The sequence below is a fragment of the Streptomyces sp. NPDC047982 genome (assembly GCF_043204165.1).
Lineage (GTDB): Bacteria > Actinomycetota > Actinomycetes > Streptomycetales > Streptomycetaceae > Streptomyces.
This window is the reverse complement of the sequence record NZ_JBIDBS010000012.1, coordinates 1-57,671: the sequence shown is the minus strand read 5'-3', so window position 1 is coordinate 57,671 and position 57,671 is coordinate 1. Positions and strand designations below refer to the sequence as shown.

At 70.9% G+C, this 57,671-nt stretch carries 41 protein-coding genes and 1 pseudogene; 16 read left to right on the top strand and 26 right to left on the bottom strand.

From position 1 onward, the window contains the following. The first annotated feature begins 9 nt into the window (after positions 1-9). A complete protein-coding gene (pth, locus tag ACGF2V_RS16795; protein WP_362618225.1) occupies positions 10-603 on the top strand; it encodes an aminoacyl-tRNA hydrolase in 594 nt (197 codons plus the stop codon). 242 nt (positions 604-845) lie between these two features. Beyond that, positions 846-1,316 (top strand): hypothetical protein, encoded by a 471-nt coding sequence (locus ACGF2V_RS16790; protein ID WP_362618223.1) that lies wholly within the window; start codon positions 846-848, stop codon positions 1,314-1,316. 78 nt (positions 1,317-1,394) lie between these two features. Here the strand turns inward: ACGF2V_RS16790 and ppc are convergent, their stop codons facing one another. Next, entirely contained in the window at positions 1,395-4,124 is a 2,730-nt protein-coding gene (gene ppc / locus ACGF2V_RS16785) for a phosphoenolpyruvate carboxylase (protein WP_362618221.1), read from the bottom strand. A gap of 338 nt (positions 4,125-4,462) precedes the next feature. On the opposite strand from ppc, the gene ACGF2V_RS16780 reads away from it, so the two are divergent. The 3 genes and pseudogenes from ACGF2V_RS16780 to ACGF2V_RS16770 all read left to right on the top strand — a co-directional run. Then, positions 4,463-5,479 carry a fatty acid desaturase gene (locus tag ACGF2V_RS16780; protein ID WP_362618218.1) on the top strand — a complete coding sequence of 339 codons (1,017 nt, stop codon included), beginning with the start codon at positions 4,463-4,465 and terminating at the stop codon, positions 5,477-5,479. Next, positions 5,476-6,162, top strand: a complete 687-nt coding sequence (locus tag ACGF2V_RS16775; RefSeq protein WP_362618215.1) for a TetR/AcrR family transcriptional regulator — start codon at positions 5,476-5,478, stop codon at positions 6,160-6,162. The genes ACGF2V_RS16780 and ACGF2V_RS16775 overlap by 4 nt, the downstream gene beginning before the upstream one ends. A gap of 77 nt (positions 6,163-6,239) precedes the next feature. After that, positions 6,240-6,400: pseudogene (locus ACGF2V_RS16770) on the top strand (Uma2 family endonuclease); the annotation flags it as partial. Here the strand turns inward: ACGF2V_RS16770 and ACGF2V_RS16765 are convergent. Further along, entirely contained in the window at positions 6,398-6,772 is a 375-nt protein-coding gene (locus ACGF2V_RS16765; protein WP_362618211.1) for a VOC family protein, read from the bottom strand. The pseudogene ACGF2V_RS16770 and the gene ACGF2V_RS16765 overlap by 3 nt on opposite strands. Further along, positions 6,769-7,641 carry a trans-aconitate 2-methyltransferase gene (locus ACGF2V_RS16760; RefSeq protein WP_362706754.1) on the bottom strand — a complete coding sequence of 291 codons (873 nt, stop codon included), beginning with the start codon at positions 7,639-7,641 and terminating at the stop codon, positions 6,769-6,771. The genes ACGF2V_RS16765 and ACGF2V_RS16760 overlap by 4 nt, the downstream gene beginning before the upstream one ends. Positions 7,642-7,744: 103 nt before the next feature. Between ACGF2V_RS16760 and ACGF2V_RS16755 the strand changes: the two genes are divergently transcribed. Further along, on the top strand, positions 7,745-8,242 hold the full coding sequence (locus ACGF2V_RS16755) for a MarR family transcriptional regulator (protein ID WP_362618205.1): 498 nt from the start codon (positions 7,745-7,747) through the stop codon (positions 8,240-8,242). On the opposite strand, the gene ACGF2V_RS16750 is transcribed toward ACGF2V_RS16755, so the two are convergent. The 14 genes from ACGF2V_RS16750 to rsmI form a co-directional block, all read right to left on the bottom strand. Beyond that, complete coding sequence (locus tag ACGF2V_RS16750) at positions 8,201-9,043, bottom strand: response regulator transcription factor (protein ID WP_362706757.1); 843 nt, start codon at positions 9,041-9,043, stop codon at positions 8,201-8,203. The genes ACGF2V_RS16755 and ACGF2V_RS16750 overlap by 42 nt on opposite strands. A gap of 343 nt (positions 9,044-9,386) precedes the next feature. Then, a complete protein-coding gene (gene galK, locus ACGF2V_RS16745) occupies positions 9,387-10,514 on the bottom strand; it encodes a galactokinase (protein ID WP_392912525.1) in 1,128 nt (375 codons plus the stop codon). Positions 10,515-10,615: 101 nt separating this feature from the next. Beyond that, positions 10,616-11,596 carry a UDP-glucose 4-epimerase GalE gene (gene galE / locus ACGF2V_RS16740; RefSeq protein WP_362618196.1) on the bottom strand — a complete coding sequence of 327 codons (981 nt, stop codon included), beginning with the start codon at positions 11,594-11,596 and terminating at the stop codon, positions 10,616-10,618. Further along, entirely contained in the window at positions 11,593-12,636 is a 1,044-nt protein-coding gene (gene galT / locus ACGF2V_RS16735; RefSeq protein WP_362706763.1) for a galactose-1-phosphate uridylyltransferase, read from the bottom strand. The genes galE and galT overlap by 4 nt, the downstream gene beginning before the upstream one ends. Positions 12,637-12,901: 265 nt before the next feature. Then, positions 12,902-13,597 (bottom strand): LuxR C-terminal-related transcriptional regulator, encoded by a 696-nt coding sequence (locus tag ACGF2V_RS16730; RefSeq protein ID WP_362618518.1) that lies wholly within the window; start codon positions 13,595-13,597, stop codon positions 12,902-12,904. Between the two features lie 285 nt (positions 13,598-13,882). Further along, positions 13,883-15,907 carry a PQQ-binding-like beta-propeller repeat protein gene (locus ACGF2V_RS16725; protein WP_362706765.1) on the bottom strand — a complete coding sequence of 675 codons (2,025 nt, stop codon included), beginning with the start codon at positions 15,905-15,907 and terminating at the stop codon, positions 13,883-13,885. Between the two features lie 139 nt (positions 15,908-16,046). Continuing rightward, the gene (locus ACGF2V_RS16720; protein ID WP_362706767.1) at positions 16,047-17,900 is read right to left on the bottom strand and encodes a PQQ-binding-like beta-propeller repeat protein; all 1,854 of its coding nucleotides are present in this window, start codon (positions 17,898-17,900) and stop codon (positions 16,047-16,049) included. 270 nt (positions 17,901-18,170) lie between these two features. Next, positions 18,171-19,910: a PQQ-binding-like beta-propeller repeat protein gene (locus ACGF2V_RS16715; RefSeq protein ID WP_362706769.1), complete on the bottom strand. Its 1,740-nt coding sequence runs from the start codon at positions 19,908-19,910 to the stop codon at positions 18,171-18,173. A gap of 265 nt (positions 19,911-20,175) precedes the next feature. Then, positions 20,176-21,993, bottom strand: a complete 1,818-nt coding sequence (locus ACGF2V_RS16710) for an ABC-F family ATP-binding cassette domain-containing protein (protein ID WP_362706833.1) — start codon at positions 21,991-21,993, stop codon at positions 20,176-20,178. 509 nt (positions 21,994-22,502) lie between these two features. Further along, complete coding sequence (locus tag ACGF2V_RS16705; protein WP_362618183.1) at positions 22,503-23,396, bottom strand: 4-(cytidine 5'-diphospho)-2-C-methyl-D-erythritol kinase; 894 nt, start codon at positions 23,394-23,396, stop codon at positions 22,503-22,505. Then, positions 23,393-24,385 carry a 16S rRNA (adenine(1518)-N(6)/adenine(1519)-N(6))-dimethyltransferase RsmA gene (gene rsmA / locus ACGF2V_RS16700; protein ID WP_362706772.1) on the bottom strand — a complete coding sequence of 331 codons (993 nt, stop codon included), beginning with the start codon at positions 24,383-24,385 and terminating at the stop codon, positions 23,393-23,395. Before rsmA ends, ACGF2V_RS16705 begins: the two co-directional genes overlap by 4 nt. A 161-nt stretch (positions 24,386-24,546) precedes the next feature. Further along, the gene (locus ACGF2V_RS16695) at positions 24,547-25,413 is read right to left on the bottom strand and encodes a TatD family hydrolase (protein ID WP_362706774.1); all 867 of its coding nucleotides are present in this window, start codon (positions 25,411-25,413) and stop codon (positions 24,547-24,549) included. 252 nt (positions 25,414-25,665) lie between these two features. Beyond that, complete coding sequence (locus tag ACGF2V_RS16690) at positions 25,666-26,082, bottom strand: hypothetical protein (protein ID WP_362706777.1); 417 nt, start codon at positions 26,080-26,082, stop codon at positions 25,666-25,668. Positions 26,083-26,240: 158 nt separating this feature from the next. Continuing rightward, on the bottom strand, positions 26,241-27,128 hold the full coding sequence (gene rsmI / locus ACGF2V_RS16685; RefSeq protein WP_362706779.1) for a 16S rRNA (cytidine(1402)-2'-O)-methyltransferase: 888 nt from the start codon (positions 27,126-27,128) through the stop codon (positions 26,241-26,243). A 290-nt stretch (positions 27,129-27,418) separates the two neighbouring features. Between rsmI and ACGF2V_RS16680 the strand changes: the two genes are divergently transcribed. Beyond that, positions 27,419-29,221 (top strand): phospholipid carrier-dependent glycosyltransferase, encoded by a 1,803-nt coding sequence (locus ACGF2V_RS16680; protein ID WP_362706782.1) that lies wholly within the window; start codon positions 27,419-27,421, stop codon positions 29,219-29,221. A gap of 280 nt (positions 29,222-29,501) precedes the next feature. After that, a complete protein-coding gene (locus ACGF2V_RS16675) occupies positions 29,502-31,136 on the top strand; it encodes a penicillin-binding transpeptidase domain-containing protein (RefSeq protein WP_362706786.1) in 1,635 nt (544 codons plus the stop codon). A 188-nt stretch (positions 31,137-31,324) separates the two neighbouring features. Here ACGF2V_RS16675 and ACGF2V_RS16670 read toward each other — a convergent pair whose 3' ends face one another. Together ACGF2V_RS16670 and ACGF2V_RS16665 are read right to left on the bottom strand one after the other, a co-directional pair. Further along, positions 31,325-32,182, bottom strand: coding sequence for an SDR family NAD(P)-dependent oxidoreductase (locus tag ACGF2V_RS16670; RefSeq protein ID WP_362706789.1), 858 nt, complete (start codon positions 32,180-32,182; stop codon positions 31,325-31,327). After that, the gene (locus ACGF2V_RS16665; RefSeq protein ID WP_362706835.1) at positions 32,179-33,339 is read right to left on the bottom strand and encodes a serine hydrolase domain-containing protein; all 1,161 of its coding nucleotides are present in this window, start codon (positions 33,337-33,339) and stop codon (positions 32,179-32,181) included. Before ACGF2V_RS16665 ends, ACGF2V_RS16670 begins: the two co-directional genes overlap by 4 nt. Positions 33,340-33,541: 202 nt before the next feature. Here ACGF2V_RS16665 and ACGF2V_RS16660 point away from each other — a divergent pair, with 202 nt between their 5' ends. After that, positions 33,542-33,907 carry an SsgA family sporulation/cell division regulator gene (locus tag ACGF2V_RS16660; protein WP_362618130.1) on the top strand — a complete coding sequence of 122 codons (366 nt, stop codon included), beginning with the start codon at positions 33,542-33,544 and terminating at the stop codon, positions 33,905-33,907. 221 nt (positions 33,908-34,128) lie between these two features. Here ACGF2V_RS16660 and ACGF2V_RS16655 read toward each other — a convergent pair whose 3' ends face one another. Both ACGF2V_RS16655 and ACGF2V_RS16650 read right to left on the bottom strand, forming a co-directional pair. Further along, positions 34,129-36,390, bottom strand: coding sequence for an MMPL family transporter (locus ACGF2V_RS16655; RefSeq protein WP_362618128.1), 2,262 nt, complete (start codon positions 36,388-36,390; stop codon positions 34,129-34,131). Between the two features lie 224 nt (positions 36,391-36,614). Next, entirely contained in the window at positions 36,615-37,187 is a 573-nt protein-coding gene (locus ACGF2V_RS16650; RefSeq protein ID WP_362618125.1) for a TetR/AcrR family transcriptional regulator, read from the bottom strand. Positions 37,188-37,605: 418 nt separating this feature from the next. Between ACGF2V_RS16650 and ACGF2V_RS16645 the strand changes: the two genes are divergently transcribed. Continuing rightward, positions 37,606-40,965: a S41 family peptidase gene (locus ACGF2V_RS16645; protein ID WP_362706792.1), complete on the top strand. Its 3,360-nt coding sequence runs from the start codon at positions 37,606-37,608 to the stop codon at positions 40,963-40,965. 136 nt (positions 40,966-41,101) lie between these two features. Here the strand turns inward: ACGF2V_RS16645 and ACGF2V_RS16640 are convergent, their stop codons facing one another. After that, a complete protein-coding gene (locus tag ACGF2V_RS16640; RefSeq protein WP_362706795.1) occupies positions 41,102-42,460 on the bottom strand; it encodes a PLP-dependent aminotransferase family protein in 1,359 nt (452 codons plus the stop codon). 96 nt (positions 42,461-42,556) lie between these two features. Between ACGF2V_RS16640 and ACGF2V_RS16635 the strand changes: the two genes are divergently transcribed. Beyond that, positions 42,557-43,819, top strand: a complete 1,263-nt coding sequence (locus ACGF2V_RS16635) for a benzoate/H(+) symporter BenE family transporter (protein ID WP_362706797.1) — start codon at positions 42,557-42,559, stop codon at positions 43,817-43,819. A gap of 881 nt (positions 43,820-44,700) precedes the next feature. On the opposite strand, the gene ACGF2V_RS16630 is transcribed toward ACGF2V_RS16635, so the two are convergent. Beyond that, positions 44,701-45,765 (bottom strand): 2,3-butanediol dehydrogenase, encoded by a 1,065-nt coding sequence (locus tag ACGF2V_RS16630; protein WP_362706800.1) that lies wholly within the window; start codon positions 45,763-45,765, stop codon positions 44,701-44,703. Positions 45,766-46,232: 467 nt separating this feature from the next. On the opposite strand from ACGF2V_RS16630, the gene ACGF2V_RS16625 reads away from it, so the two are divergent. Then, positions 46,233-46,754, top strand: a complete 522-nt coding sequence (locus ACGF2V_RS16625) for an ATP-binding protein (RefSeq protein ID WP_362706803.1) — start codon at positions 46,233-46,235, stop codon at positions 46,752-46,754. Between the two features lie 233 nt (positions 46,755-46,987). Here ACGF2V_RS16625 and ACGF2V_RS16620 read toward each other — a convergent pair whose 3' ends face one another. Continuing rightward, positions 46,988-47,452 (bottom strand): hypothetical protein, encoded by a 465-nt coding sequence (locus tag ACGF2V_RS16620; RefSeq protein ID WP_362706805.1) that lies wholly within the window; start codon positions 47,450-47,452, stop codon positions 46,988-46,990. Between the two features lie 1,436 nt (positions 47,453-48,888). Here ACGF2V_RS16620 and ACGF2V_RS16615 point away from each other — a divergent pair. The 3 genes from ACGF2V_RS16615 to ACGF2V_RS16605 all read left to right on the top strand — a co-directional run bounded on the left by ACGF2V_RS16615 (position 48,889) and on the right by ACGF2V_RS16605 (position 53,917). After that, positions 48,889-51,144, top strand: coding sequence for a discoidin domain-containing protein (locus tag ACGF2V_RS16615; protein ID WP_362706807.1), 2,256 nt, complete (start codon positions 48,889-48,891; stop codon positions 51,142-51,144). Positions 51,145-51,431: 287 nt separating this feature from the next. Continuing rightward, the gene (locus tag ACGF2V_RS16610) at positions 51,432-52,787 is read left to right on the top strand and encodes a hypothetical protein (RefSeq protein WP_362618105.1); all 1,356 of its coding nucleotides are present in this window, start codon (positions 51,432-51,434) and stop codon (positions 52,785-52,787) included. 119 nt (positions 52,788-52,906) lie between these two features. Then, positions 52,907-53,917: a threonine/serine dehydratase gene (locus tag ACGF2V_RS16605; RefSeq protein WP_362618103.1), complete on the top strand. Its 1,011-nt coding sequence runs from the start codon at positions 52,907-52,909 to the stop codon at positions 53,915-53,917. A 208-nt stretch (positions 53,918-54,125) separates the two neighbouring features. Here ACGF2V_RS16605 and ACGF2V_RS16600 read toward each other — a convergent pair whose 3' ends face one another. Beyond that, positions 54,126-55,043, bottom strand: a complete 918-nt coding sequence (locus ACGF2V_RS16600) for a hypothetical protein (RefSeq protein ID WP_362618100.1) — start codon at positions 55,041-55,043, stop codon at positions 54,126-54,128. Positions 55,044-55,772: 729 nt separating this feature from the next. After that, complete coding sequence (locus tag ACGF2V_RS16595) at positions 55,773-56,405, bottom strand: TetR/AcrR family transcriptional regulator (protein WP_362618097.1); 633 nt, start codon at positions 56,403-56,405, stop codon at positions 55,773-55,775. A gap of 100 nt (positions 56,406-56,505) precedes the next feature. On the opposite strand from ACGF2V_RS16595, the gene ACGF2V_RS16590 reads away from it, so the two are divergent. Next, a complete protein-coding gene (locus ACGF2V_RS16590; protein ID WP_362706810.1) occupies positions 56,506-57,447 on the top strand; it encodes a beta-ketoacyl-ACP synthase III in 942 nt (313 codons plus the stop codon). Positions 57,448-57,671: the final 224 nt, after the last annotated feature.

Genomic DNA, 57,671 nt, shown 5'->3' with positions numbered 1-57,671 from the left:
CGAGCGCAGATGTCCGACGCCACCGCCCCCTGGCTCATCGTGGGCCTGGGCAATCCCGGTCCCGAATACGCGGCGAACCGGCACAACGTGGGTTTCATGGTCGTCGACCTGCTCGCCGAGCGGATCGGCGGGAAGTTCAAGCGGGCGCAGAAGGCGCAGGCGCAGGTGGTCGAGGGCCGTATGGGTCCGCCGGGGCCGTCGAGCCGGCGGGTGGTGCTGGCGAAGCCGATGTCGTACATGAATCTGTCCGGTGGCCCGGTCACGGCGTTGTGCGACTTCTACAAGGTGCCGGTGGAGCGTGTCGTGGCCATTCATGACGAGTTGGACATCGACTACGGGACCCTGCGGCTGAAGCTGGGGGGCGGTGACAACGGGCACAACGGGCTGAAGTCGATGACGAAGTCGCTGGGCGCGGGTTATCACCGGGTGCGGTTCGGGATCGGGCGGCCGCCGGGGCGGATGCAGGTCGCGGATTTCGTGCTGAAGGACTTCTCCTCGGCGGAGCGCAAGGAGCTGGCGTATTTCGTGGACCGGGCGGCGGACTCGGTGGAGTGTCTGCTGGCGGAGGGGCTGGAGCGGGCGCAGAGCGCGTACAACGCCTGACGTTCCCGGTTCGCCGCGCCTGACGTCCGCACTTGCCGTCCGCGCCTGCCCTTCAGGTCTGACGTCCGCGCCTGACGTCCGCGCCTGACACCCCCGGGCCGCGGGCCCGTCGGCCGTAGCGGTCCTGGTCCGGCGGTCGTGGCGGTCCCGGTGGTGCGCAACTGCTGACATTCCCGACGGTAAGCCGCGTATTTCGTCCGCGAGTTGACCGGGCGTGCCGCTCTGACCAAGGATCGCTGCCCATGAAGCGGAGTTCCTCCCCCCGCGCCTTGGTGCATGCCCGTACTGCTGCCATGGGCTGTGTCGTTCTCTTGTTGCTCGCCGCGGGGGTGCGGTCCTCGTGGGATTCGGCGCACCACATCGTTCTGGGCAAGGGTCGTGAGCACGGGGCGATGACCGTGACGGGCTGTGGTGCGGACGTGTGCACGGGTCCGTTCACGCCGTCGGGGCAGGCGGCCGCACGCTCCCGGGTGACGGTCGAGAAGTCGGTCGGGGCGCGGCGTGGTGATCGTTTTCCGGTGGTGGTGCGGCCGGGCACGGATGATGTGGTGCGTGCGGGGGTGGCGGGTTTTCTGCACGCGTGGGTGCCGTTGGGGGGTGCGCTGGTGCTGTCCTCGCTGGTGATCGGGGGCGGTATGCGGCTGTCCCGGATCGGGTGGGGTACGGGGGTGGCGGGGGCGGTTCTGCTGGTGGCGGTGTTCTTCGCGTTGTAGTTCCATGCCGCGATGTCGACGGCGTGGTGCGAGGTCGTGTTGCCGTGGCGGAACCGCCCCCGTGGGGCGGGGTGCCGGTCAGCCGGTGTTGCGCAGGCCGGCGGCGACTCCGTTGACGGTGAGGAGCAGGGCGCGGGCGAGCAGCGGGTCGGGTTCCTCACCGCGTGCGGCTGCTTCGCGCTGGCGGGCCAGGAGGGAGACCTGGAGGTAGGAGATGGGGTCGAGGTAGGCGTCGCGGATGGCGAAGGTCTGCTGGAGGACGGGGCTGGTGCCGAGGAGTTCGGATGCGCCGGTGACCTTCAGGACTTCCTGGACGGTGAGGGCGTGTTCGGCCTCGATGGCGGTGAAGACGTGCTTGAGCTCGTCGGGGACGAGGGTGTCGACGTAGTGGCGGGCGATGCGCAGGTCGGTCTTGGCGAGGGTCATCTCGACGTTGGAGATGAAGTTGCGGAAGAAGTGCCAGTTCTCGTGCATCTCGTCGAGGACGGTGTCGAGGCCGGCTTCGCGCAGGGCCTTGAGGCCGGAGCCGACGCCGTACCAGCCGGGGACGATCTGGCGGGACTGGGTCCAGCCGAAGACCCAGGGGATGGCGCGCAGTCCGTCGAGTCCGGCGCCGGAGTCGGGGCGCCTGGAGGGGCGTGAGCCGAGGTGGAGTTCGGCGAGCTGGTCGACGGGGGTGGAGGCGAAGAAGTAGGCGGGGAGGTCGGGGTCCTCGACGAGCTCGCGGTAGGCGGCGTGGGCGGCGTCGGAGACGGTGTCCATGGCCGCGTCCCAGCGGGCGAGGGCTTCGTCGGACTGTCGGGGCGCGGTGTGCAGGGCGGATGCCTGGAGGGTGGCCGCGACGGTCAGTTCGAGGTTCTCGCGGGCGAGGGCCGGGATGAGGTACTTGTCGGAGATGACCTCGCCCTGTTCGGTGACCTTGATCTCGCCTTCGAGGGTGCCCCAGGGCTGGGCGAGGATCGCGTCGTGGGAGGGGCCGCCGCCGCGGCCGACGGTGCCGCCGCGGCCGTGGAAGAGGCGCAGGCGTACGCCGTAGCGGTGGGCTACGTCGCGCAGGCGGCGCTGGGCGCGGTGGATCTCCCACTGGGAGGTGGTGATGCCGCCGAACTTGGAGGAGTCGGAGTAGCCGAGCATGACCTCCTGGACGTCGCCGCGGAGGGAGACGAGGCGGCGGTAGGAGGGGTCGGCGAGCATGTCGTCGAGGATGACGTCGGCGGCGCGGAGTTCGTCGGTGGTCTCCAGGAGGGGGACGATGCCGATTTTGGCCCAGCCGGCGTGGAGGTCGATGAGGCCGGCCTCGCGGGCGAGGACGGCGGCGGCGAAGACGTCGTCGGCGCCCTGGCACATCGAGATGATGTAGGACTCGATGACTTCGGGGCCGAAGCGTTCGAAGGCTTCCTTGATGGTGTGGAAGACGCCGAGGGTCTTGTGTCCGGCGGGGTCCAGCGGGGCGGGGGTGGGGGCGAGGGGGCGGCGGGAGCGGAGTTCCTTGGCGAGGAGCTTCTGCCGGTAGTCGCGGGGCATGTCGGCGTAGCGCCAGGATTCCTCGCCGAGCCGGTCGAAGAGCTGGCCGAGGGCGTGGTGATGGGCGTCGGCGTGTTCGCGGACGTCCAGGGTGGCGAGCTGGAGGCCGAAGGCGGCGAGGGTGCGGATGGTGCGGTCCATGCGGCCGTCGGCGAAGAGGCCGCCGCGGTGTTCGCGCAGGGAGGTCTGGATGAGTTCGAGGTCGGCGAGGAGGTCGGTGGTGCCGAGGTAGTCGCAGCCGGGGCGGTGGGAGGTGCCGCCGGCGAGGCGTTCGCGGGTGTTGAGGAGCTTCTGTCGGATGCAGGTGGCCTTGAGCCGGTAGGGCTCTTCGGCGTTGAGGCGCTTGTAGCGGGGGCTGATCTCGGGGAGGTGTTCGAGGTCGGCCTGGAGGGAGGTGAGGAGTTCGTCGGTGGCGCCGGTGTAGCGGATGGAGTTGGAGAGCTGGGCGCGCAGGTGGTCGACGAGTTCGAGGGCGTCGGTGATGCCGTGTTCGTGCTGGAGGATCAGGACTTCGCGGGTGACCTCGGGGGTGACGTTGGGGTTGCCGTCGCGGTCGCCGCCGATCCAGGTGCCGAAGGTGAGGGGGCGGGTGCCTGCGGGAAGTTCGACGCCGATGCGTTCGAGTTCGGCGGCGAGGTCCTCCAGCACGTCGCCGACGGCGCCCATGTGGAGTTCGTCGAGGTAGTAGATGGCGTTGCGGGCCTCGTCGGCGGGCTCGGGGCGGACGACGCGGAGTTCGTCGGTCTGCCAGATGAGGTCGATGTTCTCGGCGAGGCGGAGGTCCTGGCGGCGCCGGTCGGCGTCGATGACGGGGGTTTCGAGGAGTTCGGCGATGCGGCGGAGCTTGCCCAGGACGGAGCGCCGGGCGGCCTCGGTGGGGTGGGCGGTGAAGACGGGTCGCACGTTGAGGTGCCTGACGGTCTCGCGCAGGTGCTGCGGGTCGGCGTCCTTGAGGCGGTCGGCGGTGCGGGCGAGGACTCCGCCCTCGGCGGCGCGCCGGTCGCGCATCTCGCGGGCGCGGTGGACCTGCTCGGTGACGTTGGCGAGGTGGAAGTAGGTGGAGAAGGCGCGGACGAGGCGCGCGGCGGTCTGCAGGTCGGTGTCGCCGAGGAGTGCGGCGGCGGCTTCGCCGTCGGTGCGGGTCAGGGCGCGTACTCGTTCGACGAGGTCGAGGAGTTCCTGGCCTTCCTGGCGGACGAGGGTCTCGCCCAGCAGGTCGCCGAGGCGGCGGATGTCGGCGCGCAGCTCGGGGCTGGCGGCGTGGGTCTGGTCGGCACTGCTCACAGTGTGCGGCTCCTTGCAGTGAATGAGGAGGTGCGTCGCGTTGCGGCTCCCACACGTGGGTGGTGGGGGGAGTCGCGCGGGCACGGGGTCTCCGGGGCCGCGGCCGGCAGCGGTGCTGAGGCCACCCCGGACAGCAGAGTGCGGACCGCGCTGTCCGACTCCACCAGGATAGGTGTCCATGTCGTCGGCATGGCTGGCGGCCCGTTCGGGTTTTCCCCACCCGGTCGGTCGTCGCGCTCTCGTGCGGCGGGTCTCCGCGCTGCCATACTTACGTAACCGTAGGTTACGGATCCGTAGTCAGGCTGTCCGTCGTACTCCTCATCCCCACGGGATTTCGCATGAACACCAGCCCCGCTGTGATCGACGACGCGGAGTCGTCGTCGGCCAATGGTCAGGTCCTTCCGTCCGCCACGCTGGGCGGGGACAGCAAAGGGCCGATCGAGCAGATCGCGCTTGTGCTGTTCATCGTGGTGCCGTTCCTGGCGCTGGCGGTGGCGGTGCCGTTGGCCTGGGGCCGGGGGGTGAGCCGGCTCGATCTTGGTCTGCTGGTGGTGATGTACTTCATCGGCTGCCACGGCGTCACGATCGGTTTCCATCGTTATTTCACGCATGGTTCGTTCAAGGCGAGGCGTCCGTTGCGCATCGCGCTGGCGGTGGCGGGTTCGCTGGCGGTGGAGGGGCCGCTGGTGCGGTGGGTGGCGGATCACCGCAGGCATCACCGTTTCTCGGACGCGGAGGGCGATCCGCATTCGCCGTGGCGGTACGGCGAGACGCTGCCGGCCCTGTTGAAGGGGCTGTGGTGGGCGCACATCGGCTGGATGTTCGATGAGGAGCAGACGCCGCAGCGGACGTACGCCCCCGATCTGCTCAAGGATCCGGCGATCTGCGGGGTCTCCCGCCATTTCGTGACGCTCACGGCCGTGTCGCTGGCGGTTCCGCCGCTGGTGGGGGGTCTGGTGACGATGTCGTGGTGGGGTGCGGCGACCGCTTTCTTCTGGGGCTCGCTCGTGCGGGTGGCCCTGCTGCACCATGTCACGTGGTCGATCAACTCGATCTGTCACGCGGTCGGCAAGCGCCCGTTCAGGTCCCGTGACCGTTCGGGGAACGTGTGGTGGCTGGCGGTGCTGTCGTGCGGCGAGTCGTGGCACAACCTGCACCACGCGGACCCGACGTGCGCGCGGCACGGTGTGGGGCGGGGGCAGATCGATTCGAGTGCCCGGCTGATCCGCTGGTTCGAGAAGCTGGGGTGGGCGTACGACGTGCGCTGGCCGGACCGGGCCCGGATCGCGTCGCGGCGTGTCGACTCCCGGCGTATCGACTCCCGCCGCGCCCCCGCGCGCGGCGACGCGGCATGATTGACGGTGTGGCGACCGACTCCAGCACCAGCAGCGAGAACACCCGTCCTACGTCGACCCGGCGGGCCCGTCGGGTCAGGATGACCGGCAAGGAGCGCCGCGAGCAACTGTTGGACATCGGTCGCACCCTGTTCGCCGACAAGGGTTACGAGGGCACCTCCGTGGAGGAGATCGCGGCTCGCGCGGGTGTCTCGAAGCCGGTGGTGTACGAGCACTTCGGCGGCAAGGAGGGGCTGTACGCGGTGGTGGTCGACCGCGAGATGCGCCGGCTCCTCGACATGGTGACCGGTGCGCTGACGGCGGGGCACCCGCGTGAGCTGCTGGAGCAGGCGGCGTTCGCGCTGCTCGACTACATCGAGCGGTACACGGACGGTTTCCGCATCCTGGTCCGTGACTCCCCGGTCGCCCAGTCGACGGGCACGTTCGCGTCCCTGATCAGTGACATCGCCACTCAGGTGGAGGACATCCTGGGCCTGGAGTTCAAGGCCCGCGGTTTCGATCCGAAGCTGGCCCCGCTGTACGCGCAGGCGCTGGTCGGCATGGTGGCCCTGACCGGCCAGTGGTGGGTGAACGCCCGCAAGCCGAAGAAGGCGGAGGTCGCGGCCCATCTGGTGAACCTGGCCTGGCACGGTCTGGAGAACCTGGAGTCGCGGCCTCGGCTGGTAGGGCACCGCAAGAGCTGACACCGGGCACGGTCGCCGGGCGTGGTCTTCTGGTGCGCCGCGGCCGTTCGTCAGTCGCGACGCACCAGGCTCTCCCTCTTTTCGTGAGTCCGCAGCGGCGTTTCCACGCCAAGATGATCGACTTCTGGTGAACGGGCTGCGCGGCACGGTGCCGGGCAGTCTGAAAGTCGAACGCGAGATGACGGTGGTCCTCGATGCCCGCAACGGCCCCGAGCCCGATGTCTCCGTCGTCCGCTCACCGGTCGCTGGCTGCCGTCGGTTCCAGGAATTCCAGCCGGTTGCCCACCGGGTCGTGGCTGAAGAAGCGCCGGTGTCCGGGCAGCTCGTCGTCCCAGCTCACCTCCGCGCCGTGCGCCTCCAGCCGGGCCGCGTACGCGTCGATGTCCGTGACGCGCAGGCCGGGGTGGGCCTTCCTCGCCGGGCGGAAGTCCTGTTCGATGCCGATGTGGAGCTGGACCGCTCCCGTCTGGAACCAGCAGCCGCCGCGGGCGGCGAGGGCCGGGGGCTTGGGGGTCTCGGTCATGCCGAGGGCGTCCGCGTAGTACGCGCGCAGCGTGTCCTCGGATCCTGCGGGGGCGGCCAGCTGGACGTGGTCGAGGGCGGCGATCATCGCTTCTCCTCGGTGGTTTCCGTAGGGGTTTGGGGGCGGGTTGCGTTGCGTGTGTCCGTTCGGGGCTTTTCACTGGTCGCTTTGTGGGCCACGGCGAAGACGCGGCGGAACGGGAGCACCGTGCCGTGCGGGCCCGCCGGGTAGGCGGTGCGCAGCAGGTCGCGGTAGGCGGTGAGGAACGCCTCGCGGGCCTGGGGGTCGTCGGCGAGGGCGGTGAGGACGGGGCGCAGGCCGGTGCCTTTCACCCAGTCGAGCACCGGGTCCTCGCCCGGCAGCAGGTGCAGGTAGGTGGTCTCCCAGACGTCGGCCGTGATGCCGGGGGCGGTCAGGGCGTCGAGGTAGGCGGCCGGGGTGAGCACCGCGTCGGTGTGGCGCAGTACGCCGTCGAGGCGGGCGCGCCAGCGCGGGGAGTCGGCGAGTTCCCGCATGAGGACGTGGGTGGGCTGGTCGAAGTTGCCGGGGACCTGGAAGGCGAGCGTACCGCCGGGGGTGAGGGCGTCCAGCCAGACGGGGAAGCGGGCGGTGTGGCCGGGGACCCACTGGAGGAGGGCGTTGGAGACGATCAGGTCGTACGGCTCGGTGGGGGTCCAGGTCGCCGCGTCGGCCTCGGCGAAGTCCAGGAGGGGGCCGGTGTGGGCGCGGGCCCGTTCCAGCATCTGCGGGGAGTTGTCGTAGCCGGTGACCCGGGCCCCGGGCCAGCGGTCGGCGAGGAGGATGGTGACGTTCCCGGCGCCGCAGCCGAGGTCGGCGATGCGGAGTGCGGGGGCTGCAGGGGGGTCGGGGACGCGAGCCAGGAGGTCGCGGAAGGGGCGGGTGCGGTGGTCCGCGTGGCGCAGGTACTGCTGCGGATCCCAGACGGGTGCGGTCATGGGACCAGCATCACGCCGGATTTAGTTCGATGTCAAGATACTTGACTTCGAGACGCTTGAACTCAAGAGACTTCATGTCGACAGATCCTCTACACTGAGCGGCATGGAGGACGAGGTCGACCGATTGGTCGCTGCATGGCGCCGCGAGCGCCCCGACCTCGACGTGGAACCGCTTGAGGTGTTGAGTCGCGTCTCCCGGCTGGCCCGCCATCTCGACCGGGCCCGCCGCATCGCGTTCTCCGAGCACGGCCTGGAGCCGTGGGAGTTCGACGTACTGACGTCCCTGCGCCGCGCGGGCGCTCCTTATCAGCTCTCCCCCGGCCAGTTGCTCACCCAGACCCTGGTCACCTCGGGCACGATGACCAACCGCATCGACCGGCTGGCCAAGAAGAACCTCGTGGAGCGGCTGCCGGACCCGAACGACCGCCGGGGGGTGCTGGTCCGGCTCACCACCGAGGGGCGCGACAAGGCGGATCAGTCGCTGGCCGGGCTGCTCGCTCAGGAACGCGCCATCCTGGCCAGGCTCTCCACTCGCGAGCGCGGTGAACTGGCCGGTCTGCTACGTCAGTTGACCGCCCCGTTCGACAACATTCCCGGATAGCACGTTCCCGTACGGGGTGTTCTGGGACGGGACGGGGTCGGCCGGTTCCAGGTCGACCGGTCCGATGCCTGCCCGTCGTGCCAGCGCGACCGCGGCCAGGGTGGAGTGCACGCCCAGCTTTCCCAGGGCGTTCTGCATGTGGGTGCGCACCGTGTGCGGCGAGAGGAAGAGGCGCTCCGCGACCGCCTTGCGGCCCAGTCCCGCCACCATGCAGCGCAACACCTCGCGCTCGCGCGGGGTCAGCGACTCGACGAGCCGCTCGCTCTCGGTGCGGTGTCTGCGGGCCGCGGTCAGTTCCCGCAAAACTCCGGTCAGCAGGGCCGGGGGCAGGTGCGTCTCGTCGCGCAGCACGCCTCGCACGACCGTGAGCAGCCGTTGCAGCGAGCAGTCCTTGGCGACCCAACCGGAGGCCCCGGCCTGGAGCGCCAGGGCGGCCCGGTGCGGGTCGTCCTTCTCGGCGAGCACCACCGTGCGCACGGAGGGCCGGGCGGAGTGGACACCCGCGACCAGCGAGATCCCGTCCACCGGCGCGTTCTCCCCGGCGCGCGGCTCCGGTACGGGCGCGGGTGTGCGGCGGCCGCCCGCCGCGGCCAGGGCGCCCAGTTCGGCGTCGATCAGCATCACGTCGTAGTCGCGCCCCTCGGCGGCCGCCCGTTCCAGGCAGCGCAGCGCGGCCGGGCCGCTGCCCGCCGCCGACACCTCCACGTCGGGCTCGGCCGCCAGCGCGGCCGCGAGCGATTCGGCGAAAATACGGTGGTCGTCCACCACGAGAACCCGGATACGGGCCACAGGCACCCCCATGCTGCCTCTGCTGCCGGGACGCCCCGGCCCACCGAAGACGGGGACGCAACGGCGCGGGTACGGCCACCCGGATCGGGGAGTTGGACCGCAGTCCCACGGCCGCCGCCGCGTTGCCGACTGCCACCCGCCCCGGGCGCCGTACCCGACTGTCTCGTACCCCTGAAACGGCACCGGCCCCCACCGGTGCTGTGCATCAGGGTACGGCGGGGCGACCGGCGCGGAGGGCGATTCCCGGAACTGACCGGCACCGGTCGGTCGGTGGCCGATGCCGGTCGGTCCGTGGGCGGTGCCGGTCGGTCCGTGGGCGGTTCGTGATCCGTATGCGGGCCGTACGTGGACGGGCTCAGGCGAGGCGGCGGGCGCCCACGGAGGGCACCGCAGGGAAGATCCTCGGCTCCGTGTGTCCCGCCGCGGCGAACGCCGCCGTCACGGCCTCGGCGACCCTGTCCGCCGATGTCTCGTCCACCAGGACGATCGCCGAGCCGCCGAAGCCGCCGCCGGTCATCCGCGCGCCGAGTGCCCCGGCCACGCCCGCCGCCGACACCACCAGGTCCAGCTCCGGGCAGGAGACCCGCAGATCGTCGCGGAGCGAGGCGTGTCCCGCGTCGAGGACCGGGCCCGCCGCGCGCACGTCGCCCGCGTCGAGCAGCGCGATGACCTGTTCCACACGGTGGTTGTCGCTCACCACATGGCGTACGCAGCGCACCACCGACTCGTCCACGCCCGCACCGGCCAGGGTCTCCAGGGCCACCCCGAGGCCCTCGTAGGGCAGCTCGCGCAGTGTGCGCAGGCCGAGCGCGGCGGCCCCTGTCTCGCAGGCGGCCCGCCGCTCGGCGTACGCGCCGTCGCCCAGCGCGTGCTTGACCCGGGTGTCGACGACCAGCAGCCGCAGCCCGTGCGCGGCCAGGTCGAAGGGGACCTGGCGCTGGGTGAGGTCGCGGGTGTCGAGGTACAGGGCGTGACCGTCGGTGCAGCAGGCGGAGGCCATCTGGTCCATGATCCCGCACGGCACGCCGACGAAGGCGTTCTCGGCGCGCTGCCCGAGAAGCGCCAGCTCGGGTGCCGAGAGCCCGAACCCGAAGAGGTCGTTCAGGGCGAACGCGGTGACGACCTCCAGGGCGGCGGAGGAGGAGAGCCCGGCGCCGGTGGGCACGGTGGAGGTGAGGTGGATGTCCGCCCCGGTGACCGGGTGGCCGGCCTCGCGCAGCGCCCAGACGACTCCGGCCGGGTACGCGGCCCAGCCATGCCCCTGGTGCGGGGCCAGTTCGTCGACCCTCAGGCTCACGACACCGCCCGGCACGTCGGCCGAGTGGAGCCGCAGTTCGCTGTCGGAGCGGCGGGCCACAGCGGCGCGCGCGGTGTGCGGCAGGGCGAGCGGCATGACGAAACCGTCGTTGAAGTCGGTGTACTCGCCTATCAGGTTGACCCGGCCGGGCGCCGCCCAGACCCCCTCGGGGGCGCGCCCGTACAGCTCGGTGAAGGCGTCGGCCGGATCGGCCGGGTTCTCCGGGGGGCGGGCGGGTACGGGCGCCGGGGCGGTGGCGGCGGTGCTGGTCGACTCGTCGTGCGCGGTCACGGGGCGGTGGGTTCCTCTCGGCGGGCGAACGTCCAGGCGTCGGCGACGATCCCGGCCAGGTCGGCGCGCGACGGCGTCCAGCCGAGCCGTTCCCTGGCGGTGGCGGCGGAGGCGACCAGCACGGCGGGGTCACCGGCGCGGCGCGGAGCCACGGTCTCGGGGACCGGGTGGCCGGTGACCTCGCGGACGGTCTCGATGACCTCGCGTACCGAGAAGCCGTTGCCGTTGCCGAGGTTGCAGATCAGGTGCTCGCCCGGGGTGGCCGCGTCCAGGGCCAGCAGGTGGGCCTCGGCGAGGTCGGCGACGTGGATGTAGTCGCGGACGCAGGTGCCGTCGGGGGTCGGGTAGTCGTCGCCGTACACGGCGATGGACTCCCGCTGCCCGAGGGCGACTTGGAGGACGAGCGGGATGAGGTGCGTCTCCGGGCTGTGCCGCTCGCCGCAACCGCCGTACGCCCCCGCCACGTTGAAGTAGCGCAGGGAGACCGCCGCCAGTCCGTGCGCGGCCGCCTCGCCGGTGATCATGTGGTCGACGGCGAGCTTCGTGGCGCCGTAGGGGTTGGTGGGCGCGGTCGCGTCGGACTCGGTGAGAGGGGTGGTGGCCGGTTCGCCGTAGGTCGCGGCCGTGGAGGAGAAGACCAGGGTCCGTACCCCGGCGTCCCGCATCGCGGCGAGCAGCGCGAGGGAACCGCCGACGTTGTTCACCCAGTACTTCTCCGGGTCGGTGACGGACTCGCCGACCTGCGAGAAGGCGGCGAAGTGCAGCACTCCGTCGTAGGAGGGATCCAGCCACTTCGCGGCGTCCTGGATCCGGCCCTCGACGAACTCCGCCCCGCCCGGCACGCCCTCCCGGAACCCGGTGGACAGGTCGTCGAGAACGGTGACCGCGTGACCGGCCTCCAGCAGATGCTGGGCGACCACACTGCCGACATATCCCGCGCCGCCCGTCACCAGGTACTTCTTCTGGGGCTTGCTCACTCGCTCGCTACCTCTCGCAGTCGCTGGGCCGCCGCCTCCGGCGGCACATCGTTGATGAACACGTTCATGCCGGATTCGGAACCCGCGAGGAACTTCAGCTTGCCGGAGGTACGTCGGATGGTGAAAAGCTCCAGATGCAGCCCGAAGTCCTCCCTGCCGGGTGCCTCGAACGGAGCCTGGTGCCAGGCCGAGATGTACGGGGTCGGCGGCTCGCCGGGGCCGAAGATCCGGTCGAAGCGCCGCAGGAGTTCCAGGTAGATCCGCGGGAACTCGGCGCGCGCGGCGTCATCCAGCTCACGCAGGTCGAGGACGCGGCGTCGTGGGTAGAGGTGCACCTCGTACGGCCAGTGGGCGGCGTACGGCACGAAGGCGATCCAGTGCTCACCGGTGATGACGATCCGCGAGCCGTCGGCCTCTTCGCGGGCCACCACGTCGTCGAAGAGGTTGCGGCCGGCCGCGGCGCGGTGGGCGGCCGCCGAGCGGAGCATCAGTTCGGTGCGGGGGGTGACGAACGGATACCCGTAGATCTGCCCGTGCGGATGGCCGAGCGTGACGCCGATCTCGGCGCCCCGGTTCTCGAAGCAGAACACCTGCCTGACCTGCGGAAGCCGGGCGAGTTCGGCGGTGCGGTCGGTCCAGGCCGCAAGGACCAGGGCGGCCTGCTCCTCGGTGAGGTCGGCGAACGACGCGTCGTGGTCGGAGGTGAAGCAGACGACCTCGCAGCGGCCCGACTCACCGGCGAGCGAGGGGAAGCGGTTCTCGAACACGGCAACGTCGTAGTCCGCCTCGGGGATCTCGCTGCGGCGGCCGTCCCGCGAGGGGCAGAGCGGGCACTCGTCGGCCGGCGGGTGGTAGATGCGGCCCTGCCGGTGCGAGGCGATGGCGACGCTGTCGCCGAGGAGCGGATCCCGGCGGATCTCGGACGAGGTCGACACGGCGCCGAGGGGTCGCCGGTCGACGGCGTCGCGCACGACGTCGTCGTGGCTGTCGTAGTAGAGCAGTTCCCGGCCGTCGGCGAGCTTCGTGACCGTCTTCTTCACCAGACTCCTCCAAACACAATCAAACACAATGAATCACAAGTCAACATGTGCGTCAATGGCGGCACAGGAATGACGCCGCTGGAGGAAACGCGGAACCGGAGGGCCGAGGCAAGGGGGCGTGAAGGGGGTGGCGCGTGAAGGAGATGGGGCGTGAAGGAGATGGGGCGTGAAGGGGTGGGGACGGGACACGGGGTGCGGGGGCGCCGGGGCGCGGGATGCGGAAGCGTGCTCGGCCGAGGGCGCTCGACCGGGTGCGGTGCGTACGTCAGTCGGTTTCCGGCCGTCTCTGCCTCGGGGCCCGGCCGGCCCGGTCCAGCAGCCCCGTGCGGGCCGCGAGTGCCGCGGCCTCCAGCCGGGAGCCGACGCCCAGCTTCATCAGCACCCGCTGCACATGCGTGCGCGCGGTGCTGGACGCGATGCGCATCCCCTCCGCGATCAGCCGGGTGTCCTCGCCCTCGGCGACCCGTACCAGCACCTCGACCTCACGCGGGGTGAGCGTCCGGAGCAGTCGCTGCCCCTCGTCGTCCGGCGCGGCGGCCGGGTCGAGCAGTTCGGCGAAGGCGCATTGCAGCAGTTGCGGCGCCACCGCGGCCTCTCCGGCACGCGCCTTCGTCATCGCGCGCTCGACGCCCTCCATCCGCTCGTCGTGGCGGACGTACCCGGCGGCGCCCGACGCGAACGCCGCCGCGATCCCGCGCGGGCTGGGCACCGGGCCGAGTACCACCACGGCCACCTGCGGGCGTTCCCGCCGGATGCGTACGACCGGGTCGAAGACACCGGGTGCGGCGGGTGCCGCGGTGCCGAACAGGCAGACCTCGGGCGCCCGGTTGATCACCAGTTCCGCCGCCCCCGCGGTCGGCGCGACCGCCGCGAGCACCCGGTGGCCCCGCAGTTTCAACGCCGAGGCGAGCGCCTCGGCGAGCAGTCGGTGATCGTCGATCACCATGAGCCGCACACCCATCGAGCACACACCCCCGTAGCACTGGCGCCAGACACCCCGGCCCACCATGACCCGGCAAGGTACACGCTCGTCCGGCACCACGGACGCCTTATCGGCCAAAGGGCGGCGATGACCGATCCCGCTGCGCTGGCGACACGTTGACGCCTCGTCATGTCCCGCGGGCGCTGTTACAATCGCCCGCCACCGAGGCCGGGCGCCGGGGCGACCGGGGTGCGTCCGTCCTGGAACGCGTACGGGGGTGGCGCCCGTCGGACGGACACCACCCCCGCGACCCACGCCCGGCGGTTACTCCCGGCCGAAGCCGACGAACAGGCGCCGGTCCGTGTCCAGGGAGCCATGGGGCTTGCTCACGATGGTGCTGGACAGGTACAGACGCCCGTCTTCGTAGAGCATCTCGGAGTAGTCCGGCGTGAAGCTGCCCTCCACGTCACGGATGGGCTTGTCGCTCGGATTCTCCATCAGCAGCGTCTGCTTGAACGTGCCACCGTCGATGGAGACGATCTGGCCGCCCTTGTCGTACGGGGGCAGCTTGTACGCGATGATGTTGCCACCGTCCATGCGGAGCGGGAACATCGTGTACCGGTCGCCCGCGTCCGCCCTCTCGCCGGTCGGCTTGCCGGTGGTGAGGTCGAAGGAGACGATCTCGTTGGTGTCGCCGTACTCGCCGGTGCCCTCGTGGTCCTCGGTCGGCACGTAGATGCGGTTGTTGCCGACGGCCACCTTGCCGCAGGACTCGACCTCGGTGGAGGTGCAGCGTGCGGCGTACTTGTCGCCGTCGACCGCGATCCTGGTGAGCAGCTTGCCGGTGGAGGCGTCGATCGAGAAGAAGTCGGAGATGCCGCTGCCGTCCCCGGCGGTGTCGCCGACGTCGGCCGCGACGACCAGCGGCTTGGTGGAGACGATGCTCGCGTAGTCGACGCCGGGCGGCATCTTGAACGAGGAGATCGGGGCGCCGGTGGTCGGGTTCAGCGCCTGGACGACGAGCTGCGGGTCGTCGTACCGGCCGCAGGAGCGGACCACCGCGAGCGCCTCGCCACCGGCGTACCCGCGGTCGAGGCAGCCGTCCGCGCTGGCCTTCGGCTTCCAGCGCTCGGCACCGGTGTTCAGGTCGAAGGCGGCGCCGCCCTCCGTGCCGCCCGCGGCGACCGTGGTGCCGCTGACCGTGACCTCCGCGAACCTGACCGGGGTGTCACCGCTCGTCTCGGCGGTCACCGACTTGCTCCACATGAGCTTGCCGGTCTTCAGGTCGAGCCCGCCTATCTGGTTGCACGGCGGGTACTTCTTGTCCTTGGTCGGCCTGCTCTCCTCGAAGACGACGGCCGTCCTGTAGTCCGCGGACATGTGCCGGGAGGCGGCGCAGAGCTGGCCCGCCAGCGGGATGGACCACAGTTTGGTGCCCTTGACCCGGTCGTAGCCGACGATCTCGTTCAGACCGGTCTTCACATACGCCTTGTCGGTCAGCCAGGAGCCGTCGAGCTTGGTGACGTCGGTGACCTTCGGCATCGGCATCTGGAAGGCGATCTTGGCCTTGGGGTTGGCCGGTGCCTTCTCCTTGCCGCCGCCCCCGACGGTGCCGCCCGTGCCGTCCCCCTTGCCGCCGGTGCCGCCGCTGGACCGGGACGCCTCTTCCTTCTTGTCGTCGTCACCGCCGCTGGAGCCGTACCAGATACCGCAGACGACGATCAGCACCACGGCGACCGACGCGGCGACGATGATCTGCATCTGGGTGCTGAACTTCTTGCCCCCGCCCCCGTTGCCGTTGCCGCTCTGCTGCGGCGGGTGCTGCATGGGGGTGGCCGGGTAGCCGTAACCCTGCTGCGGCGGCCGACCGGGCGGGAAGCCGTAGCCCTGCTGCGGGGGCTGGCCGGGCGGCAGCCCCTGCGGGTAGCCGTAACCGGACTGGGGCTGGCCGCTCTGCGGGTAGCCGTACCCCGGCTGGGAGGGCTGGCCGGGCGGGTAGCCGTAACCGGGGACCGGCTGCTGCGGCGGGCTCTGCGGGGCGCCGAATCCACCCGGCGGCGGGTCCTGCGGCGCGCCGAAACCGCCGCCCTGCGGCCCGCCCGCGGCCGGTGCGGCATCGGCGGGCTGACCGGCGGCGGGCGTCGGCGTCGGCGTCGGCGTCGGGGCACCGAAACCGCCCTGCGGCGGATCCTGCGGCGCGCCGAAACCGCCCTGCGGCGGATCCTGCGGCGCGCCGAAACCGCCCTGCGGCGGATCCTGCGGCGCGCCGAAACCGCCCTGTGGCGGGTTCTGCGGGGTGCCGGTTCTGCCCTGCTGCGGTTCGTTGGGCGGCTGGGGCGGCTGCGTCATGGCGTACGTACCTCGAGGGGAAGGGAGTCGGTGGGTCGGGGCCGACGGGCGCGGACGCTCCGGTCACCCCGTCGGCCGGTCGTGGTCCACGAGGGCTTCGGGGGCGTCGGAGGTCCGCCCCAAAAGCCCTCGCGGACCGTCAGTTGCCGAAGGCCATCATGGTCTTCGTCTCCAGCTCTTCCTTGTCGTTGCTCGCGCTGACCCGGCCGCTCGCGACGAAGCAACGACCGTCCGCGTAGACGATCTTCGAGTTGTAGAAGGTGCTCTCGATCCGGGACGTCGACGCGGGGTGGCTCAGCAGCATCTTCGGCGTGCCGCCGGTCGGGGCGAGGGTGGCGATGCCGCCGCCCTTGTTGTAACCGGCCTCCACGTAGAGCAGTACGTCGCTGCCCTCCATGCGCAGCGGCTTGACCACACGCTCGGCCGGGGCGTCGGCCTTCCACTTGGTCCTGCCGGTGTTCAGGTCGAACGCCACGACCTTGTTCGTACGGCCGAGGCCGGCGGAGTCCGGCGCGGTCGCCATGTAGAAGGTGTTGTCGTCGGCGGCGACACCGGTGCACCCGTCCAGGGACTTGCCGAAGATGGCGAACCTGCTGCCGCAGTCCGGCGCGAACTTGTCGCCCTTGTCACTGGTGAGCCCGGTGCGAAGCGTGCCGTTCTCCCTGAGGGCGAGGAGGCTCCACTCCTTGTCCTTCTTCAGGGAGACGACCAGCGGGCTCACCGAGAAGACCCGGTCGACCTCCCACCCGCGCTTGGGCTGGTACGTCCACCGGGGCTTTCCGCTGACCGGGTCGATCTCCTGGATCTGGTGCTGCGGGTTGTCGACGTCGTCAGTGCGGCAGTTGGAGGCGGCGATCAGCTTCGGGCCTCCGGCGAAGGCGAACGGCTGGCAGTTGCCCGGCTGCTTGCCGAACAGTTCCGTGCCGTCGCTGACCCGGTAGGCGTTGGAGTTGCCGGTACGGCCGACGGTGACCGTGTCACCGCTGATGGCGAGCGAGATGTCCGACATCAGGTCCCAGATGCCGTTCTTCTTGATCGACTTCTTCCAGCCGGCCTTGCCGGTCTTCAGGTCGATCATCTGGAGGTCCGCGCAGTCGGCCTTGCTGGTGGTGCTGTTCTTGACCCCGATGACCAACTTGCCGTCGGTGGTGGTCTGCGCGGGCGCCGCGCAGAGGTCGGCGGGCAGTTCCACCTTCCACTTCGGCTTGCCGTCGGTCACGGAGTAGCCGGATATGCCGCGGTACATGCCCTTGACGATGGTGTCGCCGACGAGCCAGGGGCCGTAGACGTCCGAGCCGCCCCGCGGCAGGTCGATGTCGTTCTTCAGCAGCCAGAGGACCTTCGCCTCGCCCGGCTTGCGCCCGGCGTTGAGGTCCTCGTCGACGACGCGTCCGTCGCCGCTGCCGTCGCCCTGGTCGACGGAGGGCGATGCGCTCGGTCCGCCGTCGCCGCTCTTCTTCGCGACGGGCTTCTTGTCACCGCCATCCCCGCTCGTGGCGACGTAGACGCCGCCGCCGATCAGCAGGAGCGCGGCGGCAGCGGCCCCGGCGATCAGAGCGGGCTTCCGCTTGGACGCGCCGCCCCCGCCCTGGCCGCCCGGAGCTGGCGCGCCGGGGAACTGCTGCTGCGGGTAACCGTGACCGGGCTGCACCGGCTGACCGTACGGACCGAGCTGGGTCGGCTGGTTGTACGGCCCGGGCTGCTGGTTGTACGGGCCGGGCTGCTGGTTGTACGGCCCGGGCTGGGCCGGCTGGTTGTACGGGCCGGGCTGCTGGGGGTAGCCGTATCCGGGGGCGCCGGGCGCCTGCCCGGGCTGGCCCGGCGCCTGCGCGGGGGCCTGCGGGTAGCCGTATCCGGGCTGCGGGGGCGGCGGGGTTCGCGGGGACGGCGGAGTCTGCGGCGGCCCCTGCGGCGGCAGAGCACTCCCCGGCGACGGCTCCTGCGGGGCGCCGAAGCCTCCCTGCGGCGGTTGCTGGTCGGGCGGCTGGCTCATCAGCACGTCCCCCTTCGTGCGGTCCGGTGCCCGTTCCGATCTCCCCCGCGATTCCGAGGAGCACGAAGAGTCCAGCAAGACTCCCCGAACCCCACAGAAAGGAGCGAATCGGGCATGGTTCCCGCGGTGTTACGACAGTCGAGCGGGGCTTCTTTGTACCACCCGCAACACCCGGCCCACCGGGTCGGTCCGCCCCCTGTTCCCAAGGGAGAACCGCCCCGTGATGCCCTCGTTACGCCCCCGGCCGCGGCCCCGGCAGGTGCCTGGTCGTCAACTCCCGAAAGCCACTATGGACTTCATCGACATCTCGGCCTCGTCGTCGATGCCGCTGATCCTCGCGTGCACGAGAAAGCTGCGCCCGTTCAGAAAGGCGACCCTGGAATCGAAGAAGTCCCGCTCCACGGCGGACGCCGCCGCCGGGTGCCGCAGTTCCATCCGTGGCGTTCCGCCGGTGGGCGGCAGGGACGCGATGCCGCCACCCTTGTTCTTCGCCGCGCTCAGGTACATCAGCAGCCTGCCGCCCTCCACCTTCATCGGCATCAGGGTCTGACCGGCCGGCGCGGCAGTCTCCCACTTGGCCTTGCCGGTGTTCAGGTCGAAGGCGACGACCTTGTTGGTCTGGTCGCTCCCGGTCGGTTTCGTCGCCAGGTAGACCGCCTGGCCGTCGGCCGCGACACCGAGGCAGTTGTCGAGGTTCTTGCCCAGGACGACGAAATCGTCGTCACACTTGGTCACGTAGTCGTCGCTGCCGCCGATCAGCTGAGAACGGTACGTCCCGTTCTCGTTCAGCACGAGGATGGCCCATTTGTCCTCCTGCTTCAGCGAGACGACGAGCGGGCTGACCGAGTAGAACTGTCCGACCTGCCAGCCTTTCTTGACCTTGTACGTCCACTGGACCTTGCCGGTGACCGGGTCGATGCGCTGGACCTGCTGTTCCTTGTGGTCGTCGGCGGCGGTCTGACAACTTGTCGCGGCGATCGCCACGGGACCGCTCGCGAAGCCGAACGGCTGGCAGTTGCCCGGCAGTTCCCCGAAGAGCGTGGCGCCGTCGCTGACCCGGAAGGCGTCCGTCCTGCTGGTCCGACCCACCGTCACGGCGTCCCCGTTGATGGACATCGCGATGTCGGAGAGCGCGTCCCAGGTGCCCTGCCGCTTGTACTTCTTGTGCCAGCCGGCCTTGCCGGTCGTGAGGTCGACCATCTGGAGCGAGTCGCAGAACGCCTTGTCCCCGTTGCCGGACTCGACCCCGAGGACGATCTTGCCGTCGGCGGTGGCCTGGGAGGGCGCCGCGCACAGCCTGGACGGCAGATCAAGGCTCCACTTCCGGCTGCCGTCGGAGACGGAATAGCCGGAAACTGTGCGGTACATGGCCTTGACGACGGTGTCGCCGACGATCCAGGGGCCCTGCACGTCATAGCCGTTGCGCGGCAGGTCGACCCCGCCCTCCTGGAGCCACAGCACCTTGGCCTCGCCGGGCTTGCGCTGGGCGTTGAGCGCCGCGGCCTCCGCGCGCAGGTCGCGGCCGCCGTCCTTCGTGTCCCCGTTCTTGCCGCCGCTGCCGCTGGGCGGGGAGGCGGTCCCGGGGCCGTCGGTCGGCTTCGCCACGGGTCCCGCGCCACCGCCGTCGCCGCTCGTGGCGAGCCAGACGCCGGCCCCGGCCAGCAACGCCACCGCGAGCACGCCTCCGACGACCGCCCCGCGCCTGCCACGGAAGGGCCCGCCACCGCCCGGCTTCGGCTGTGGCTGCGGTTGGGTCCGGGGTTGCTGTGGTGCCGGATGGCCGTAGCCGGGCTGCGACGGGTACGCGTACGGCCCCGGGGTGTACGGGCCGGGCTGCGCGGGCGGCGCCCCGTACGGGCCAGCCCCGTACGGACCCACGGCCTGGTCCGGCGACGGTACGGAGCCGGGGCCGGCAGATGGCGGCGGGGGCTGCGGGTGCGGCGCCGGAGGCGGGTCGTACGGAGCCCCGAAGCCTCCCTGCGGCGGTTGCTGGCCGGGCGGCTGGGTCATCAGCACGTCCCCCTTCGTGCGGATCGGGCCGGTGACTGGAGCCGTACCGGACAAGGCTTCTTTCTACCACCCGCCCCACCAGCCCCAATGACCCACCAGCGCCAGCGGTCGCACCAGCCGCGCCGAACCCACCAGCGCTGCCGGTCGCGTCAGTCGCGGCGCACAGGTCACGCACGTCGTACACATGACGGCGTGCCTGCGACGTACGTGACGCGCGCCGTACACGTCGCGTACACGACGGCCGGGGCAAAGGGAGGCCGAAGGCTCAGGCTTCCTCGGCCAGTTCCAGCCAGCGCATCTCCAACTCGTCGCGCTCCGTGACCAGTTCCCGCAGCTCGGCGTCCAGCTTCGCCACCTTCTCGAAGTCCGTGGCGTGCTCCGCGATCTGCGCGTGCAGAGCGGTCTCGCGCGTCGACACCTTGTCGAGCTGCCGCTCCACCTTCTGCAGCTCCTTCTTCGCCGCACGGGCGGCCTGCGGGGAGAGCGTCGTGGTCGGCGCGGCCTGCTGCTTGGCCTGTTCGGGCGCGGCGGAGGGGGTCGCGGCCTCCTCCATGCGCCGCCGGCGTTCCAGGTACTCGTCGATCCCGCGCGGCAGCATCCGCATCGTGCGGTCGCCGAGGAGGGCCATCACCCGGTCCGTGGTCCGCTCGATGAAGAACCGGTCGTGCGAGATGACGATCATCGATCCGGGCCAGCCGTCGAGGAGGTCCTCCAACTGGGTCAGGGTCTCGATGTCGAGGTCGTTGGTGGGCTCGTCGAGGAAGAGGACGTTCGGCTCGTCCATCAGCAGGCGCAGGATCTGGAGCCGTCGCCGCTCACCGCCCGAGAGGTCGCCGACCGGGGTCCACTGCTTCTCCTTCGAGAAGCCGAACTTCTCGCAGAGCTGGCCGGCGGTCATCTCCCGGCCCTTGCCCAGGTCGACCCGGTCGCGTACCTGCTGGACGGCTTCCAGCACCCGCAGGTTCGGGTCGAGCTCGTGGACCTCCTGGGAGAGGTAGGCCAGCCTGACGGTCTTGCCGACGACGATCCGCCCGGCGGCGGGCTGGTTTTCGCCCTCGGTGCGGGCCGCCTCGGCGAGCGCCCGCAGCAGCGAGGTCTTGCCCGCGCCGTTGACGCCGACCAGGCCGATCCGGTCGCCGGGGCCGAGCTGCCAGGTGAGGTGTTCGAGCAGGGTCTTGGTGCCCGCCCGTACAGTCACGTCCTCCGTGTCGAAGACGGTCTTGCCGAGCCGGGCGCTCGCGAACCTCGTCAGTTCGCTGGTGTCTCGCGGCGGCGGGACGTCGGCGATGAGTTCGTTGGCCGCCTCGATGCGGTAGCGCGGCTTGGACGTGCGGGCGGGGGCGCCTCGGCGCAGCCAGGCCAGCTCCTTGCGCATGAGGTTCTGGCGCTTGGTCTCCTCGGTCGCGGCGATCCGTTCCCGTTCGGCGCGTGCGAAGACGTAGTCGCTGTAGCCGCCCTCGTACTCGTGGACCGTGCCGCGCTGGACGTCCCACATGCGGGTGCAGACCTGGTCGAGGAACCACCGGTCGTGGGTGACGCAGACGAGCGCCGAGCGGCGTGCCTGGAGGTGGGCGGCCAGCCACGAGATGCCTTCGACGTCGAGGTGGTTGGTCGGCTCGTCGAGGACGATCAGGTCCTGTTCGGCGATGAGCAGCTTGGCCAGCGCGATGCGTCGCCGCTCGCCGCCGGAGAGGGGGGCGATGACGGTGTCCAGGCCGTGCTCGAAGCCCGGCAGGGCGAGTCCGCCGAAGAGGCCGGTGAGCACGTCGCGGATTTTGGCGCTGCCCGCCCACTCGTGGTCGGCGAGATCGCCGATCACCTCGTGGCGGATGGTCGCCTGCGGGTCGAGCGAGTCGTGCTGGGTGAGCACGCCCATGCGCAGCCCGCCGCTGTGGGTGACGCGCCCGCTGTCCGCCTCCTCCAGCTTGGCGAGCATCCGGATGAGGGTCGTCTTGCCGTCGCCGTTGCGGCCCACGACACCGATCCGGTCCCCCTCGGACACGCCGAGGGACACGTTGTCGAGCAGGGCACGGGTGCCGTACACCTTGCCGACCTGCTCGACGTTGATCAGATTGACGGCCATTTCGCTCCTGCCCCGGGGTTCGATCGACATCCCAGGGTAGTCCGCCCGCGCTGAGGCAGCGTGCGGCGGCCGGTCGGGGGACGATCACGAGCGCGCGGGGACGGTCACGAGCGGCGAAGGGATCCGAACGGGTTCAGAGAGTCGCCTTCTCCGCCCCGGACGGGCCGGTCGTGATCCATCCGGGCGGGCTGGACGCGAAGGCGTACGGGGCGATACTCCCGGCCTCCGAGCCGTCGGTGATGAAGAGTTGGCGGCTCGTCCGACCGGCCGCGCGCAGCGTCTTGCGGCGCTGCGCGAAGGCCGCGTCGACGAAGAGGTCCGCGTCGCCGCCCGTCGCTGACCACTACGGCCGGTAGGTCGCCCGCCGTCTTCGCCGACATGGCCGCCGGTGATACGGCGTGGCAGCGGGTCACGGGGACGGCAGGTGTACGCCCGGGCAACGCGGGCCCGAGCGCACGGGTCGTCTGCCCGCCGCTGTGGTCGGCGGGCCGTGTCCGGCCCGCCCGCCGTCAGACGACCCTCGCGCCCGGCGCCGGGGACACCGCGATGCGGGCGTCGCGGCAGGTCCCCGAGGTGAGCAGCGCCTCGGCCACCTTCCGCGCCGTCTCCTCGTCCGCCGTCAGGAACGCGGTGGTCGGCCCGGAGCCCGAGACCAGGGCGGCCAGGGCGCCGGCCGCGGTGCCGGCGGCGAGGGTGTCGGCCAGGGCGGGGCGCAGCGAGAGCGCGGCGGGCTGGAGGTCGTTGCCCAGGGCGCCCGCGAGGGCGGTGGCGTCCCCGGTCCGCAGCGCGTCCAGGAGCGCGGGGCACGCGGTGGGGGTCGGGACGTCCGTGCCGGCGGTGAGGCGGTCGAACTCGCCGTAGACGGCCGGGGTGGACAGCCCGCCGTCGGCGACCGCGAAGACCCAGTGGAACGTGCCGCCGACCTCGATCGGAGTCAGCCGCTCACCGCGTCCCACACCGAGCGCCGCGCCGCCGACCAGGCTGAACGGAACGTCGCTGCCCAGTTCGGCGCAGATGGCGAGGAGTTCGTCCCGGTCGGCGCCGGTGTTCCAGAGGGTGTCGCAGGCCAGCAGGGCGGCGGCGCCGTCGGCGCTGCCGCCCGCCATGCCGCCCGCGACGGGAATGTCCTTGGCGATGTGGATGTGCACGTCGGGCTTGATGCCGTGGCGCTCGGCCAGGGCGATCGCGGCGCGGGCGGCGAGGTTCGTCGTGTCCAGCGGGACCTTCGCGGCGTCCGGGCCCGAGCAGGTGATCCGCAGCTCGTCGGCGGGGGTGACGGTGACCTCGTCGTACAGGCCGACAGCGAGGAAGACGTTGGCCAGGTCGTGGAAGCCGTCGGGACGCGCGGCACCCACCGCGAGCTGGACGTTGACCTTGGCGGGTACGCGGACGGTGACGCTCACTCGCCACTCCCTGAAGCCGTGTTCGTGTTCGTGTTGATGCCCGTGTTCACGCCCGGGTCCGAGTCGTTCGTGTCCGAGTCGTTCGTGTCCGAGTCGTTCGTGTCCGAGCCCTCGCCCGGCCTGTTGCCGCCCGGCTTGTTCTCGGCGATGGCGGCGAACTCCTCGACCGTCAGCGCCTCGCCCCGGGCCTGCGGCGAGATCCCGGCCGCGACCAGGGCCGCCTCGGCGGCGGACGTGGATCCCGCCCAGCCGGCCAGGGCCGCGCGCAGCGTCTTGCGGCGCTGCGCGAAGGCCGCGTCGACGACCGCGAAGACCTCGGCCCGGCTCGCCCGCGTCGTGACGGGTTCGGAGCGGCGGACCAAGGACACCAGGCCGGAGTCGACGTTCGGAGCGGGCCAGAAGACGTTGCGGCCGATGGCCCCGGCCCGCTTGACGTCCGCGTACCAGTTGGCCTTGACCGACGGCACGCCGTAGACCTTGTTGCCAGGCCCGGCGGCCAGCCGGTCGGCGACCTCGGCCTGGACCATGACGAGGGTCCGCTCGATGGACGGGAACCGCTCCAGCATGGTCAGCAGCACCGGCACGGCGACGTTGTACGGAAGGTTCGCGACCAGCGCGGTGGGTGCCGGGCCCGGCAGCTCCCGGACCAGCATCGCGTCGGAGTGCACCAGGGCGAACCGGTCGGCGCGCTCCGGCATCCGGGCGGCGACCGTGGCCGGCAGGGCCGCCGCCAGCACATCGTCGATCTCGACGGCGACGACCCGGTCCGCCGCCTCCAGCAGCGCCAGGGTCAGCGAACCGAGCCCCGGGCCGACCTCGACGACGACGTCGTCCGGGCGGACCTCCGCCGTGCGCACGATCCGGCGGACCGTGTTGGCGTCGATGACGAAGTTCTGGCCGCGCTGCTTCGTCGGGCGCACGCCCAGCGCGGCGGCCAGCTCGCGGATGTCTGCGGGGCCCAGGAGGGCATCGGGCTCTGTGGTGCTCACCCGGTAAGCGTACGGCCGTGCGGGACGGGACTCGTCCCACGCGTGCCCGGCGCCCGGGAACAGGACTCGTTCCACCTCGTGCCCGGCGCCCGGGACCGGACTGTCCCCGAGCGTGCCTGGCGCCCGCGCACACGGACACCGCCGGTGTCGGCCGACGGCCCTCAGTAGTCGAAGGCGCGCGCGGTGTTGTCGGCGACGGCCTCGGCCAGGGTGTCCTCGTCCAGGCCCTTCACCTCCGCCATGGCCCGCAGCGTGACCGGGATGAGGTAGGGGGCGTTGGGCCGCCCCCGGTAGGGCGCGGGCGTCAGGAACGGCGCGTCCGTCTCGACCAGGATCAGCTCCCTCGGGGCGACCACCAGCGCGTCGCGCAGCGACTGGGCGTTCTTGAAGGTGACGTTGCCGGCGAACGACATGAAGTACCCGGCGTCCGCGCAGATCCGGGCCATGTCGGCGTCACCGGAGTAGCAGTGGAACACGGTCCGTTCGGGCGCGCCCGCGTCGGCGAGGATGCGCAGCACGTCGGCGTGCGCCTCGCGGTCGTGGATGATGAGCGCCTTGCCGTGCCGTTTGGCGATCTCGATGTGGGCCCGGAACGACTCCTCCTGCGCCGCCATGCCCTCGGGGCCGGTACGGAAGTAGTCGAGGCCGGTCTCGCCGACACCGCGTACGTGGTCGAGCGCGGCCAGTGCGTCGATCTCGGCGAGCGCCTCGTGCAGCGCGGCCGTCCCGCCCGCCTCGCGCGCCCCCTGGCGCGACCATCCGTCGGGGTCACCATGCACGATGCGCGGCGCCTCGTTGGGGTGGAGGGCGACCGCCGCGTGCACGCTCGGGTGCGCGGCGGCGGTCTCCGCGGCCCACCGTGAGCCGGCGATGTCGCAGCCCACCTGGACCACGGTGGTCACGTTGACCGCGGCGGCCCTGGCCAGGCCCTCCTCGACGGTCGCGTCCTGCATGTCCAGGTGGGTGTGCGAATCGGCGACCGGCACCCGGAGGGGTTCGGGCAACGGCGGGGCTTTAGAGCGGCTCATGCCGACGATCGTACGAGGGCGCCCCGACGCGTCCCCGCACCAGTACCCAGTACCGGGGCCGCAGTACCAGGGCGGCCCGTGCCCGACACCCGCCACACTCCCCTGCGGTCCCGCTGCCCGGCGCGGCGCCACCGCACCCGAGGGCCGTTCGGCGGCGGCACCGTGCGACGGCCGCCCGGGACGGGACAGCCGTCAGTTCCGTTGACGCCCGACCCATTCCCATAAGGTCCGGTTACGCAGCTTTACGACCGGTCACTTCCGGTGGAACGAATGCAGCAGGTTGGACAGCTGCCAGTGGCGCCGCTCGCCCGGGGGCGCTCCGATGGCGCCCCCGGCGCCGATGGGGCCCGCCGGGGCAACGAGGTTCTCCGGACCGCCGGGGCCCTCCACCGCGGGCCCGTCCTCCGGCCGGGAGTGGTGCAGCCACTGCTGGACGCTCGACACCCGCCCGGCCCGCATGATCCGGACGACGTGACTGCCACAGTTCGCGCAGGTGGGCCTGGAAAGCGGTGAGGGCACCCGCTCTCCGTCCGCCTTGTAGATGATGAAGGGTTTACCGGAACCGTCGATGTGGTGCTCTATTTCGTAGGACTGTTCCCAGCCGTACCCGCATCTCATGCAGGCGAAGGCGTACGCCTCGTGCACGGTGGTTGCTGCGATCTCACTCATGCCTGCTCCTTTGTCCGCCGGACCGGCACTCCGGGGAGTGGGTCCCTGGTCCAGTGGACGCCCGTACCGGCGGGAGCGCATCAGGCCCTGTCGAGTGTTGGAGCGGTTTTGGCCTTCTCGTGGCAGAAAGGCCCGCTACGCGGCTCGCGCTTTGCTTTTCACGATAGTCCTTTGCCCTCCACGTGGCCGGTTCGCGCCGCGTTCTTTGCCGCGACGACGGCGTCGAAGACCTCGCGCTTGGGCAGACCCGCCTCCGCGGCCACGGCGGCGATGGCCTCCTTGCGCCTCTCCCCCGCCTCCTCGCGCACCCGCACCCTGCGTACCAGTTCCTCGGCGTCCAGTTCCTCGGGTCCGGTGTCGGCCGCGCCCTCGACGACGACGGTGATCTCGCCGCGTACCCCGTCCGCCGCCCAGACCGCCAGCTCGCCCAGCGGGCCGCGCTTCACTTCCTCGTACGTCTTGGTCAGCTCCCGGCACACGGCGGCCCGGCGGTCGGCACCGAAGACCTCGGCCATCGCCGCAAGGGTGTCGTCGAGCCGGTGCGGGGCCTCGAAGAAGACCATGGTGCGGCGCTCGGCGGCGACCTCGCGGAGCCTGCCGAGCCGTTCGCCCGCCTTGCGCGGCAGGAAGCCCTCGAAGCAGAAGCGGTCGACGGGCAGGGCGGACAGTGCGAGCGCGGTGAGCACCGCGGACGGACCGGGCACGGCGGTGACCCTGATGCCGTGCTCGACGGCCGCGGCCACGAGCCGGTAGCCGGGGTCGGAGACGGACGGCATTCCGGCGTCGGTGACCAGCAGGACGCGGGCGCCGCCGGTCAGGGCCTCGACGAGTTCCGGGGTACGGGCCGACTCGTTGCCTTCGAAGTACGAGACGACCCGGCCCGTGGTGTGGACGCCGAGCGCCTGGGTGAGGCGGCGCAGCCGACGGGTGTCCTCGGCGGCGACGAGATCGGCCGACTCCAGTTCCGCGGCGAGGCGCGGCGGGGCGTCCGCCACGTCGCCGATGGGGGTTCCCGCGAGCACCAGCGTTCCGGTCGTGCCCGGCATGGCAGTCGTTCCATTCGTTCCGGTCGTTCCAGTCACATGGGTCATCCTCCCAGGACTCCCCGGACTCCCCGGACTCCCGGGCTCCCCTGCCCCAGGACTCCCCGGACTCCCGGGCTCCCCTTGCCCCCGGGGACTCCGCGCAACTCCCTGGACTCCCGGGCTCCCCTGCCCCCAGGACTCCTGGACTCCCGGACGCCTCTGCCCCAGGATTCCTGGCCTCCCGGGACGGATGACGACGCCCGGACGGACGCGTCCCCTGCGTCGGCGCGGCGGTTACCTACGATGGCGCGGTGATGAGTACTGCGCCCGAGGCCCGGCTGGGCCAAGACGCCGGACATCCGCACGGCGAGGAACCACCCTCCTGGCAGCGACGGCTGCGCCGCTTCGGCCATGTGCCCCGGCCGGGGATCGGGCTGCGCGAGCGGCTGGTCCCCCCGTACACGCGGCCCGGCGCCCAGCTGTGGGCGGTGCTCGGGATCTCCCCGACCATGGCCGAGCGCCTGGTCCGGTGGTCCGCGTGGGGCGGTCCGCTGCTGGTGGCGCTGGTCGCCGGGTTGATGCGGTTCTGGAACCTGGGCAGCCCGCACGCGCTCATATTCGACGAGACGTATTACGCCAAGGACTCCTGGGCGCTGATCAACCAGGGGTACGAGGGCGACTGGCCCAAGAACATCGACAAGCTGATCCTGGACGACCCGTCCAAGGTGACCGTTCCGGTGGATCCGGGCTATGTGGTGCATCCACCGGTCGGCAAGTGGATCATCGGGTTGGGCGAGCAGCTCTTCGGCTTCACGCCGTTCGGCTGGCGGTTCATGGTGGCGGTGCTCGGCACGCTGTCGGTGCTGATGCTGTGCCGGATCGGGCGTCGGCTGTTCCGTTCGACGTTCCTGGGGTGCCTGGCCGGGACGCTGCTCGCGTTCGACGGACTGCACTTCGTGATGAGCCGCACCGCGCTGCTCGACCTGGTGCTGATGTTCTTCGTGGTGGCCGCTTTCGGGGCGCTGCTGATCGACCGCGACCGGGCGCGGCGCAGACTCGCCGACGCGCTGCCGGTGGACGAAGAGGGCGTGCTGCGCCCGGACGTGCATGTGGCGGAGCATCTGCGGCTCGGGTGGCGTCCCTGGCGGATCGCCGCCGGTGTGCTGCTGGGGCTGGCCTTCGCCACCAAGTGGAACGGTCTCTACATCCTGGCCGCGTTCGGTCTGATGACGGTGCTGTGGGACGTGGGCGCGCGGCGCACGGCAGGCGCGATCCACCCGTACGCGGCGGTGCTGAAGCGGGACCTGCTTCCGGCGTTCGTCTCGACGGTCCCGGTCGCGGTCCTCACGTACATCGCCTCCTGGACGGGGTGGATCGTCACCGACAAGGGCTACTACCGCGACTGGGCGCAGACCGACGGCAAGGGCGGCGCCTGGACCTGGCTGCCGGACTGGCTGCGCAGCCTGTGGCACTACGAGTACCAGGTCTACGAGTTCCACGTGAACCTGACCTCCGGCCACACCTACGAGTCCAACCCGTGGAGCTGGATCGTGCTCGGCCGGCCCGTGTCGTACTTCTGGGCGGAGCAGCCGGGCTGCGCCCAGGCAGCGACGGCGACCGCCAAGTGCTCCCGCGAGGTGCTGGCCATCGGGACGCCGCTGCTGTGGTGGGCGGCGTGCTTCGCCCTGGTGTACGTGCTGTGGCGGTGGATCTTCCGGCGCGACTGGCGGGCGGGCGCGATCGCCTGCGGTGTGGCGGCGGGCTGGCTGCCCTGGTTCCTGTACCAGGAGCGGACGATCTTCCTCTTCTACGCGGTCGTGTTCGTGCCGTTCCTGTGTCTGGCGGTGACGATGATGATCGGCGCGTTGCTGGGCCCGGGGACGGGTGCGGGCCGAGGAGCTGGTGCGGGCGCTGTACCGGGGCAGGCATGGGAGACCCGCCTGCCGAGCGGTGACGTGTCGGGCGAGCGGCGCCGGGCGGTGGGGGCGGTCGCTGCGGGCGTGCTGGTGCTGCTGATCATCTGGAACTTCATCTACTTCTGGCCGATCTACACGGGCACCCCGATCCCGGACGACGCCTGGCGCGACCGGATGTGGCTGGACACGTGGATCTGACGGACGCGCGGCCCCGGTCCCAGGGCCCGCCCCCCGGATCCGGCCGTCGCATCCACGGCCCGGCCGTCGCATCCACGACCCGACCGCCACGTCCCCGGATTCGGCCGCCCCATCCACGGCCCGGCCGGCACGTCCCGAGGCGTTCGGGCCGCACATATCCCGTTCCGGTAACGGCGGTCCCGGTTGTCGGTGGTGTCCCGTAGGGTGCCCAGCGGCATCCGCTTGAACACGTTCACTTGAACGCGTTCAAGGGGGAACTCCTGGGGAGGGGACTGCAGGGATGCGCAGTGGAGCGAAGGTGGCGATCGTCGGCGGTGTGTTCGCGGTCGTGGCCGGCGGGGTGGGCTACGGGGCGTACAACGTCCTGAGCACGCTGAACGACGCCGACGGCGGATCGGGCGCGGGGACCACCTCCGCCGAAGTGCGGACGGGGCCGGTCACCAAGGCGGAGATCGACGAGGTGTCGAAGAAGTTCCTCGACGCCTGGGCGAGCGGTGACGCGGCCGCCGCGTCGCAGCTCACCAACAACGCGACCGAGGCCGAACCGCTCCTCGCCGGCTACCGGGACGAGGCCCATGTCACCCGGGCGGTGCTCACTCCCGGCACGGCGGTCGGCACGAAGGTGCCGTACACGGTGAAGGCGACCGTGTCGTTCGGCGGGAAGTCCAAGCCCTGGTCGTACGCGTCCGAGCTGACCGTGGTGCGCGGCCAGACCACCGGGAGGCCACTGGTCGACTGGAACCCAGCCGTGATCCACCCGGAGCTGACGGCGGGTGCGTCGTTGCGCACGGGTGAGGCGTCGGCGCCGTCGATCGAGGCGGTGGATCACAACGGCAAGGCGCTCACCAAGGAGAAGTACCCCTCATTGGGCCCGATCCTGGAGGCGTTGCGCGAGAAGTACGGGGAGAAGGCGGGCGGCACCGCGGGCATCGAGACGGTGATCGAGAGTGCGGACGCGGGCGGCCCGGACAAGTCCCTGCTCACCCTCAGCCAGGGCAGACCGGGCAGGCTGCGGACCACGCTGGACGCACATGCCCAGGCGGCGGCCGAGACCGCGGTGAAGAAGTACAGCCAGGCGTCGGTGGTCGCGATCAGGCCGTCCACGGGTGCGATACGGGCGGTCGCCAACAACCCGCCCACCGGGTTCAACGCGGCCTTCCAGGGCAAGCAGGCGCCCGGTTCGACGCTGAAGATCGTGACCGCGGCGATGCTGATCGAGAAGGGCCTCACCTCGGCGAACCAGAAGATCGAGTGCCCGCCCACCGCGATGTACATGGGCCGCACCTTCAAGAACCTGGACGACTTCTCCATCCCGGACGGCACCCTGACGACCACCTTCGCCCGGTCCTGCAACACCGCCTTCATCAAGCTGATCGACGACACGAAGGACGACGCGGCGCTCGCCAAGGAGGCCCGTGACGTCTTCGGTATCGGTCTGAACTGGCAGACCGGTGTGGTGACCTTCGACGGCAGCGTGCCGGAGGCCACCGGGGGCGAGGCGGCCGCCCAGTACATCGGTCAGGGCACGGTCCAGATGAACGCGCTGAACGTGGCATCCATCACCGCCACCGCGAAGAACGGCACCTTCCGTCAGCCGATCATCGTCGACCCGGACCTCGACGGCCGCCCCATCGCCAGGGCCGCCCGTTCGCTGTCCCCGTCCGTGTCCCAGCAGCTCACCAACATGATGCGCCAGACCGCGAGCTGGGGCACGGGCAAGGAAGCGATGGCCTCGGTCGGCGGCGACAAGGGCGCGAAGACGGGCTCGGCGGAGGTGGACGGCCAGGCCACGTCCAACAGTTGGTTCACCGGTTTCAGCAACGACCTGGCCGCCGCCGCGGTCGTCCAGTCCGGTGGCCACGGCGGCGACGCGGCGGGCCCGGTGGTCGCGGCGGTCCTCCGCGCGGGCCCGTGAGGCCGCGGGCGGGGCGGTGGCCGGGCGGGCGGCCTGTCGCTGCCATGGTGGTCAGCCGCAGAACGACGACCGTACGGCGGTCACGAGGGCGGCGGCCTGGTCGTCCGTGAGGCTTGGCACGGTCCCGCCCGCGAAAGGCGGCTCTGCCTCTCACATGCTGTTCATGCCGGGCATCGTGCCGCGCACCGTCACTTCTGCGAAATTGCCTTCTGGAAGCCGTAGTTGGAGGCCGTCAGCCCGCCGTCCACCCGGAGCGTCGTCCCCGTGATCCAAGCCGCGTCGCGGGAGGCCAGGAACGCGACGGCGGACGCGATGTCCTCCGGCTCGCCGACCCTGCCGAGTGGGTAGAGGGCGCCCACCCGGGCCAGTTCGGCGTCCTGGCCCGCCCAGGCGTCGGTACGGACCGTGCCGGGGGCGACCAGGTTGACGCGCACCCCGCGCGGTCCCGCGTGGCCCGCGAGGGTACGGGTCAGGCTGGCCAGACCCGCCTTGGCGGCGCTGTAGCCGTGGCCGCCGAAGTCCTGTTCGCCGTTGACCGAGCCGATGTTGACGATCGCGCCCCGCCCGGAGGCCACCAGGTGCGGGAGGGCGGCGCGGGCACAGCGATAGGGGCCGGTGAGTGTGACGTCGAGGTCGCGCTGCCAGGACTCGTCGAGTTCGTCCTCGAAGAGCGGGGCGTCCTCGCCGCACACGTACGCGTTGTTCACCAGCACGTCGAGGGAGCTGAACGCGGCGACCGCGTGCGCGACCGCGGCCTCGACCGCCGCCCGGTCGGCCACGTCGCAGGGCAGCGCCTCGGCCGTCGCGCCCGACGCGCGTACGACGGCGGCGGTGCGTTCGGCGCGGTCGCCGTCCAGGTCGGTGACCAGGACCCGGGCGCCCTCGGAGGCCAGGCGACGGGCCGTGGCCGCACCGATGCCCTGGCCCGCTCCGGTGATGAGCACGCCGTACCCCTCGAACCGCGAACCGGCGGAAGGAGAAGGAGAAGTGAGGGAGGCGGGGGAGGCGGGGGAGGCGGGGGAGGCGGGGGAGGCGGCAGGAATCATAGCGCCGACCGTACTGCCCTGATCAGCGCCTGGGCACGGGGATCGGCGGTGACTCCCTTCTGCAGACCGTTCGTCACATAGCCCAGTGCGACGCCGGATTCGGGGTCGGCGAAGCCCAGCGAGCCGCCCCGGCCGGGGTGCCCGAAGGAGCCGGGGCCGAGCAGCGGGGACGCCGGTCCGTGCAGCATGTAGCCGAGTCCGAAACGGGTGTTGACGACGAGGACCCGGTCCGGTCCGGCCGACTCCTCGGTACGGGCGAGGGTGAGCGTGGCGGGGGCGAACAGCCTGTGCCGGTCGACCGGGCCGATCATCGCGGCGTAGCAGCGGGCCAGGGCGCGGGCGGTGGCGATGCCGTTGGAGGCGGGGAGCTCGGCCGCCCGGTAGCCGGGGTCGTTCTCGTCGGGCAGCGGGTCGATGGCCCCGAAGGCGCGGCGGGTGAGGGACAGCGGGTCGCGGTACGCCTCGGCGACGGACCGCTTGGGGCGCAGCCGCAGGGCGCCGCCGTCCGGTCCGGCCGGGGTTTCGGCGGGGCCGATCCGGCCCACCCGGTGCGCCTCGTCGGCCGGGAGGCCGAACCAGAAGTCCAGGCCGAGCGGGCGGGCGATCTCCTCGGCGATCCAGCGGCCGACCGTGCGCCCGGTGACCCGGCGCACGAGTTCGCCGACGAGGAAGCTGTAGGTCTGGGCGTGGTAGCCGTGGTCGGTGCCGGGTTCCCACTGCGGGCACTGAGCGGCGACGGCCTGCGGCCCGGAGATCCCGTCGGTGGCCTCGGAGGGGGTCAGCGCGCAGTCGAGGGCGGGGATGCCGGCCCGGTGGTTGAGGAGATGGCGGACCAGGACGCGTTCCTTGCCGCCCGCCTTGAACTCGGGCCAGTACGTGCCGACGGGGGCGTCGAGGTCGAGCTGGCCGCGCTGGTGCAGCAGCAGCGGTACGGCGGAGGCGATGCCCTTGCCCGCTGAGCGGACGATCTGGACGGTGTCCACGGCCCACGGTTCGGTGCCGTCGACATCTCTCGTACCGGCCCACAGGTCGACGACCTTGCGGCCGTCCCGGTAGACCGCGACGGCCGCGCCGCGTTCGCCGCGGTGCTCGAAGTTACGGACGAAGGCGTCCCGGACCGGTTCGAATCCGCCCGCCACCGTGCCGCGTACGTCCACGCCTGCTTCTGCGCTCCCGCTCATCCCACCATGGTGCATGCCGACGGGGACCGGACGGGTGGCGGGTCACCCGATCCACCGGGTCCAGGCTGATACGGGCCGGTAGGGGCGGATACCCCCGTACCGGGGACCCGTTCCACGCGCTTGTGGGATGAAATATGCGACATTTGTTGCGGGGAAGAACACACACGAGGAGTCAGCCATGCCCCCCGTGATCCATGAACAGGCCGAAGCCTGGCTCGTCAACGACACCCCCGATCTGCCGGCGGTGCCGGTCGACCTGCTGTACGACGCCGACACCGACCCCCGCAACGTCCACCTCGCCTTCCCGGGCGGCGTCGACTGGTCGTTCGACCGCGATCTGCTGGAGCGCGGGCTGAGCCGCCCCGTCGAGCGCGGCGACATCCGGGTATGGCCGTGCGGACGGACGCAGTTGGTGGTGGAGCGCCACTCGGAGGAGGGCGTGGAGGTGGTGCAGTTCGACAACGCGCCGCTGATCCGCTTCCTGCACCGTACGGAGGACGAGAACGTCGACGACGAGGGCGTCGGCATCCACACGCACGCGTGAAGCACCGGGCCTGACACGCCGGGCCTGTCACGCCGGGCCTGTCACGCCGAGCCCGCACGGACCTTGCCCGGCACGTACGAACACACGGCAGGAGCCCCCGTTCTCACCACGGGGGCTCGCCGCATCTGCGGGCGTGGGCCCGAGTGCACCGTCGTGCTGTGCGTGGGCTCCGTCGCCCTGGGCGTGGGCCCGAAGCGCGTGCCCCGGGCCCGCGTCGGCTCTCAGACCCGGGCCAGCTCGCGCCCGCCCTCCGCGTCTCCACCGTGACCGCCCCGGCCGCCGTGGTCGCCGTGGTCGGAACCGTCCTCCGAGTCGTCGCCGAGCTGCTGGCGCAGCCCCTCGCCCTCGACGTCCACGTTCGGCAGCAGCCGGTCCAGCCAGCGCGGCAGCGACCAGGCGCGGTCGCCGAGCAGGGCCAGCACCGCGGGCACGATCGCCATCCGGACCACGAAGGCGTCGAAGAAGACGGCGACGGCGAGGGAGAAGCCGATCATCTTGACCATCTGCTCACTGGATCCGATGAAGCCCGCGAAGACCGCCATCATGATCACGGCGGCGGCCGTGACGACCCGGGCGCCGTGCCGGAAGCCGGTGACGATCGCCTGGCCGGGCTTCTCTCCGTGTACGTACGCCTCACGCATCCGGGTGACGAGGAAGACCTCGTAGTCCATCGCGAGGCCGAAGACCACACCCACCATGAAGATCGGCATCATGGACATGATCGGGCCGGTCTGCTCCACGCCGAAGAGCGAGCCGAGCCAGCCCCACTGGAACACCGCGACGACCGCGCCCAGCGCAGCGACGACCGAGAGCAGGAAGCCGAGGGCCGCCTTGAGCGGCACCAGCACCGACCGGAACACCAGCATCAGCAGCACAAAGGCCAGGCCGACCACGAGCGCCAGGTACGGCAGCAGTGCGTCGTTCATCTTCTGCGAGAAGTCGATGTTCATCGCCGTCGCGCCGGTGACCAGGACCTGCGCACCGGTGTCGGCCTTGATGTCCGCACCTGCGTCACGGATCGCGTGGACCACGTCCTCCGTCGCGGTGGAGCTCGGCCGGTCCTTCGGGATGACGGTGATCATCGCCGTGTCGCCGGCCTTGTTGAACTGGGCCGGGGTGACCGCGACAACGCCCGGCATGCCGGAGATCTCGTCCGTGACCTGCTTGACCGCGGTCTTGCCGTCGGAGCTGTTCGCGGTGTCGACGACAACCATCAACGGGCCGTTGAAGCCCGGACCGAAGCCGTCGGAGAGCAGGTCGTAGGCGCGCCGCTGGGTGGTGCTGGTGGGCTGGGAGCCGTCGTCGGGCAGGCCCATCTCCAGGGACGCGGCAGGTACGGCGACGGCGCCGAGGCCGATGACCCCGGCCAGCAGCACCCACACCGGCTTGCGCAGCACGAACCGGGCCCAGCGGGTCCCCATGTTCGGCTTGTCCTCCGCCGGGTCGGATGTGGCGTCGGCCGTGCGTGCCTTGCGTCCCATGACCCGCTTGCCCGCGAAGCCCAGCACCGCCGGGACCAGGGTGAGCGCCACGAGGACCGCGATCACGACCGTGCCGGCCGCGGCGAAGCCCATCCTCGTCAGGATCGGGATGTTCACGACCGCGAGGCCGACCAGCGCGATGACCACGGTGAGACCGGCGAAGACCACCGCGGAACCGGCCGTTCCGACGGCCCGCCCGGCCGCCTCCTCGCTCTCCCGGCCCTCGGCCAGCTCGGCGCGGTAGCGGGAGACGATGAACAGCGCGTAGTCGATGCCGACCGCGAGGCCGATCATCATCGCGAGGATGGAAGTGGTGGAGTCGAGGCCGAGCGGGTTCGCCAGCGCCGTGATCGTCGCGACGCCGATGCCGACCCCGATCAGGGCGGTGAGCAGCGGCAGCCCGGCGGCGACCAGCGACCCGAAGGTGATGACCAGCACCACCGCGGCGACCGTGACACCGATGATCTCGGTGGCGCCTGTCTCCGGAATCACCAGGAGCGCGTCACCGCCGATCTCCACGGTCAGCCCGCTCTTCTGCGCCGCGTGGCCCGCGTCCTTCAGGGCGTCCCGGGTCTCGTCGGTCAGCTCCATGGCGCTGACCTTGTAGGACACCGCGACGTAGGCCGTGGAGCCGTCCTTGCTGACGGCGCCGACGGTGTACGGGTCGGCGACGGAGGCCACCTGGTCCGAGCCGGACTTCAGTTCATCGGCGACCTTGGCCACCTCGGCCTTGTTCTCCGGGTCGGTCATCTTCTGACCGTCGGGGGCCTTGAAGACGACGCGGGCGGTCGCGCCGTCGGCGCTGACCCCGGGAAAGCGCTGTTCCAGCAGGTCGAAGGCGCGCTGCGCCTCCGTTCCGGGGATGGAGAACGAACTGGAGGTGGCGGTGGACGCGGAGGCCGCGCCGAATCCGGCGAGCGCGAGCAGCGCCACCCATATCAGGGCGACATAGCGGCGGCGCCGGAAGGCGAACCGTCCGAGTTTGTAGAGGAATGTGGCCACGGGGCGTACTCCCGGTCAGGTCGTGGTGGGTGGACATGGGCGTGTGGGGGCAGCCCGACGACGAGAGCGGCGTGTCAGGTGGGGCTCGATGAGGACGGGAGGGCGTACGACTCGATGAGGGACGGGAGACCGTACGCAGAAGTACGGGCGATACGGGAAACGAGGGTGGGCGGAAGGGGGCCGAACTCCGAGAACGGGGAGGATCACGGAAACGGGGAAGGGGCTCAGACTCCGAGAGCGGGGAGGATCACGGAATCGACGTAGTCGACGAGGTACGCGTGGTCGACGGGACGCTCCTCGATCAGCCATCGGGTCATATAGGCACCGATCAGCATGTGCGACACGTACTTCAGCGCCGGATGGTCCGCCCGTACCTCGCCCCGCTCCACGGCTCTGCGCAGCATCAGGGCCAGACCGGTCATCTCCGGTTCGAGCAGCAGCTCACGCAGCGCCTGAAGCAGATCGGGGTTGCCGTGGGCCGCATGGGCCACCCCCCTCAGCAGCGCGGAGTCCTTCTCCATCTGGCAGGGATCGACGAGGTCCAGCGCGGCGTGGAAGTCGCCGCGCAGCGACCCGGTGTCGGCCGAGGCGAGGGCCACAGGCTTGTCGTGCCGCAGGGCCCTGACCACCAACTCGGCCTTGCTGCCCCACTGGCGGTAGAGGGTGGCCTTGCTGGAACGGGTACGGGCGGCGACGGCGTCCATCGTCAGGGCGTCGTAGCCGACCTCACGAAGCAGGTCGATCACGGCGGCGTACAGCTCGCCCTCACGTTCGGGCGTAAGCCGGGTGCGTGCCATGTGCGACCTCCTGCTTCCCGTCGACTGCATCCCGTCGACTGATTCCGGTCGACCGCTTCCCGTCGGCCCGTCATTCGCTCAGCAGCCGATCGAGCACTGGCCGACCGAAAAACGACCAAAAACGACCAAACCATCGACCAGATCGAACGGCATCCGCCGACCGAGTGAGCGACAGCCCATCGAACGAAACTGTTTCGTACACACCTACGCTAGCGCGCCTCCGAGCGAAACTGCGTCGTTTCGCTTGTGTTCCGCACCACAGGCGACACAGGGCGACACCACAGGCCAACACCACAGCGCGACACCACGCCAACACCAGCGCGACACCCCGGCCAACAGCACAGCCGACGCCACACCCGACCGGCCGTCCTCGGGATCACGAGTTGCCGGGCCCTTTCGGCACGGAAAGCATGGAGAGGTGAGTGACGACGTCGCGTATCTCCGTTTCCCCCACCTCCACGACGATCTGATCTGCTTCGCGGCCGAGGACGACCTCTGGGTCGCCCCCCTCGCCCCGGAGGGTCAGAGCGCCGGCCGAGCCTGGCGGCTGACCGTCGACCGCACTCGGGTCGGCCACCCGCGGTTCTCCCCCGACGGGACCCGCATCGCCTACACGACCTGGCGCAGCCTCGACCCCGAGATCCATCTCGTACCGGTCGATGGCGGTCAGGCCCGCCGGCTCACGTACTGGGGCTCGACGGACGCCCAGGTGCGCGGCTGGACCCCCGATCCGGACGACACCGCGCAGATCCTCGCCGTCTCCTCGCACAACCAGCCCCTGGCGCACCTCTCCTGGGCCTACACCCTCCCCACCGACGGCAGTCCCGGCGGCAAACTCCCGTGGGGCCCGGTCGCCGACATCGCGGTCGCCGACATCGACGGCAAGCGCCGCACCCTGCTCCTCACCGGCACTCCTCCGCACGAACCGGCCTCCTGGAAGCGGTACCGGGGTGGCGCCACGGGACGGCTCTGGCTGCACGGCAAGCGGCTGCTCCCGGACATCGGCGGCCACCTCGACTCGCCCATGATCGTCGCCGGGCGGATCGCGTTCCTCTCCGACCACGAGGGCGTCGGCAACCTGTACTCCTGCCGCCCCGACGGCAGCGACCTGCGCCGCCACACCGACCACGACGCGTTCTACGCACGGCACGCCTCCAGCGACGGACACCGGGTGGTGTACCAGTGCGCGGGCGACCTGTGGCTGGTCGACGACCTGGCGTCGCCGGACGCGGTGCCCCGCAAGCTGGAGGTACGCCTCGGCGGGCCGCGCGCCGGACGCCGTACGTACCAGGTCTCGGCGGCCAGCAACATCGACTCGCTGTCCGTGGACGAGACGGGCCGGGCCAGCGCCGTCGCCGTACGCGGCAGCCTGTACTGGCTCACCCACCGCGACGGCCCGGCCCGGACCATCGCCGACACCTCGGGCGTACGGGTCCGGCTGCCCGAGATGCTCGGCAGCGGCGGCCAGGTCGCCTATGTCACGGACGCCGACGGCGAGGACGCGATCGAGATCGCCTCTCTGCCGCGCGCCAGCGGTGACCGCCCGCCGCGTCGGCTGGCGTCCGGGCGGATCGGCCGGGTCCACGAACTCGTCGCCGACCCCGACGGCGAACGCCTGGCGATCGCGACGCATGACGGACGCCTGCTGCTGCTGGACACCGACGAGGAGACGGCCACCGGCGAACCGGACGAGCTGATCCGCTCCGTCAACGGACCGGTCCGCGACCTGGCGTTCTCCCCGGACGGTGCCTGGCTGACCTGGTCGCACCCCGGCATCGGACGTTCGCTGCGGCAGATCAAACTGGCCCGCATCCTCGGCACCGGGGCCCCGGTGATCGTCGACGTCACCAACGGCCGCTTCGAGGACGAGAACCCCGTCTTCACCGGCGACGGCCGCTACCTCGCTTTCCTCTCCTGGCGCGGCTTCGACCCGGTGTACGACGTCCACACCGGCGACCTGTCGTTCCCGCTGGGCTGCCGCCCGTACCTGGTGCCGCTCTCCTCCGCCACGCCCTCCCCCTTCGCCCTCTCCCCCGAGGGCCGCCCGGCGGCGGGCGGACTCGACCCGGTCGACGACGTCCAGGCGACCGCCCCCGCCACGGGCGAGGAGCTGTCGGGACCGTCGACGGTCAGCGTCGAGTTCGAGGGGCTGGAGAACCGGGTGACACCGTTCCCGGTGTCCGCGTCGAAGTACTCGGGCCTGCGCCCGGTGAGCGGCGGCGGGCTGGTCTGGTTGCGTTGGCCGATCTCGGGGGCGCTCGGCGAGACGTTCGTCAACCCGGCGGACGTGTCCGGCCGTCCCACGCTGGAGCACTTCAACATCTCCCGGGCCCGCAAGACCGAACTCGTCGGCCATCTCGACTGGTTCGCGGTCAGCGGCGACGCCACCCGGCTGGTCGTCATGGACGAGGGCGAGCTGCGCGCCGTGCCCGCGACCGAGATCGCCGACAGCGACACCACCGTCTACCTCGACCTGCGCCGCATCCTGCACGAGGTCGACCCGCCGGCGGAGTGGCGCCAGGCGTACGCGGAGGCCGGGCGCGTCATCCGCGCGTACTTCTGGGACCCGGACATGTCCGGCATCGACTGGGACGGTGTGCTCGACCAGTACCGCCCGCTGGTCGAACGGGTCGCCTCCCCCGACGAGTTCGCGGACCTGCTGCGGGAGGTCCTGGGCGAACTGGGCACCTCGCACGCGTACGTGACACCGGCCCGCCGCAACGAGGGCCCGCCGCACTACCAGCGGGCCATCGGCCTGCTCGGCGCCAACCTGGTGTGCCGGGACGGCGACTGGACGATCCGGCGCATCCTGCCCGGCGAGTCCTCGGACTCCAAGGCCCGTTCCCCGCTGGCCGGTACGGGCATCCGGGCGGGCGCGGTCCTGACCCATGTCGACGGCCGCCCGGTGGACCCGGTGGCGGGCCCGTACCCGCTGCTGGCGGCGGCGGGCGGGACCACCGTCGAACTCACCTTCCGCCCGCCCGTCCCGCAGCACCGCCCTTCCGACGAAAGCCCTTCGGGCTCCCCGATCCCCGAGGGCGACGGGGGCCTCCCGCGTCGTGTCGCGGTCGTCCCCCTGATCGACGAACGCCCCTTGCGCTACCAGGACTGGGTAGCCAAACGCCGTGACGTCGTAAGGGAGTTGAGCGGCGGCAAGTGCGGCTACCTGCACATCCCGGACATGGGCGGCTCCGGCTGGGCCCAGTTCAACCGGGACCTGCGCATGGAGATGTCCCGCCCGGCGCTGATCGTGGACGTACGAGGCAACGCGGGCGGCAACATCAGCGAGTTGGTGGTCGAGAAGCTCACCCGCACGATCCTCGGCTGGGACCTGACCCGCGACGCCCAGCCGGTCTCGTACGCCTCCAACGCCCCGCGCGGCCCGGTCGTGGCACTGGCCGACGAGGCGACGGCCTCCGACGGCGACATGATCACCGCCGCGTTCCGGCTGCTGAAGCTGGGCCCGGTGGTGGGCCAGCGGACGTGGGGCGGCGTGGTCGGCATGACCGGCCGCCACCGGCTGGGCGACGGCACGGTGATCACGGTGCCGATGAACGCGGCCTGGTTCGACACGTACGGCTGGTCGATCGAGAACTACGGCGTCGAACCGGACGTGGAGGCCCTGCGCACCCCCCTCGACTGGGCCGAGGGCCGGTACGCGGTGCTGGACGACGCGGTACGGGTGGCCCTGGAGCTGCTGGCCGCCCACCCGGCGGCGACCCCGCCGACGTACGACACGGTCCCGGACCGCCGCCGCCCGCCGCTGCCCCCGCGGTAGCCGACGCCGCCGACGTGCGACACGGTCCCGGACCGCCGCGACGCCGCACCGCACGCACCCGCACACCGCTCAGCCGGCGTCCAGCGCCGCGTCCGGAAAGGTTCACCGACTCGCGACGCCCGGCACACCTTTCCGGTCACAGCACCAGCAGCGGCGCCAGCCGGCGCATGCCTTCCGCGATCTGCGGGGTGGAGGCGGCGCTGAAGGAGAGCCGGATGCAGGGGGCCGGGGGTTCGTCGACGTAGAAGTGGCTGCCGTCGCCGATGAGGACGCCCGCGCGGAGAGCCGCCGCGGTCAGGGCGGTGGTGTCGGTTCCCTCGGGGAGCCTGGCCCAGAAGTGGATTCCGCCGTGCGGCGTGTGCGCGACGCGGACGCCGGGCAGCGAGGCGTGCGCCTCAGCGACCATGGTGTCGCGCCGTTCGGCGAGGTGGTTGCGGAGCCGCTTGAGGTGTCGCGGCCAGGCGTTGGAGGTCAGGAGGTTGAGCGCGATCTCCTGGGTGAGCGGCGGGACGCACATGTCGTCGGCGATCCGGGCGGTGCGCAGGCGTTCTCCGGCGGGCCCCCGCGCGATGATCGCGCCCACACGCAGCCCCGGGGCGACCGGCTTGGTGAGCGTAGCGATCGATACGACGTGCCCGTCGGGATCCTGGGTGAACAAGGGGCTGGGCGGGGTGCCGTCGATGGACAGATGCCGCGCCCAGTCGTCCTCGATGACGAAGGCGCCGTACCGTGCGGCGAGGCGGAGGACCTCCTCACGGCGTCCGGACTCCAGAACGGCACCTGTGGGATTGGCGTAGCAGGGCTGGAGGTAGATCAGGGTCGCCCGGGTCCGCTCCAGCGCGTCGGCGAGCCTGTCGGGCCGGACGCCGTCGGCATCGGCGGGGACCGCGGCGAGGTCGAGGCCGGCCGCCTGAGCGGCGATGATCGCCCCCGGGTAGCTGGGGCTTTCGGTGATCACGGTCGTACCGGGTTCGGTCAGGGTGCGCATCGCGAAGACGAGCGCCTGCTGCCCGCCGGGCACGATCAGGACATCGGCCGGATCGGCGTGGAACTCGGACGCGAACACACGCCGCAGGTCCGCCAGTCCGGTCGCGGGCGCCATCGACCAGGCGCGCGGGCTCCGCGCGGCCCGGGCGCCGAGGGTGCGCAGCTCGTCCAGGGGCTGGAGCTCGGGAGCGAGGTAGCCCCAGGACAGTTGGATGTCGTCGGCGCCCGCGTACGCGCCGAGGCGCGCCGCCCGGCGGGCGTCGACCCGGGCACGCCCGAGTGTCGCGGACTGCCAGGAATAGTCCGGTTCGGGCAGCCGGTCCCGACCCGCGACGAAGGTTCCCCGCCCCGGCTCGGCCCGCACCGACCCGAGCGCCGAGAGCGACGCGATGGCCTGGGAGATCGTCGCCGGGCTCGCCCCGAACTCCTTGGACAGCTCCCGGACCGGCGGCAGCTTCTGCCCCACCCGCATCCCCGCGATGCGGTCCCGCAGAATTCCCGCGATCACAGACGCCCTGTTATCGTTTTGCATGGGAATAGTGGATAACGTTACTCAATTTCTGTCAACAGCGTTTCCCCAGGGTGCCGACGGGGAGGCCGCAGCATGACGGCACGTCGTTCAGTCCTGCGGGACCTGTCGGCCTCGGCGCTGGTCGCCGGGGTCATCTCGGCGCTGGTGAACTACTCGGGACCGTTTCTGATCGTGCTGGAGGCCACGCGGGCGGCGGGCCTCGACAAGGCGCAGACGGCGTCGTGGGTGTGGGCGGTGTCCATCGGCAACGGCGTGTGCAGCATCGCGCTGAGCCTGTTCACCCGAATGCCCGTCATCGTGGCCTGGTCCACGCCGGGCGCCGCGCTGCTGATCGCGTCGCTCGGCGGATTCGGCTTCTCCGACGCGGTCGGCGCGTTCCTGGTGGCGAGCGTCGCCGCGGCGGTGTTCGGGTACACCGGCTGGTTCGGATGGCTGCTGGACCGGGTGCCCGCGCCGGTGCTCCAGGCATTGCTGGCCGGCATCCTGCTGCCGTTCGTCACCACCGCCGCAGGCGCGTTCAAGGCGGCCCCGGTGCTGGTCGGCAGCGTGGTGCTGACCTACTTCGTCGGCAAGCGTCTGTTCGACCGGTACGCAGTGCTCGCGGCCCTGATCGTGGGAATCCTGGTGGCCGCGGCGACCGGCTCGTTCAAGGCCATGACATCCGGGCTGTCGATCACCGGCCCGGTGTTCACCATGCCGACGTTCGATCTCGCCGCACTGGTGAGCATCGGTCTGCCCCTGTTCATCGTGACGATGGCCTCCCAGAACGCCCCCGGGCTGGCGCTGCTGCGCTCGGAGGGTTACCGGCCCGACGACCGTCTGCTGGTCGGGTCGATCTCCACGGTCTCCGCGCTGCTGGCGCCGTTCGGCAACCACTCCATCAACATCGCCGCGATCACCGCCGCGATCGCGACCGGACCCGAGTCGCACCCGGACAGGAACCGCCGCTACGTCGCGGGGCTGTCCGCCGGGGCCGCCTACCTGCTGGTCGGCGTCTTCGGCGGGTTCCTCGTCGACGGATTCCAGTCGATCCCGTCCGAGACGATCACCGCACTGGCCGCGGTCGCCCTGCTCGCCTCGACCCTGACCGCACTGAAGGGCGCGATGAGCGGCGACGCCCGTACCGGGACCGCCGCGCTGACCACCCTCGCGGTCACCATGTCCGGCGTCGTCCTCATCGGCGTCGGCAGCGCCTTCTGGGGGCTGCTCGCCGGAAGCGTCGTCCACCTCCTCCTCAACGCCCGCACACCACGACGGCCCCGGCCCGCCTCGGCGCGAACCGAGGCGGACGCAGCACCCGCCCCCGACGCCGCGCCGGAACCGGCGAACCGCTGAATCCGCACGGCGACCGCCCCCGCGAGGGCGGTCGCCGGTCCGGCGGCGGGGCGTACGGACGACGTGCCCGCTGTCACCCGACGCCGGGCGTGACCCCCACTGCGGATCCACGGTCGAGGGCGACCGGTCGCACTCCGGCAGCCCCCACCCGGCGGGCACGGGCAGCTCGCACCACACCGTCTTGCCGCGCACCCCCTGCTCCACAACCCACCGCGACGCCAACGCGCCGACGAGCGCCAGCCCCCGCCCCGACTCGTCGTCGACGTCCGCGGCCCGGGGCGCCGGCCACGTTCGCGGCTCGGGATCGCCGACCTCCACACGGACATGGCCGGAGTCCGTAGCGGCGACGCGCAGCGTGATCGGCGTGCTTCCAGCGTCACCGATGGCGCGGGCCGGGACGACGGTGGGGCCGGCCTGCGCCCAGGCCGGGTGGTTCAGGCATCAGCGGGAGACGAACGTCCGTGGGAATGCCGCCAGAAGTGCAACTACGAACACGGCGACCGCCGCCAACCACGCTGCCGGTGGCTGCCGCCGCCGCGGCTTCATTGACCAAACGGCGCGTGAGCAGCGCGAGGGCCAGAAGGACTGTGATGGTGCGGGCGACGGAGGAAGTGCTCAATAGCGCACCGTAGTTGACGGTGAAGCAGTAGTCGCCCCTCGGTGGTCGGACCAGTCACCCGACGAGGCCCTGCGGTTCGCCCGGCGGGCACTCGACACCGATACGGCTGACCAGCACCCCCGGCAGGACACCGACGACCGGTAACCGCAGAACGCAGACAGCCGCCAGCGGTCCGCCCCCAGCACCAGCAGGTACTGGGGGCGGACGACTGGCGGCTGTCAGCGCGCGGATGGCGCTGTCGCTGCCGGAGCGGAGGGCGGTATCAGCTACGGGGGTCCACCAAGATCTTGACGGCCGTCTCGTTGTGGTGGATCAGGGTCTCGAAGCCTTCGCTGACGAGACCATCCAGCCCGATGGTCTTGGTGATGAACGGCGCCAGGTCGATGCGTCCCTCCTGCACCAGCTTGATGGTCTGCGGGTGGGAGTTGACGTAGGCGATCGTGCCGCGCAGGTCGACCTCCTTGAGGACGAGCTTCTGCATGTCGATCGACGCGGGCTTGCCCCAGATCGAGATGACGGTGATGACACCGCCCGGCTTGACGGCGTCGAACAGCGTGTCCAGGACGACGTTGACGGACGTGGCCTCGAACGCGACGTCCGCGCCCTTGCCACCGGTGAGGCGCCGGACCTCCTCGGCGACATCGGTGGCGGCGGGGTCGATGACGTGGTCGGCGACCTTGGCGTCCAGCGCCTTCTGCCGACGCAGCGAGCTGAGCTCCGAAACCGCGACCTCTACGCCCATCGCCTTGAGCACCGCGCAGGTGAGCAGCCCGATGGGGCCGGCGCCGCCGACGAGGGCGAAGTCGCCCGCCTTCGCGCCCGAGCGCTCGAACGCGTGGTACGCCACCGACAGCGGCTCGATGAGGGCCGCCTGGTCCAGCGGGACGTCTCCGACCGGGTGGACCCACCGGCGCTCGACGACGATCTTCTCCGCGAGCCCGCCGCCGCGACCGCCGAGCCCGATGAAGTTCATGTCGGGCGAGACGTGGTAGGTCGGGTTGTTCTCGCTGGTGTCGACGTCGGGGCGCAGGATGTAGGGCTCGACGACGACGCTGTCGCCCGGCTTCAGGTCCTCGACACCCTCGCCCACCGCGTACACGACGCCGGACATCTCGTGGCCGAGCGTGATGGGGGCGGACTCGCCGGAGACCGGGTGCGGGTGGCCGGCCGGCGGGACGAAGATGGGCCCGTCGAGGTACTCGTGCAGGTCGGTGCCGCAGATCCCGCAGTACGCGACGTCGATGCCGACCGTGCCCGGCTGGACAGTGGGCTCCGGGATGTCCTCGATACGGATGTCACCGCGGTCGTAATAGCGTGCAGCCTTCACTTTGAACTGACTCCTTCGTCCGTTTCCCGCTCACACCTCGTGTCGCTCTTACCGTGGAGTGAGGTGTGTGCCTCGCGCGGCGCATTCACGTTAACGATTAAACAATACGGCGCATTGCGGGCAGACGCCGCGTAGTCCTCATAAGCCCGGAAGTACCTCGCGGCGCACCCGGTGCCGACGTACGCCTCGACCCGCCGAACGGCGCCTCGGCCCCCGCGAAGCCGTGCCTGCGCGGCATCCGCGTATCGAGTCCGGCGAGGCCGCCCGCCCCGCCGCGGCGCCGTACAACCTCCGGGCCGGTGCCACAAGCGCACCGGTCCCGGCTCATACGCGTGGCGTTCGAGCAAAGAGGGATGTGGGGACCACCTCCCCGACCCGACCTGAGCGACCCTGGGGCGAAGCCGTACCGGGTTTCCGCTGTGTCCGATCCCGCGGCCCGCACTGCCACTGCGATAGCGTGGGGTCCCGTGATCGTATGGCTCAACGGCACCCACGGCGCAGGCAAGACGACGACCAGTGCACTCGTACAGCAACTGATCCCGGGTTCACGGGTGTTCGACGCCGAGAAGGTCGGCGAGACACTCATGGACATCACGCCGGGGCTGCCTTGGACGGGCAACTTCCAGGACTGGCCGCCGTGGCGGCCGCTCGTGGTCGAGACCGCCCGCCACGTACTCGACTACACCGGCGGCACTCTGGTGACCCCCATGACTGTCCTGGTCGAGCAGTACTGGCGCGAGATCAGCACGGGCCTCGCCCAACACGCCATTCCCGTACGGCACTTCGTCCTCCACGCCGACCAGGACACCCTCCGCGGGCGCATCGAGGGGGACACCCTGATGGGCCCCTCCCCATTCCGTCTTCAATACCTTGAGCCCTACGCCGAGGCGGCCCGCACGTGGCTGCACGGCGAGGCCGAGGTCGTCGACACCACGCACATCACGCCCGCCCAGGCCGCCCTGCAGATCGCAGAGGCCGTCAAGGGTTGAGGTCCACCCACCACGCGAAAACAGGCGCAGGTGGTTGGGGATGGGTTCGGCCGAGATCGCCGACGCGCTCCAGGTCTTCGGGCCCCAGGAACGGGTGGGTGGCCCCGCCACGACCATCCCGTCACGTGGGCCCGCGACGCTCGCGGCCCGCGCCACGCCAGGTCGCCTCGCGCGCCAGGTCGCCTCGCGCGCCGGGTCGCGTACGTGTGCCGGGTCGCGTACGTGTGCGGTGGTCAGGCGCTGCTGAGGGCGGGCGGCTCCGCGTGGTCCGGCGTCCGTAGCGCGGCGCGTACCAGGGCACGGCCTCTGGCTGCTGTACGGGAACGGGTCGCGGTGTCGTTATCGGGGCGGGGGCCGCCGGGCCCGTCGGCCGAGGCCGCGCAGTCACGGCAGAGACCGTTGTCGGGGATCGGGCGGCGGCAGTCGTCGCACTCGGCCCAGCGGGGCAGGCCGGAGCCGGGCCGGGGCTCGGGCATCGCGTGCGCGGGGATCGAGGGCTCGGGCGGCGGGGGAAGTTTCCGGGTCAGACGGTTGCGCAGGAGTGCCGAGGCGGAGTGGATACGGGCGGGCAGCCCGCCCAACAGGGCTCCGGCGAGGTCGCGTTGGCCGTATCCGCGGTCCAGCCAGGCGGAGACCAGCGGCGCCAGGGCGAGCGCCTCCACCGCGCCGAGCCGCAGGCGCGGTTCCGGACTGATCACCCGCAACAGCGTGTCGACGGCCGCGCCGTGGGTCTCGGCGGACGACGGAGCGACGAGGCCCCGATCGGGCCCGGGCCCGGCATCTGCTCCAGCCCGCGCCACAGCCCCGCGCCCGGCAGCTGCTCCAGCCCCGAATACCTCCCCGGCCGTGAGTACGTCCCCGGCCGCGCATACGTCCCTGCCCCCCGACGGCTCCGACGCCTCCGACGCCTCCGACGGCCCCGACGGCCCCGACGGCCCCGACGGCGTGGACGTTTTCGAGGGCTCCCCCGTACCCGTCGTGGGCACGGGGGCCGCGTCGCCCGTACCCGCTCGCCGACGCCGACCGGGGAGGGAGGGTTCTTTCCTTCGGTTCTTTACGGGGTTGGAACCCGCGCCACCGGAGGGCGGCTCGCCGGAACCCGGACGGTTGATACCCGGCACGACCTGGCGGTTGATACACGAACCCGAACCCGGGACGGGCTGCTGCGGGGTGTCGTAGACATGGGCCTCGCTGACAAAAGTCCCGTCCTCGCGACGGACTTTGTGGACCCGGTAGTACCCGAAGGCCGTCAGCTCCCGCAGCGCCTTCGCCACCGCCAACCGACCCTGCGGACTCGAATCTGCCATCCGACGGCCGTCCTCGGACCAGCCGTCCGGACGGGAAAGAAGATCGCCCAGAAGACCACGAGCGGTGTACGACAACCGCCGGTCCTGCGACAACGTGTTGGGCAGAACAGTGAAATCGCACGTATGACGGCTACGATGAATCTGCATGAGGAGTGTGTTCTCCTTGTGCCAGGCCCCGGGGCGTTGGCGCGCTGCCGGGGTCACCTTATTGAATTTGAGGTCACAGAACGTATCACGCTCGACACGTTTGGTTTCCCGGTCCGGCCAAGCGGCCCACGCCCGGCCGCCGCACCGACGAGCGAGCCGCACACCATCCATCTTTCGTTGCGTACTGTGACGAACCCCTCACGCGCCGCCGCGTCGGCCTCTACCGCGAAGGCGTTCCCCGCTCCACACCGCACGGCGCGAATGGTGATCAACAGTGGCTACGCGCAAGGAGATCGGCGGCTCCGAAGGCGTCCAATGAGGCGCGTGCCGACCGTTGAGGCGCATGCCGACCGCGATCAGGCCCATCGGCCTTCGTCCTGGAGAGCACTCCGAAGAACGCCACGCACTGGTCGACACCACGCACTGGTCGACTCGGGAAATGGCGCCCTCGCCCGCTTCAGCGAGCGGCGTTGTCAGACCGGTCGCCTAGTGTGCCTGGTCACCGAGGGCAATCCCTTGGCCCGAGTTTGCTGACCAGCCGTAGGACGTGAACCAACGTGCACTTTGAAGCCGTCAGTGCCGACTTCTCCGTTGACCCGCCGCAGCTCTCCAAAGGGGAGGTCAGGCACCACTTGTCCCAGTTCGCCCAGAACCGCTTAGCGGTGGCCGCGGGGGGAAGTGTGACGCTTGACTTCGAGGTCGCGGATCCGCAGGACATTCCGGCAGGGAGGTTGACCCTCAGCGCGTGCGTCTCCCGGTTCGACTCCTCTGCGGGGCACGCTCCCATCGACGTAGTGCTCCAGGGCGAGACACTTGTCTCGGACTTCACGGTGCCTTTCGGCAATGAGACACCGCATGACAGTGCCGTCGTCATTCCCGGGCGCCTGCTGAAGAAGGGCACCAACACGCTGGAGATACGCGTGTCTCCCCAGGCGCGCAGCGTGTTCTGGCTCTACCGGCTCACTCTCGACTCCGTGCCCGAGCAGGTACGTCCCGAGCATGCCCGGAGCGAGGGGGCGGACACCACGGAGGCGGCGCCGGTCTTCGCCTTCGATACGGAACGCCGCTCCGTCCCCTTCTCCCCCTCCGCGCCCTGGCAGCGAGCCCCGCGCCTGCTGTTCCACATCGACCGTGACGAAAAAACACTGCCCTCGCAGCTCAGTTGGCGGCGGATGGACGGTGCCGAGTCGTCCATCAGCTTCCAGGCCGACATGTCCGAATTCCACGGCTGTCACCGCGCCGCCGACGGGGCGGTGTACGAGTTCCGGGGGCGTCTGGCCGGCCGGTGGCCCTTCCCGGAGGGCCTGGAGAACACTTCAGCGTCCGCTCTCCACCGCTTCTCGACGGAGGAAGAAGGGGACGGTGCCTGGCACGGCTCCCCCGAACTGCGGTTGCTGGTGGACGACGGCGGAGCACACGTGGAACGGGTCTCCTGGCGTGACCAGCGGGGTGACTCCGGCACCATCATGCTGCATGCCGTGCCGGACAAGGCCGAGGTGATCGGCGTCAAGGCGAACAGCGAGTTCGTCGCCGCAGGCGAGACCGCGGACAAGGTTCTGGACGACTCGTTGCAGACCAAGTGGCTGACGGGCGGCACCTGCGGCTACCTCATCTTCACGTTCGCCCGCCCGACCGCCATCACCTCCTACTCCCTGACATCAGCGAACGACTTCATCGACCGCGACCCGCGCGACTGGACGCTTCACGGTTCCGACGACGGCCACACCTGGACCCCGCTGGACACACGTACCAACGAGACATTTCCCAGGCGTCACGAAACAAGAGAGTTTCATCTCCCCGCCAAGACCCCGGCCTACCTCAAATACTGCCTCTACATCACCCAGAATTCCGGTGCGGGCGAGACGCAGCTCGGTCGGGTCCGCTTCGACGAAGGCACCGGAAGAGCCTTCACGGGCTACTACCAGCGCGTCGACGAGGGGCCTGTCGGCTATCGCAGCATTCCGGCCGCCACCGTGCCGACCGCACCCACACCAGTAGCCCCACCGTCTGGCAGCGTGTCGTACACCAGTGTCTTCCGGTCCTTCGCCCGGCAACACGGGGTTTCCGACGACGCCATCACCCGCATCCTGTGGCATGTTCAGCCGGCCGTGCACCTGCGTCTCGAGGATCCGCACAGAGTCGGGCCCGAGGACCACGTGGTCGGTTACGTCGGAGGGCTGCCGGAGATGCCCCTCGACGCCCCGTGGGAGCTGGGGAACTACTTCGTCGCCTCCCTCGATCTCGCGGCGATACCGAAGCAGCACCTCGACGACGGCATCCCCCGGGAAGGCCATCTCCTGCTGTTCGCCGATACGGACTACCACGCTTCGGACGGCGGCATTGCCCCGGTGATCCACGTACCACCGGGGACCGAGATGGCCGTGCGCCCTGCTCCGGCGGAGCGATACGACGATGACGAGGAAGAAGATGTACAGGAGGTACTCGAACGGCAGGTGCTGATTCTCCAGTGCGCCTCGGCGTGGGATTTCCTCGACTGGGTCCCGGATCCCGGCGACGAATGGGACGACGACACCGATGGCGACGAGAAGGAGTGGTACGCACAGCTCCTGTCGGCCGTTGAGGAGTACACCGCCCGGGTCGGGCACCCGCCGGTCATAGAACGAACGACCGGGAAGCTGCGCGGCGTGGAACTGAATCCTCCCTACACGCGGGCCAACTACGGCAGTGACTTTCTGAGGAAGAGGGAAGAAGCCGTCATCATGCTCCGGAACGATCCGGAGAGGTTCGACGAGCTGTACAGCAGGGCCCTTGAAGAGGCTGGTGGGGGCGACGAAGGGGGGCCGTGGCTGAACCTCGTCGAGTTCGGCGAGGACTCGGTCTTTCACCACGGTGACGGCGAACTGGGCTGGGTCATCCGCCGCGGGGACCTGCTCGCCGGGCGCTTCGACCGCGTCCTGCATTCCTACAACTGCTGACGCCCCAGCCGACAAGCCCGCCCCTCCCCGCAAGCCCGCTCCGGCCGGCACGGCGGTGGTGGGCTTCTCCAGAACGCTTCGTGACGGCACCGCGGTCAGTGAGCGTTTTCCCTCCTCGGCCCGAGCCGGCCGGCCGCGCGCTGTGCTGCGCTCGGGGCGGGCGCAGCGGCAGGGGGCTCCTGGGTACCGCCCACGCTCTTTCTGCGGGACCAGGCGTGTTATAACGACCGTTCGATGATCTTGGGAGGGCTCCAGATGGCGAGCACCTCCGTACCAGAGGGGCGCGGATGAAGTCTGTGAGCAAGGCCGTCGTCACCGTGGTGGCGGCCGGGATGCTGGCAGCATGCGGTGGGGGCGGCGCAGGCGGCGGTGACAGTGCGGGGAAGAACAACTCGTCGCCAAGCGCGGAGAAGTCCCCGACCCCGTCGGTGAAAGCACCGAAGGGTTTCGACACGTCCAAGGGTTGGCAGCAGACCGTCAGTTGGCCGGACGACCAGGGCACCACCCTGCCGGTGGGAGCCGCGCCCGAGGCGGGCGTCGTCGCCTTCCTCCAGAAGAGGGGCGCGGACTACGTCGTCGAGGCCCGCGACGCCGTCACCGGCGCACCCCGCTGGAGCGGTAAGGCGTGGCAGCCGCCGGCTCCGGGCAAGAACGTGGCCGCAGACGCCTCGCACCTCCCGCAGCTCCTCGTCGTCAACCATGACGACCGTGAGTACATCGCCGTCTGGGCGCACGCCCCCAGCTTCACGGAAGGAGAAGGCACGTTCTCCCTGCTTCTCTACCCGGCCGACTCCTCCGGGAAGGAGATCTCTCCCGCCCGCACCTTCTCCGTACCGATGGATGCCGACGGCAAGCCGACGGTCGTCGACGACATGAAGGGGATCGCGGTCCGCTGGGAGGAAAGCAACAACACACCGCACACGACGTCGATCGACCTGTCCACGGCCCGCGTCACAACGTACGACGAGGTGGAACTGCCGTGCGGTGAGGACGTGCTGGGGCCCTGCAGGGGAGAGGTGGAAGCACTCTCCTCGGACGGTCCGGTCGTGCAACTGGGGGCCTTCGGGGGCTTCGGCGTCCCCGGCGTCTGGCACGCCGGCGACGCGGTTCCGCCGGGCGGCGAGATACATAACAGCAAGTACAAAAGCGGGCGAGTGATGGACGTCCTCGGCGGGCAGGTCCTGTTGACCAGCTGGTTCCTTGAGGATGGTCTGGGAAACGAGTCCGTGAAGGCCGTGCACGACCTGAAGTCCGGGAAGCTGGTGGCGTCCACGCCGTGCAAATCGGACTCGGAACGTAGTTACTCTCCCGCCCTGTCGCCCGACGGTCGCTACGCCGTGTGGGACACCGTTGCCGTGGACCTCGAAAAGGGCAAGGCGTACTGCTTCGCCGAGGGCGTCGAGGACGAGGAGTTCGTCCACCTGGTGTCCGTGGCCGACGGCATCGCGTACGGCTACACCGGGCCATCCGGGGATTTTGAAAGAGTGCGGGTCAGCGTCACGCTCGACACCGGCAAGGTCGAGAAACTGCCCCAGGGCACCGAGGTCCCGTCCCTGTTGCTGCCGAAGGCCGGAGGGTTCTCGCTGCAGCTCGCGGACGACAATGTGGCGGGGCGGCAGTTCATCTTCCACCCACGCCGCTGACCGCACCACGCGCGGCGCGGGGCGCCTCCCGAACCCACCGAGCCGCGCACCAGTCCGCACCAGTCCACGGCCGGGCTTCGTCCGCCCGGCCGTTTCCCCCTTTCGGCAGGAGCAACGAAGTGCAGCAGCTCACGTACGACGACATCAAGGCCGCCACCGACCGGATCACCGGACACGTCCGCCCGGTCGCCGTGACCCCCGTCGACCCGGGAACGGTCCGTACGGCGTACCTCGCCTCCCCCGACGACCGGTCCGAGGCCCGCTTCGGCGAGGTCTGGTTCGCGCTGGAGTTCCTGCAGCACACCGGCTCCTTCAAGGCGCGCGGCGCACAGAACTTCATCCAGGCCCACCGCGAGGCCAAAACCTTGCCGGACGCGGGCGTGGCCATCGCCTCCGGAGGCAACGCGGGACTCGCCTGCGCATGGGCCGCCCGCCAACAGGGCGTGCGGGCCACGGTGTTCCTGCCGACCGTCGCCCCCGCGGTGAAGGTCGCCAAGCTCCGCGAACTCGGCGCGGACGTAAGGATCGTGGGTGCGGAGTACGCCGAAGCCCTGGAGGCATGCGTCGAGTTCGCCGACTCGACCGGCGCGCTCACGTCGCACGCGTACGACCACCCGCTGATCGCCGCCGGGGCCGGGACCCTGATGGAGGAGATCCGCACCCGGATCCCGGGCCTGGACACCGTGGTGGTCTCGGTCGGCGGCGGCGGGCTGTTCGCCGGTGTCGCCACCGCCGCCCGGCACCACGGAGTCCGTACGGTCGCCGTCGAACCGGAGAACTGCCGGGCGCTGAACGCCGCCGTCGAGGCCGGCCACCCCGTCGACGTACCCGTCGAGTCCGTCGCCATCGACTCCCTCGGCGCCCGCCGCGCCACCGGGCTCGCCCTGCACGCCGCCCGCCGGGACGGGGTGCACTCCGTCCTCGTCCCGGACAGCGAGATCGTCCGCACCCGCCAGGCGCTGTGGGACCACCACCGCGTCGCCGTCGAACACGCCGCCTCCACCGCGCTGGCGGCCCTCACCGCCCCGGCCCCGTACGGCTACCGCCCGAGCGACGGCGAGAAGATCGCCGTCGTCCTGTGCGGCGCGAACACCGACCTGAGCGACCTGGCGCACCCGACAAGCGACTGACTTGCCCGCTCGAGGCCGGATGGGCCCAGGCCGGGAGGGGCGGCTCTTCAGGCCCGGTCCGAGGGCATGGGCCGTGCCCAGAGGCTGGCCCTGACGCCCCACCCGCTGGCTCGCTGGAGGACCTGGACACCTTCGGCGAGCCGACCGGCCAAGGCTCCCGCGGAAAAGCTTCCGAACGTCAGCTCTTCGACGTCATGCGGCATAAATGCTACGCAGCGATGGCCAAGCGCCGCTGAATGGTGGGCACTTCCTCCTCGATGTCCTCCGAGCCCTCAAGAGCGAACGCGGCCTGCGGGTTCTCCTGAACCAGATCGAGCCAGTCGCCGACCGTGGCGCCCTGGGGCACTGTCACGATCTTTGTCGGCCTCAGCGGGGCACGGGTCGAAAGCACGAAGGCCATGAACTGATCGGTCGCGGTGATGAGGACGACGTCGTGCCCCACGTGTGCGACACGCTCCATCACGCCGCGGGCGGGTTCGGCCGCATCTGCGACCACCAGGACATGAGCACCCTGCTCATCTCTGGTGTGGTCAAGGCCCCCGAGGAAGTTCATCAACCCCAGGGTGTGCTTGTCCCGGAGTTCATTGATCACCTTGTCACGGCCGGCCTGGAAGCCAAGCGTCTCAGCGGCCGTGAAACTGAGGCTGACTGCGACCGTATTGGCGAGCGCCACATCGATCTCAGCCATCTCGGTACGAGTGGGATAGGCAACCCCGTCATCCAGACCGTGAGCGGCAAGCCACTGATTGACCTCGCTCCACAGCCAGACTCGCGACCTGCCCACCGTTCCCTCAGCGAGAGGAAAGGGCCCCCCCTGCGCTTTACGGTCGCCGGCGATCCACTGGCTGACGTTCTGCCGCGAGCGCCCGGTCCGCTCAGCGATCTCATGCACACCGACCAGATCACGATCAAGTCGGCACACTCTCAGTTGCGGCACAGCGGCCCGAGCGGCCGAAGCGGCGGTCAGGGCCGCCTCGATGGCCGAGTCACCGGACCCGGTGACGCTCAGCAGGTCGACGCCACCAGCCCGGGCCAACAGGGCGTCGCAGTCATCGAGCAGGGTGTCAACGGCAGCTTGGTCATCCACGTCCACGCCTGAGACGACAAAGGTGAAGTCGTAGTCCATGTTGGCCCCCTAGTCCCTCATGAGGGTGGCAGACCTGTTGACATTCGTCAACAGGTAAATCGGGGCAAATCTGGACAAACATTCCTATGATTAGCCACGCGGCCGCCCCGCGAGGCTGCGGTGCGGCGCGTCCAGCGGGAGGGGGCACCGTGCCGCCAACCGGTCGACCCTCCGCGCGTGCGCCCCCACATTTTGAGGGGATCCAGCGATCGGGATGGTGGTACACGCCGCTTCACACGGACAGTACAGCTTGCCCCAGTGCCCTTCCTTGCAGAGCTTCCAGCCCTGGCCCACCCACTTCTCCAGGACTCGCCGGACTTCCTTCTTGGGGTGGTCCGAGGGCTTCAGATCGCGACCTACCATCCCGGCCCCCAACCCCACTCGCGGGCGGCGACCTCACGCTCCCCATCGCCGCTTCGGAGTCGCGGATCCACAGCCCGCACGCGAGCGAAACGGGGGCGAACATGTAACACGAGAGATCGCGCTCCTCCGGTGCCGACTGCGCGAGGATCAGCACTCCCCCGCGAACAAGATCACCTACATCGGAGCAGTAACACTCCGCCACTAGTACGATACTCCAGATGGCGGACATCCCATCAGATACACGGAGATCGGCGTTCGCAGGCGCTCCCCCAACTCGCCCCGTCGACCGTGCCGTTGCCCGCGCCAGAAACAGACAGCGTCACGAAGCGACGCACATGGCCCGGCCCTGGCGCCGAAACCGCCCGCTCAGGATGTCGGCGCCTGCGTCGGCGCAGGCGTCAGCAGGCGGTCGAGGGCACGGCGGGTGCGTTCGGGGGCCTGGGGGTCCCGTTCCAGTTGGATCGCGTGGTTGAGGCCCATGTAGAGGCCGATCAGCTCGAAGGCGATCTGACGGGGGTCGGTGCCCGCGGGCACCTCACCCGCCCGGACCGCCAGGCGCAGGTCCACCACGAGCCGGCGCCGCCAGATGCGGAAGAGTCGCTCCACCACGTCCCGTACCCGCCCGTCGGCGCGGCCGTCGAACTCGACCACCGCGGTGGTGAACAGGCAGCCGCCGGGGAACGCCTCCCGCTCGCGCTCCAGATAGCCGATCCACCGCTCGCAGACCGCCCGCAGCCGGGTCAGCCCGGGCCTGGCATCGGCGACCGGCTCCCACACCGACGCCAGGAAGATCACCGACGCCCGTTCCAGGGCGGCGAGTTGGAGCACCTCCTTGGTGCCGAAGTGGCCGAGCAGGCCGGACTTGCTCATCCCGAGGTCGGCGGCGAGACGCCCGATCGTGAGCCCCTCCAGGCCCTCGACCGAGGCGACCGCGACGCTGCGCTCGATGATCCGGTCCCGCGTCCTGCGGGCCTCGACGGCGGAATTGCGCGGGCTCATGAGCTCCAGGATATCGGGGGACCCCGTGCGCCGTATTTTAACTTCCGATCGGTCGTTCGTTATATTCGCGGCACCCTGATGCCCGAATCGAGGAGCTGCCATGCCAGGGACCCGTATCGCCGCACTCGGCCACCACCAGCCGGAACGCGTGCTGACCAATGACGACCTCGCCACGATGGTGGAGACCAGCGACGCTTGGATCCGGCAGCGCACCGGGATCGCCACCCGCCGCATCGCGGACGAGGAGTCCGTCACCGACCTGGCCGCCGCCGCGGCGGGCAGGGCGCTCGCCGCCTCCGGCCTCGCCCCGCAGGACATCGGCCTGGTCACCGTCGCCACCTGCTCGGCGATCGACCGCTGCCCCAGCATCGCCGCCCAGGTCGCCGGACGCCTCGGCATCCCGGCCGCCGTCGCCTACGACCTCAACAACGGCTGCGCCGGCTTCTGCACCGCCCTGGCCACCGCCGACCACGCGGTACGCGCCGGGGCCGCCCGGCACGCCCTGGTCGTCGGCGCCGAGAAGATGTCCGACGTGACCGACTGGACCGACCGCAGCACCTGCGTCCTGCTCGGCGACGGCGCCGGCGCGGCGGTGGTGAGCGCGGCCGAGGGCGACTGCATCGGCCCCGTCGTCTGGGGGTCGGACCCCACCCGACGCGACGCGGTCCGCCTCGTCGACGCCTGGCACCCGCACTTCGCCCAGGAGGGCCAGACGGTCTTCCGCTGGGCCACCACCGAACTCCCCGCACTCGCCGAGGAAGCCTGCCGCCGGGCCGGGGTGGCCCCCGCCGACCTCGGCGCGATCGTCACCCACCAGGCGAACCTGCGCATCATCGAGTCCGTCGTACGCCGGCTCGCCCTGCCCGAACGGGTCGTGGTCGCCCGCGACATCGTCGACTCCGGCAACACCTCGGCTGCCTCCATCCCCCTCGCCCTGGCCAAGCTCGTCGAACGCGGCGAGGTCGCCCCGGGCGCCCCCGTGCTGCTGTTCAGCTTCGGCGGCGGCCTGTCGTGGGCGGGGCAGGTGGTCCGCTTCCCGTGACCGGTAGGAAACTCCCGGTGCCGGGGAGCAGCTGGGCCTCTGTATCAGCCGCGCCCCTGCAACGGCCGGGCCTCTGTGACATCCGGGCCTCTTTGACGTGCTCCCTGGCCTAAAGTCCAGGGATTCCGACCTGGGTCGTCTGACCCTTTCGGGGGCTTCCTGCTTCACCGCGCTGTGCGGGCACGTGTGCCCGTCTTACCGGCGCTCCACAGGCGTTTAGCGTC

Excerpts from the sequence above, each read along its gene's own strand:
- pth (WP_362618225.1), top strand. The coding sequence starts at position 10 with ATGTCCGACGCCACCGCCCCCTGGCTCATCGTGGGCCTGGGCAATCCC.
- ACGF2V_RS16790 (WP_362618223.1), top strand. The coding sequence starts at position 846 with ATGAAGCGGAGTTCCTCCCCCCGCGCCTTGGTGCATGCCCGTACTGCT.
- ACGF2V_RS16780 (WP_362618218.1), top strand. The coding sequence starts at position 4,463 with ATGAACACCAGCCCCGCTGTGATCGACGACGCGGAGTCGTCGTCGGCC.
- ACGF2V_RS16775 (WP_362618215.1), top strand. The coding sequence starts at position 5,476 with ATGATTGACGGTGTGGCGACCGACTCCAGCACCAGCAGCGAGAACACC.
- ACGF2V_RS16765 (WP_362618211.1), bottom strand. The coding sequence starts at position 6,772 with ATGATCGCCGCCCTCGACCACGTCCAGCTGGCCGCCCCCGCAGGATCC.
- ACGF2V_RS16760 (WP_362706754.1), bottom strand. The coding sequence starts at position 7,641 with ATGACCGCACCCGTCTGGGATCCGCAGCAGTACCTGCGCCACGCGGAC.
- ACGF2V_RS16755 (WP_362618205.1), top strand. The coding sequence starts at position 7,745 with ATGGAGGACGAGGTCGACCGATTGGTCGCTGCATGGCGCCGCGAGCGC.
- ACGF2V_RS16750 (WP_362706757.1), bottom strand. The coding sequence starts at position 9,043 with ATGGGGGTGCCTGTGGCCCGTATCCGGGTTCTCGTGGTGGACGACCAC.
- ACGF2V_RS16730 (WP_362618518.1), bottom strand. The coding sequence starts at position 13,597 with ATGGGTGTGCGGCTCATGGTGATCGACGATCACCGACTGCTCGCCGAG.
- ACGF2V_RS16725 (WP_362706765.1), bottom strand. The coding sequence starts at position 15,907 with ATGACGCAGCCGCCCCAGCCGCCCAACGAACCGCAGCAGGGCAGAACC.
- ACGF2V_RS16720 (WP_362706767.1), bottom strand. The coding sequence starts at position 17,900 with ATGAGCCAGCCGCCCGACCAGCAACCGCCGCAGGGAGGCTTCGGCGCC.
- ACGF2V_RS16715 (WP_362706769.1), bottom strand. The coding sequence starts at position 19,910 with ATGACCCAGCCGCCCGGCCAGCAACCGCCGCAGGGAGGCTTCGGGGCT.
- ACGF2V_RS16710 (WP_362706833.1), bottom strand. The coding sequence starts at position 21,993 with ATGGCCGTCAATCTGATCAACGTCGAGCAGGTCGGCAAGGTGTACGGC.
- ACGF2V_RS16695 (WP_362706774.1), bottom strand. The coding sequence starts at position 25,413 with ATGAGCCGCTCTAAAGCCCCGCCGTTGCCCGAACCCCTCCGGGTGCCG.
- ACGF2V_RS16690 (WP_362706777.1), bottom strand. The coding sequence starts at position 26,082 with ATGAGTGAGATCGCAGCAACCACCGTGCACGAGGCGTACGCCTTCGCC.
- rsmI (WP_362706779.1), bottom strand. The coding sequence starts at position 27,128 with ATGCCGGGCACGACCGGAACGCTGGTGCTCGCGGGAACCCCCATCGGC.
- ACGF2V_RS16675 (WP_362706786.1), top strand. The coding sequence starts at position 29,502 with ATGCGCAGTGGAGCGAAGGTGGCGATCGTCGGCGGTGTGTTCGCGGTC.
- ACGF2V_RS16670 (WP_362706789.1), bottom strand. The coding sequence starts at position 32,182 with ATGATTCCTGCCGCCTCCCCCGCCTCCCCCGCCTCCCCCGCCTCCCCC.
- ACGF2V_RS16660 (WP_362618130.1), top strand. The coding sequence starts at position 33,542 with ATGCCCCCCGTGATCCATGAACAGGCCGAAGCCTGGCTCGTCAACGAC.
- ACGF2V_RS16650 (WP_362618125.1), bottom strand. The coding sequence starts at position 37,187 with ATGGCACGCACCCGGCTTACGCCCGAACGTGAGGGCGAGCTGTACGCC.
- ACGF2V_RS16635 (WP_362706797.1), top strand. The coding sequence starts at position 42,557 with ATGACGGCACGTCGTTCAGTCCTGCGGGACCTGTCGGCCTCGGCGCTG.
- ACGF2V_RS16610 (WP_362618105.1), top strand. The coding sequence starts at position 51,432 with ATGAAGTCTGTGAGCAAGGCCGTCGTCACCGTGGTGGCGGCCGGGATG.
- ACGF2V_RS16600 (WP_362618100.1), bottom strand. The coding sequence starts at position 55,043 with ATGGACTACGACTTCACCTTTGTCGTCTCAGGCGTGGACGTGGATGAC.
- ACGF2V_RS16595 (WP_362618097.1), bottom strand. The coding sequence starts at position 56,405 with ATGAGCCCGCGCAATTCCGCCGTCGAGGCCCGCAGGACGCGGGACCGG.
- ACGF2V_RS16590 (WP_362706810.1), top strand. The coding sequence starts at position 56,506 with ATGCCAGGGACCCGTATCGCCGCACTCGGCCACCACCAGCCGGAACGC.